The organism is Streptomyces sp. NPDC028331, from assembly GCF_055565775.1.
This window is the reverse complement of the sequence record NZ_JBVHTR010000002.1, coordinates 392,994-443,958: the sequence shown is the minus strand read 5'-3', so window position 1 is coordinate 443,958 and position 50,965 is coordinate 392,994. Positions and strand designations below refer to the sequence as shown.

Here is a 50,965-nt window from a genome sequence, read left to right as displayed (position 1 = left end):
GGGCTATCCCGGTGACACACACGGGAGCGGAACAATCGGAGGAATGATCCGACTGTTCACAGCGTCCTCGCTGTGTTTTCTTCAAAGGAACCTCGACCATCGGAATCATCCGACGGACGGGGTATCAACATATCTGGCGTTGACTTTTGGCACGCTGTTGAGTTCTCAAGGAACGGACGCTTCCTTCGTACTCACCCTTTCGGGCTTTCCTCCGGGCGCTTCCCTTCGGTGTTTCCGACTCTATCAGATCTTTTCTCGATCCGATTTCCTCGGTGCTTTCCAGGTTCCCGCTCTCGCGTTTCCCTTTCCGGCGGTTCCGACTTTATCAGAGGTTTTGGGGCGGACTGACCGCCGACCACTTCTGAATCAATCGGGGGGCTTCTCGGAACGGAGCGCTCCGAGAGCCGGCAGATGCTCACTGTTCCTGTTGTGGGTGGACGGGTCCACCTCCAGGCAACTGTCTGAATCTACCTCCCCACGCCACCCGTGTCAACAGGTCCCGCGGGGCGAAGAGGAGACTAGCAGGCCAACGCCGGAAGACGCACATCCGGAGGGGTCATTCCGGTCATGCCGCCGTCGGAACGGTTGCGCTGCGCTCGTCCGCGTCCACGTCGCCCGTGTCCCCGGCCCGTGCCGCGCGTCCGCCCAGGACATAGACGTAGGCGAGGAATGCCAGCTCAGCGGCGATCCCGATCCCGATCCGGGCCCAGGTGGGAAGGCCGGAGGGCGTCACGAACCCTTCGATGGCTCCCGAGACGAACAGGACCAGCGCGAGTCCGATGGCCATGCCGAGGGCGGCCCTGCCCTCCTCGGCGAGGGCGGTGCGACGGGTCCGGGGACCCGGGTCGATGAGGGTCCAGCCCAGTCGCAGACCTGTTCCGGCAGCCACGAAGACGGCCGTCAGCTCCAGCAGGCCGTGCGGGAGGACCAGGCCCAGAAAGGTGTCCAGACGGCCCGCCGAGGACATCAGGCCGATGCCGACCCCCAGGTTCAACATGTTCTCGAAGAGGATCCACAGCACCGGGAGACCCAGGAAGATGCCCAGGACCAGGCACATCGCGGCGGCTCGGGCGTTGTTCGTCCACACCTGGGCGGCGAAGGCGGCAGCGGGATGGCTCGAGTAGTACGTCTCGTACTCGCCGCCGGGGCGTGTCAGGTTCCGTAGTTCGCCGGGGGCCGCGATCGATGCCTGCACCTCCGGGTGGGTCCCGATCCACCATCCCAGGAGCACCGCCACCACCGTGGAGAGCAGTGCCGTGGGTATCCACCAGCGGCGGGAACGGTAGACGGCGGCCGGGAAACCGTGGGTGAGGAACCGTGTCACATCACGCCAGGAGGCGCGGCGCGTGCCCGTCACGGCACTACGCGCGCGTGCCACGAGTTGACTGAGCCGGCCGGTGAGCCGAGGGTCGGGTGCGCTGGACTGGATCAGCGACAGATGCGTGGCGGTGCGCTGGTAGAGGGCGACGAGTTCGTCCGCCTCGGCTCCGGTGAGGCGGCGCCGGCGGCGCAGCAGTTCCTCGAGGCGGTCCCACTCGGCGCGGTGGGTGGACACGAACACGTCGAGGTCCATGGGCGGGCTGCTCCTCGTGCTGCGGCGCGGTGTGCCCTCAGCTTGGCAGACTGTCGTACTCAGGGGTGGGTCAGGGGAAGGGCGGCCGGTGTGAGTGAGCTAGTGACGGGTGAGGCGGTGGCGCTGGAGCTGCGCCCCGCGAAGCTGCCGAGCCGGGCACTGGCCGTGTTGCTCGACCTGGTGGTGACCGTCGTCGCCTACATCCTGGTGATGATCGCTCTGGTGGCGTCCACGGCGGGGCTGGACGACGCCGCGCAGATCGCGGTGTCGATCGCCGCCTTCGTGCTCGTGCTGGTGGGCGGGCCGATCGTGGTGGAGACGCTGAGCCACGGGCGTTCGCTGGGCAAGCTCGCGTGCGGGCTGCGGGTGGTGCGCGACGACGGGGGGCCGATCCGGTTCCGCCATGCGTTGGTGCGGGGCGCGGTCGGTGTGGTCGAGATCCTCATGACCTTCGGGGTCGTGGCGTGCATCGCCTCGCTCGTGTCGGCACGGGGACGGCGGCTCGGCGACGTGTTCGCGGGCACGCTCGTCGTGCGCGAGCGGGTGCCCGCCGGCCATGCGACCTTCGCGCCCCCACCGCCGCCATGGCTGGCCGGGCGGTTCTCCGCGCTGGACCTTTCGGCGGTTCCGGACGGGCTGTGGCTGGCGATCCGGCAGTACCTGACCCGGATGCATCAGCTGGACCCGCAGGTGGGCTGGACGATGGCGGAACGTCTCGCCGCCGACCTCGCGGCCCGTACGGGCGTGCCGACACCGCCCGGGGTGCCGCCGGCCGCCTATCTGGCGGCGGTGGTGCAGGAGCGGCAGGCACGGGAGGCCCGGCGGGCGTCCGGCGGCTGGGGAGCCGCCGAGTCGGTGCAGCAGGCGGGTCCGCAGGCCGGCGGCCCGGCTCGGCCGCCGTATGCCCCACCCCAGGCCCCGGTGCCCTTCAGTTCGCAGGACGTGCAGTCGGCGCCGACGCAGCCCCCGCACCCCGAACCACCGGCCCGGCCCTCCACCGGCTTCGCGCCGCCCGCATAACCGCGGTCACCGCGGGTGCCGCGGTCACCGCGGGTGCCGTGGTCACCGCGGGTGCCGCGGTCACGGAAACACCGACGGCGGTGACTCGAGGTCCTCCAGTTCGATGCCGGGTGCCGCCAGCACCACGTCGCCTGCGATGTGGATGGTGTGCCGCTCACCCGTGTCCAGGGCTGTGACCTGGTATTCGTCCACGATCAGGGGGGCGTTGTCAGTGGTGTGTGTTTCTCTTGCGATCAGGGCCCAGGACTGGTCCACGGTGCGGGGGGCGAGGACCGGATCGGTGAAGGCGACGAGGCGTACGCGCGTCGCGGAGGAAGAGGGGGTGAGGCGCAGCAGACGGGCGGTGGCGACGAGGAAAGCGGGGGATGTGCCGGTGAAGGCGTGGGCGCGGACATTGCCTTCGGTGGCGTGGGCGCCGGTGGGGTCGGTGCGGACCCAGGTGACGCCGTCGAGGGCGGCGCCCCGCACCTGCCAGCCCGCGGCATGGAGTTCGAGGCGGATGGGGCGCCCGAGTTCGTCGAGGGCGAGGTCCACAGAGCCGGCGACTGTGCCTTCCTGGGGAACACCGCCAGGCCCCCTGTCGGCGGGGGTGGTCAGTCGGGAGACGTAGCGCCAGCCGGTGGGGCCGGGCGCGCACTGGAAGTGTTCTTCGGCGAGGAGGGTCTGGTCGTGCGGGTCGTGAAGCGAATATCGGCCGCGGGGCATGGGGGTCCTGGGGCTTGACGGGCCGGTCCGCCCAGTGGTCCGGAAGGTCCGGCGGTCTGCGGGGCTTCCGGTCCGGGAAGGGGGCAGGCCCCCGGCACGGGGGTGCGGGGGCCTGCCTTCGAACCGGCGCTCGGTCAGTAGCGGTAGTGGTCCGGCTTGTACGGGCCCTCGACGTCGACGCCGATGTAGACGGCCTGCTCGGGGCGGAGCTTGGTGAGCTTCACGCCGAGCGCGTCCAGGTGGAGGCGGGCGACCTTCTCGTCGAGGTGCTTGGGCAGCACGTACACGCCGGTCGGGTACGCGTCGGGCTTGGTGAACAGCTCGATCTGGGCCAGGGTCTGGTCCGCGAAGGAGTTGGACATCACGAACGACGGGTGTCCGGTGGCGTTGCCCAGGTTCAGCAGGCGGCCCTCGGAGAGCACGATGATCTTCTTGCCGTCGGGGAAGGTCCAGGTGTGGACCTGCGGCTTGATCTCGTCCTTGACGATGCCGGGGACCTTGGCGAGGCCGGCCATGTCGATCTCGTTGTCGAAGTGGCCGATGTTGCCGACGATCGCCTGGTGCTTCATCTTGGCCATGTCACTGGCCATGATGATGTCCCGGTTGCCCGTCGTGGTGACGAAGATGTCGGCCTTGTCGATGACCTCGTCCAGGGTCGTGACCTGGTAGCCGTCCATGGCGGCCTGCAGCGCGCAGATCGGGTCGATCTCGGTGACGATCACGCGGGCGCCCTGTCCGCGCAGGGACTCCGCGCAGCCCTTGCCCACGTCGCCGTAGCCGCAGACGACCGCGGTCTTGCCGCCGATCAGGGTGTCGGTGGCGCGGTTGATGCCGTCGATCAGGGAGTGGCGGCAGCCGTACTTGTTGTCGAACTTCGACTTGGTGACGGCGTCGTTGACGTTGATCGCCGGGAACAGGAGCGTGCCCTCGCGCTGCATCTCGTACAGGCGGTGGACACCGGTCGTGGTCTCCTCGGTCACGCCGCGGATCTCGGACGCCAGCTGGGTCCACTTCTGGGGGTTCTCGCCCAGGGTGCGGGTCAGCAGCTCCAGGATGACGCGGTGCTCGTCGGACTCCGCGGTGTCGGGCGAGGGGACCTTGCCGTCCTTCTCGTACTCGACGCCCTTGTGGACGAGGAGGGTGGCGTCACCACCGTCGTCGAGGATCATGTTCGGGCCGCCGGTGGGGCTGTCCGGCCAGGTCAGCGCCTGCTCCGTGCACCACCAGTACTCCTCGAGGGTCTCGCCCTTCCAGGCGAAGACGGGGATGCCCTGGGGGTTGTCGGGGGTGCCGTTCGGGCCGACGGCGATGGCGGCGGCCGCGTGGTCCTGGGTGGAGAAGATGTTGCACGACGCCCAGCGGACCTGCGCGCCGAGGGCGGCCAGCGTCTCGATGAGGACGGCGGTCTGGACGGTCATGTGCAGGGAGCCGGTGATGCGGGCGCCGGCCAGGGGCTGCGCCTCGGCGTACTCCTTGCGGATCGCCATCAGGCCGGGCATCTCGTGCTCGGCGAGGGTGATCTCCTTGCGGCCGAACTCGGCCAGCGAGAGGTCGGCGACCTTGAAGTCCTGTCGGTTCTCGACAGTCGTCATTGCGAGCTGCTCCTCGGGGTTGGGTCGAGGTGGGTACGGCTGGTCTGCGCGGCGGCGGGCACAGGGGTGCCCGAAGAGGACACAGGCATGCCCACGTGCGCGCAGCGCAGTCCGTCGGAGGCCCTCTCTCCCTCGGTCGGCCCGTCCTGGACCGCCCGACCGCCATCAGCAGCGACGTCTGGCTCCGTTCAAAGCTACACCGGAGGACCCGGCCGTCCCAGTCCGCCTCCGAAGACGTCCGGTTGCTTGCGGCAGGCGTGCGGGAGGCGGGGCCGGGCGACAGACGTCTCGACGGGTCTGCCGCGGGTCAGCGGTGTGCTCAGTGCCCGGCGCCGGGCACCGGGCCGCCGGGCGTCGCCTCGGGGTCCGGGCCCTTGGCGGCCTCGGCCTCGCTGTAGATGTCCGGCTCGAGGTAGATGACGCGGGCGATGGGGACGGCGGCGCGGATGCGGGCCTCGGCGGCGTTGATCGCGGAGGCGACCTGCGCGGCCGTGTCGTCGTGCTGCACGGCGATCTTGGCAGCGATCAGCAGCTCCTCGGGGCCCAGGTGGAGCGTGCGCATGTGGATGAGGCCGGTGACCGTCTCGCCGTCGACGATCGCCGCTTCGATCTGCTTGACCACCTCGGCGCCCGCGGCCTCGCCGAGGAGGAGGGACTTGGTCTCGGCGGCGAGGACCAGGGCGATGAGGACGAGGAGCACACCGATGCAGACGGTGCCGATGCCGTCCCAGACGCCGTCGCCGGTCAGCAGGGCGAGGCCGACGCCGCCGAGGGCGAGGGCGAGACCGATGAGCGCGCCGAAGTCCTCCAGGAGGACCACCGGCAGCTCGGGCGCCTTGGCGCGGCGGATGAACTGCGCCCAGGACAGCGTCCCGCGCAGTTCGTTGGACTCCTTTATCGCCGTGCGGAAGGAGAAGCCCTCGGCGATGATCGCGAAGACGAGGACGCCGACCGGCCAGTACCAGTGCTCCAGGGCGTGCGGGTGCCGGATCTTCTCGTAGCCCTCGTAGATGGCGAACATGCCGCCGATGGAGAAGAGGACGATGGAGACGAGGAAGGCGTAGATGAACCGCTCGCGGCCGTAGCCGAACGGGTGCTGCGGGGTCGCCTCGCGCTGGGCGCGCTTTCCGCCGATCAGCAGCAGGAACTGGTTGCCGGAGTCGGCGAGCGAGTGGACGCCCTCGGCGAGCATCGACGACGAGCCGCTGAAGGCGAACGCGACGAACTTCGATGCCGCGATCGCGAGGTTGGCGCCGAGTGCCGCCACGATCGCCCTGGTGCCGCCTGACGCGCTCATGTGTTCGCGTTGTCCCTTCGTAGCCGTCGCGCCCGGGCGTCCGCACGTGCCGTACGCCGTCCGGGGCTTTGCCCGTCCTTTGCCGGTGGGCCATTGTTGCAGCAGGCTCCGACGGCGGTGCGGCGGGCCGGGACGGCGACGGCCGCCCGGCCCGGGGCCGGGCGGCGCTGTCAGGCGGCGACGGTGGCCCGGAAGACCGTGCCGGCTCCGGACACCTCGGCCTTGTCCTCCGCCGGTACGAACACCGACTCGCCGGGCGCGAGCACCTGGTCGCCCGCGCGGACCGAACCGGCCGTGCACAGCAGGATCTGCGGGGTCGCACGCGTGAGGTCGCACGGGGCGGCACCCTCGGTCAGCGCGTACCGGGAGAGGCGGAACTCGTCGATGGGCGTCTCGTAGACCTCCTCGCCGTCCGCGGAGGCCTCGGGGCGCAGGACACCGGGGTCGCTCGCCTCGAAGCGGACGATGCGCAGCAGTTCGGGGACGTCGACGTGCTTGGGGGTCAGGCCGCAGCGCAGGACGTTGTCGGAGTTGGCCATGATCTCCACGCCCAGGCCGTCGAGGTAGGCGTGCGGGACTCCGGCGCCGAGGTAGAGGGCCTCACCGGGCTGGAGCCGGACGTGGTTGAGCAGCATCGCGGCGATCACGCCGGGGTCGCCGGGGTAGTGGTGGGCGATGTCGGCGTAAGGGGCGTAGGCGCCGCCGAGGCGGGCACAGGCGGCCGCCGCCTCGGTGACCGTGTGGGTCATCTCCTCGGGGTCGGCGGTCAGCACGGCGGTGAGGACCTCGCGCAGGGCGGCGTCCTCGGGGTGGGCGTGCAGCAGGTCGACGTACGGCTTGAGGGAGTCGACGTCGAGGCCCGCGAGCAGGCCGGCGGCGGCGTCGGGGGTGCGGAAGCCGCACAGGCCGTCGAACTCGGTGAGGGCGCAGATCAGTTCGGGCTTGTGGTTGGCGTCCTTGTAGTTGCGGTGCGGCGCGTCGACGGGGATGCCGCGGCGCTCCTCGTCGGCGTAGCCCTCCTTCGCCTGGTCCAGGTTCGGGTGGACCTGGAGGGAGAGCGGGGCGCCGGCGGCGAGGATCTTCAGCAGGAACGGCAGCCGGGGGCCGAACCGGGCGACCGTCCGCTGCCCCAGTTCGCGTTCCGGTGCCTTGTCGATCACCTCGTTGAGGGGGCCGCGCGGGGTGCGCGAGGGTGCGCCGGGGTGGGCGCCCATCCACATCTCCGCCTGCGGCTCACCGGTCGGCTCCACGCCGAGGAGCCGCGGGATGGCGGTGGTCGAACCCCAGGCGTAGGGGCGGATGGTGTTGTCGAGGCGATCCATGAGTGTCTTTTTCTCCGTACGTACGCCGCCCGGCCCGCCGCCCCTCGGGCAGCGTCGGCCGGTGCGCGCTGGTCAGGTGGTGTCGGCCAAGCTCAGGCGCCGGAAGCGAGCGCCACGTAAACGGCGGCGAAATCGGTGAGGGCGATCAGCTCCGCAAGGGTCTCCAGCTCGTCGCCGTCCTCGGGTTCGAGTTCGCTGATCGCCGTGTCGTGGCTGAGGGCCAGTTCGCGGGCGGCGGGGGCGGCGCTCAGGCCTCCGATGGGGCGGTCGCGCAGGAGCACCACGCGCGCGTGCAGGGCCTGGGCCTCCTCGACGCGGTCGCGGAAGAAGTCGTCGGGGTCCGCGCCCGCGGCGAGCGCGCCGGACAGCAGGACGCTGTGCGAGGCGAGCGCCTCGGGAAGCTGTGCGGTGAGCGCGGGGCGGCCGGCCAGTTCGGCGAGCGCGGCGGCGAAGCGGCGGCCGGCCGGTGCGGCGGAGACGCCTTCCGTCCAGATGACCGGGAGTGCCTCGGCGAGTTCGGCGGCGAGGTTCTTGGCCGGGTTGCTGTAGGTGGCGATGGCCGGGCCGCAGCGCTCGGCGACCTGGTCGAGGCGGTCGGCGACCTTCTCCAGGACCTGGGGCGGCGCGGACAGCAGGCCGGTGCGGTCCAGGAGGGCGAGCAGCGGGGTCAGCAGGGCCCACAGGACGCCGGGCGCGGACGCGGCGAGGGGTTCCTCCGGCTCGTAGGGGGCGGTCGCCATCGGCACGAACAGGCCGTGTGCGCCGGTCACCGCCTCCGTGATCGGGGAGCGGGCGGGGGCCACGGCGACGACGGTGCAGCTACGCCGGTAGGCCTGCTCGACCAGGATGCCGAGGCCCGGTTCGCTGCCGTCGGGCGTCGCGATCAGCAGGAGGTCGACGGGCCCGGCCCAGCCGGGCAGCTCCCAGCGCAGCGCGCCGGCTGCGGGGGCGACGCCGGTGGGGTGGATGCGGACGACCGGGCAGGCGGCGCCGGCGAGGGTGCCGAGCAGTTCGGCGACGCCCACGGAGGCGGTGCCGGGGCCCGCGATGAGGACGGCTCGGGGGCGGCCGTCGGGCTTCAGGTCGTTGACCCCCGCCTCGGCGGCGAACCGCACGGCGGTGCGGACCCGGGCGCCTGCCTCGGCGGCACCTCTGAGCAGTTCGCGCCGGTCGGCGCGCGCCAGCGCCTCGGGGTCGTCGAGCAGCGATTCGTCGAGCATGGGCGGCAGCCTCCGATCGCCGGGTGCGTCAGGCCGGGCGGCGGGCCTCGTCGACGAGCAGGACGGGGATGCCGTCCCGGACGGGGTAGGCGAGGCCGCAGTCCTGGCCGGTGCAGACCAACTCGCTCTCCTCCTCCTTGAGCGGGGCGTGGCACGCCGGGCAGGCGAGGATCTCCAGGAGGCCGGCTTCGAGCGGCATGAGGGGTCCCTTCGGGCTGGTGCGCTTGGCCTGGTCAGACTACCGCTGCGGGCGGCGGCGTGCGGGGGTTGGGCGGGGCGGGCGCTGCCGTGCGCGCCCGCCCCGCCGCCCCCGCGGTGTGCCGGGGCGTCAGCCGCGGATGATCTCCAGCGCCTCGTCCCGGATCTTCGCCATGGTCGCCTCGTCCCTCGCCTCGGCGTTCAGCCGCAGGAGGGGTTCGGTGTTGGACGGGCGGACGTTGAACCACCAGTCGGCGGAGGAGACGGTCAGGCCGTCGAGCTCGTCCAGTTCGACGCCTTCGCGGCCCTCGTAGGCGGCCTTGATGGCGGCGAGGCGGCCCTTCTGGTCGTCGACCGTGGAGTTGATCTCGCCGGAGCCCACATAGCGGTCGTACTCGGCGACGAGCTGCGACAGCGGGCCGTCCTGGCCGCCGAGGGCCGCGAGGACGTGGAGTGCGGCCAGCATGCCCGTGTCCGCGTTCCAGAAGTCCTTGAAGTAGTAGTGCGCGGAGTGCTCGCCGCCGAAGATCGCGCCGGTGCGGGCCATCTCGGCCTTGATGAAGGAGTGGCCGACGCGGGTGCGCACCGGTGAGCCGCCGTGCTCCCGGACGACCTCGGGCACCGACCAGGACGTGATCAGGTTGTGGATGATCGTGCCCTTGCCGCCGTGCTTGGCCAGTTCCCGGGCGGCGACCAGCGCGGTGATCGCGGACGGGGTGACCGGGTCGCCGTGCTCGTCGACGACGAAGCAGCGGTCCGCGTCGCCGTCGAAGGCGATGCCGATGTCGGCGCGCTCTTCGCGCACCCGCTTCTGCAGGTCGACGATGTTCTTCGGGTCGAGCGGGTTGGCCTCGTGGTTGGGGAACGTGCCGTCCAGCTCGAAGTACATGGGGACCAGGTCGACGGGCAGCCCGGACAGGACGGTCGGCACGGTGTGCCCGCCCATGCCGTTCCCGGCGTCGACGACGACCTTCAGGCGGCGGATGGACGTCAGGTCGGCGAGCGAGCGCAGGTACGCCGCGTAGTCCTCCAGCGTGTCGCGCCGGGTGATCGTCCCGGGCGTCTCCACGGGCTGCGGCGCTTCCCCGTCCAGCCACTCCTCGACCAGGGCGCGGATATCGGCGAGGCCGGTGTCCTGGCCGACGGGTGCGGCGCCGGCCCGGCACATCTTGATGCCGTTGTACTGCGCCGGGTTGTGCGAGGCGGTGAACATGGCGCCCGGCAGGTTCAGCGCACCCGACGCGTAGTACAGCTGGTCCGTCGAACACAGGCCGATCTCGGTGACGTCGGCGCCGCGTCCGGCGGCTCCGCGCGCGAAGGCGTCCGCGAGCCCCGGGGACGAGGGCCGCATGTCGTGGCCGATCACGATCGCGTCCGCACCGGTCACCTGGGCGAAGGCCGCGCCGAACAGCTCGGCCAGCGTCTCGTCCCACTGGTCCGGGACCACCCCGCGTACGTCGTACGCCTTCACGATCTGCGACAGATCAGCAGCCACGGCCAACCCTCCTGAGTTCTCAACGATGCCCCCAAATTACCTGCTGGGACGGACACCCGGTCCCGGGGTCCAAGGTCCGGCGAACACTTCGAACGGAGTTCATACCGGGTCCCCTCGGGCACACGGGTCCGCGGGAACCGCCGACGGCGCGGGCAGGGGACCGGAAAGGGGGACCCGGCGCGGGATCCGGGCGCTCAGTTGTCGGGCGAACTCAGTTGTCGGGCGAACGCAGGACGCGCAGGTGGCCGCGGCGTGCGACCTCCATCGGGTCTGCCGTGCGTGCGCTGCTGCCGCCGCCCGCCTCGGCCGTGCGCTGTTGCGGGCGGGCCGCCTCGCGAACCGCGTTGGCCAGCGCTTCCAGGTCGTCGCCGCTGGGGCGCGCGGGGGCCGAGCCGTCCAGCAGCCGGACGACCTCCCAGCCGCGCGGCGCGGTCAGCCGCTCGGAGTGCTCGGCGCACAGGTCGTAGCAGTGGGGTTCGGCGTAGGTGGCGAGCGGGCCGAGGACCGCGGTCGAGTCGGCGTAGACGTACGTCAGCGTCGCGACGGCGGGTCGGCCGCAAGCGGTGCGCGAACAGCGACGTACAGGGCTCACGACGTTGGACGGTACCGCACTCTTGAGCGGGCCGCGACGACTCTCCCCCAGGTCACTCCACCGTGTCGTGCTGTGAAACGCCCCACACCCCCTTTCGGGGCCGCACGGCTGACCTGGGTGGACAGCCCATGACGAGATATCGGACGACCTTGAAAGCGGTCACCACTTGGTACAAACCTCGTCAAATTTCATGAGCTCGACGGTCTCGGGGGATACGGAATCGAGCCCAAGCTTGGCCGGAATGCTCATCCGGCGACATGCCGCGCGACCCCGTCCGCCTGGACCGGACCGTCCGCGGCGGTCCGGGCGGACGGACGCTCCCGGACGCGGCGCAGGTCCGCGTCGGGCCGGGCGTGGCGCCCCCGTGGGGGCTACGCTTCTTTCAGTGATGGACACCCCCGTACCGCCCCGCGCCACAGCACCCGGGCCCCGCCGCCGTGACCGCCACGGCCGAGGCATGCGCGGCCCCGTCGCACCGCCCCAGGTACCGCTCTCCGCGAGCCGCGCCGAGGTGTTCGCGGATCTGGTGCAGGACTCCGTGGAGCGCCTGGAGCGGCGCTGGCCGCAGCTCGCCGAGATCGACTTCCTGGTTCTGGACGTGCCGCGCCTGGACGGCCCCGGCGCCGGCTGGAGCGACGAGGCCGTGCCGCTGGGAGGCACGATCCCGGCTCGCGACGGCCGCCGGGCGCGCGTGGTGGTCTACCGGCGCCCGGTGGAGATCCGCACCAAGAGCCGCGACGAGCGCGCCGCCCTGGTGCACGAGGTGGTCGTCGAGCAGGTGGCGGAGCTGCTGGGGCTGACACCGGAGACGGTCGACCCGCGCTACGGCGAGGACTGAGCCCCCAGGCGCACGGATCCTTCCGGGGGTCCTTCCGTCACTTCTCCAGCAGCACCGACAGGTCCTGCCGCGTCTCCGGCACGGCCACCGTGCCCCGGTCGTCCGGGAGGGTCTGCACGGTGAACGCCGGCACGCCCTCGAGGGTCGTCTCAAGGGTGCGGGAGGCGTAGACGGGACCGCCGGAGAGCGTCTCGACGGTGAGCGCGTAGGTGCCCTTCAGACCGCTCGGCACGGGCGCGTCCACGTTCTGGGTCGTCCCGCCCTTGATCGTGTACTGCTTCGTCACGGCCGCGCCGCCCCCGCTGCCCGCGGACGCCGTGACCTTGACGGTGGCCGTGGCGCCCGGCGCGGCCAGGGCGAGCGTGGTGCCCTTGGCGCTGTTGCCGGCGACCGACGCGCGCGTGCCGACCGGCGCGGTGGCCGGGATGAACGCCGACTCCTGCTTGCCGCCCGTGCCCCGCACCACGTGCAGCGCGGCGACCACCGGGACCGGCGTGCCGGTGGGCGTCAGCACCAGGGAGCCGGCCTCGCCGCGCGTGATGTCGCCGAGGTCCACCGCGGTGGTCATGCCGGCCTTCACGTGCACCGTCTCGTTCCCGGCCGGCGTGATCTCCCCGGAGGGCGAGGCGAGACGCACCTTGAGGTCGGCGTCGGAGTCGCCCGGTGTGAAGGCGACCAGACGCACGTCGGTGGCGTCCTTGGGGATGCCGGGCAGCACCAGGGAGCCCGCCGGGTCCGTGGAGGCGGACAGCCAGTCGCCGCCCAGCTTGTCGTCGAGGGCCTGCACCGCGGCGCCGACCCGGCCGCTGCGGACGCTGACGTGGACCGTGAGGTCGCTCTCCCGTGCCTCGGTGAGCGTGGACAGCAGGACCGGTTCGCTGGAGTGCGGCTGGACGGTGATGCCCTCGCCGACGGTCGACTTCAGGTCGCCGCCCTTGCCGTACAGCTCGATGTCGACGACCGCGGCCGAGTCGTCGGGGTTGGTCAGGTGGACGTAGTCGGTGCGTGAGGCGTCCGTGCTGGCGCCCGGGAACCAGAACTCGGTGTCCGGGGCGGAGCAGTTCATACCGAGCAGCCCGCGCCCGGCACCCGCGGCGACCGAGGTGGTCTCCTGGACCGTCCAGCCGGGCGCGAACCTGCCCGTGGCGGTGCCGATCAACGCGGGCGTGTCGGCGCCCGAACCGTCCCCGGTGACCGGGGTGCCCGGCTGTTTCGGGGTGAGCGCCGGCGCGCCGGACTGCTTCTTGCCCTTGCTTCCCTTGCCGCTGTTCCCGGTGTCCGCGCTGTCCGCCGACTGCTCGGCGGCCGCGGTCAGTTGGGCCCTGCCGTTGTCACCGGCGCCCTGCACGACGGGGGTGAAGGACGCGTACGAGGTGTCGGCGATGTCGGAGGTGCTCGGCTGCGGGCACAGCAGCCGGGTCTGCTCCACGGGCAGCCGGGCGGCCGCCTTCGGGGTGTCGCTGCCGGAGGCGGCCGGCGCGCCGAGTGCCGCGAATCCGGTGACGGCGGCCAGCGCGGTCGCGCCGGCGATCAGGGACAGAGTCGTGCGCTTCACTGCTGGCTCCCGTCGGGGCGCTCACTGTCGGTGCCGTGCGCCGGGTCGTACGGCGTGGCGTAGCCCTGGGTGTACGTCGGGTCGTACGGCGCCGTGTTGCCGTAGGCGTAGGGGTCGTACTGGGTGCCCTGATAGGGGTCGTGCTGGTACGGCTGCTGCTCGTAGGCGCCCGGCGCGTACGGCTGGGGGGCGCCCTGGTAGTGCTCGCCGCCGTAGGAGCCGTACTCGGTGTCCGCGTAGCCCGTCGTGTCCCACTCCGCGTAGGCCGGCTGGTGCGGGACGGCCGCGGGGGGCTCCTCGGGAGCAGGCGGCGGGGTGTCGGCGTCCTGGGCGGGCTCTTCCGCCTCGGCCTGGGCGCGCAGCCGGCGGGCGCGGCGGCCCTCGCCTGCGGTGTCCTGCGCGGGTACCACCCGCTCCTCGGGGAGGTCGTCGTCGACGTCGCGGCGGCGCCCGGGCAGGGCGAGCACCACCAGGACGACGGCGAGCGCTCCCTGCGTCCACAGCCAGGCGGTGTGGCCGAGCGGAGTGTCATAGGTGACGTCCAACCTGCCGCCGGACGCGGGCAGTCGGAAGCCCTGGGCCCAGCCGTCCACGGTGGTGCGGGTCAGCGGCTTGCCGTCCAGGGTGGCGGTCCAGTCCGGGTCGGCGGTGTCGGCGATCCGCAGGGTGCGGCCCTCGGTGCCGGAGGGGATCGTGGTGTGGATCTCCACGGGACCGGCCGCGACGGGCACGGGGGCGCCCGTGCCGCCGACGATCGCGGCGCGGGAGACCTCGTGGTCGACCCGCCACAGCGCGCTGCCGTCCTGCTGGCTGAGCCGGGTCAGGCCGGGCGTGGCGTCCAGCGTGCGGCTGATGTCGCGGGGCGCGCCCTTGCGGACGAGGACGTAGCGCACGGCGAAGCCGCCGAGTTCGTCGGCCTGGTCGGCGCCGGAACCCGCGACGAGGTTGGCGACGACCTTGTCGAGCTGCTTGTTCTCGCCGTCCTCGGCGGCGAGTTCACCGTCGCCGAGGCGGGCGCCCGAGCCACGGACCAGGGTGTAGCCCACGCGCGCGGTCGACTCGCCGTCGAGGAGCAGGGTGCGGGCCTGGTCGCTGGTGCCGCTCTCCTCGGCGACGAACGCGGGCACCTGCACGGGGTCGCGCCGCTCCAGCGGCCCGTCGGCGCCGCGGATCATCCATCCTGCGGCGATGAGCAGCGGCCCGGCCGCGGACGCGAACGCGATGAGCGCGGCGACCGGCTGGCGCCAGCCGAAGCTCTGCTCGGCCACCCGCGCGCGGGCGCCGTCCGCACCGATCGCGGCGGCGGCCAGCAGCGCTAGGCCGTAGACGAGGGTCGCCGGACCGGCCCACGCGGAGCGGTTGGACAGGACCGCGAAGACGAGCGCCACCAGGGCGGCCGCCCACGCCGTCCGGATGGCGCCCTGGCGCTCGCTGCGCAGCAGGGCGGCCAGCGCGGCGAGGACGACACCGATGAGCATCAGCCCGCTGACCGTGCCCGGCCCGCCCGGGCTCGCGCCGAGCAGGTCGAAGGCGGAGGCCGCACTCGCGCCGTACGCCAGACCGGCCTCCTTGAAGAAGCCGAACGGCAGCAGCGACAGCGACCAGGGGGCGAGCAGCAGCAGCGGGGTGCCGACCTGGGCGAGGAAGCGCGGGCCGTAGGCGACGATGTCGCCGCGGCGCACGACGAGCAGCGCGACGCCCAGGACGAGGGCGACCGGCCACACGATCGGGGTGAACGCGGTGGTGATCGTCAGCAGGAGCGCGTACGCCCAGGTGGCGCGCCAGCTACCGCGCGCGCCGGACGCGTGGGCGAGTCCGCTCGCCGCGATGCCCGCGCGTGCGATCAGGGGCAGCAGCACCGCGAGGACCGCGGTGCCGATACGGCCGCCGGCGAGGGCGCCGGTGGCGGCGGGCAGGAACGCGTAGGCGACGGACGCCCACGCGCGCAGCAGCCGCGACTCGACGAGGGGACGCGAGGCGAAGTACGCGGTGAACCCGGCGAGCGGCACCGAGCAGACGAGCAGCACCGTGACCGCGAGACCGGTGGAGCCGAGCAGCACCCCGGCGAGCAGGGCGACGAACGCCAGATAGGGCGGCGCGGCATGCGTGCCGCCGGCGCCCACCGGATGCCAGGCGTCGAGATAGCGCGACCACAGCTCGGAGGAGTCGGCGGGCGCGGGCAGCAGCGCGCCGCCGGCGAGCGCGCCACCGCCGAGCAGCGCGCGGCAGGCGACGAGCGAGACGAGCAGCAGCACGCCGAACAGCACCGGTCCGGGCTTGCGGGCGATGCGCTTGAGTCGCGCGAACTGTTCGACCTCCAGGAAGTCGGCGTCGTCGCCGCCGGGTCCGGACTCCAGACCGCCGCCGTGCCGGCCGGCCGAGGACACCTCCGGGTCGGAGCGGCCCACCAGGTTGGTCGCGACCTGTTCCACGGTGGCCCGGACGGTCGCTCCGGGGGGCGGGAACAGCGCGCGCAGCTCGCCCTTGTCGATCTGCGGCCGGCCGCGCCTGCGCCGCCCGGCGATGATCCGTTCCGGCCGCAGCAACGTCCCCAGCAGACCGCGGATCTCGTCGACGGCCTGCCCGGGCACCTTGCCGACGAGGTACGCCACCGTGCGCAGCAGGGTGCCGAGCACCAGGCGGAGCAGGATCCAGGGCAGTTGTGCGGAACGGGCGTTGGCGAGGAGCGTGTAGACGGCGCCCGCCTTGTCGACCTTGTGCGGGGAGGCCGCGGTGCGGCCCACGCAGTCGACGGTGCGGCGCTCGCGGGAGGCCGCCTCGGCGTGCCGGACGACGGCGTCGGGGGCGACGAGGACGCGGTGGCCGACGGCCTGGGCGCGCCAGCACAGGTCGACGTCGTCACGCATCAGCGGCAGGTTCCGGTCGAATCCGCCGAGCTGCTCGAAGACGTCGCGCCGGATCAGCATGCCGGCGGTGGACACGGACAGCACCGGGCGGACGTGGTCGTGCTGGCCCTGGTCCTGTTCACGGCGGTCCAGGCCGGTCCAGCGGCGGCCGGAGTTGGCGATGGTGACGCCGACCTCGAGCAGCTGCCTGCGGTCGTACCAGCCGCGGAGCTTGGGGCCGACGACGGCGACCTCGCGCCCCAGCTCGGCCTCGTTCTCCACGACGCGCAACAGCTCGGCCAGGGCGCCCGGTTCGGGGGCGCAGTCGTCGTGCAGGAGCCACAGCCACTGCACCGGCTCGCCGTGCGGCAGCTCCGGCATGTCGTAGGCCTCGTCCCGCCAGGTGCGGGTGACGGGGTCCCAGCCGCTGGGGCGCTTGAGGTAGGGCAGGTCGTCCGGGGTCAGGGCGGGCGCGGTGCGGCTCGCCTCCTCGACGGCCTGGCCGAAACCGGTGCGCCGGGCGAGGTGCAGCACGCGGTCGGGGCCGAGCGCGTCGGTGAGCAGCCGAGCGGAGTCGTCCGCGCTGCCGGTGTCGGCCGCCACGGCGTTCTGCACGGGGCGTTCCTGGCCGAGCAGCCCGGCGAGCGCGTCGGGCAGCCAGCGGGCGCCGTCGTGGGCGACGAGCACCGCGGTGACCACGTGACGCGGGAACTCTGGGGTGGACGGGTCGTGTTGGACCGCCGTATGGCTGTGCACGGACATCGAGGTACGGGCCCCGGTTCGATGGACTGCGGTGGACGCCTGCGCCCCAAGGGGGCGGCGGGACGTCTCGGACGGAGGCCCACACTAACGGCTGGACAAGATCGCGGCCCGCCGCCTGTGGACAATCCACCTGCGACGGGCCGTTCGTTACGAAAGGATGTGCGGCTTTTCGTCGCACGCCGGGCGGGTCGGCCGCCACGCACGCATGCGCCGGCTTTACGACGTCCTGGACGACTCTTTTCGGACAGTGACAGTGGCCACGACGACGCCGGACGGCGGCCTCCGTCGGACGGCGGCCTCCTTGAGGCAGCGGCCTCCTTCAGACGGCGGCCTTCTTCAGGCGGCGGCGCTCACGCTCGGACAAACCGCCCCAGATGCCGAACCGTTCGTCGTTGGCGAGCGCGTACTCGAGGCATTCGGAGCGGACCTCGCAGGCCAGGCAGACCTTCTTGGCCTCGCGGGTGGAGCCGCCCTTCTCGGGAAAGAAGGACTCGGGGTCGGTCTGGGCGCACAGCGCGCGCTCCTGCCAGCCGAGTTCCTCGTCCGCGTCGTCGACCAGCAGTTGCTGCACCAGCTCGGTCATGTGCGCCCCTCGTCTGTCTTTCGCGTCCCCGTGATGTAGCCGTTACCGAATCCGGCTGAACGACACGAGTGAAATTACAAGTGTGCCGATCCGGGCCAGTCAAGCCGAGATCTGCTATTGGGCCCCTTATTCACTCTGCGGAACCAAGGCTATGCGGAAAGTGTTCAAATCGGCATAAACCCTGACAGCCGACGGGGTTACAGGTGCCCCTGTGACCCCTCGTCGAGAAGGACGCCCAAGAGTTCGATCTCGTTCCGACATGTGCGTCGAAGCGAACCGGATCACATTCGGATCACGAGATCGCAACGACGTCCACGTCCCCGGCGGTGCGCCATGTGTCCCCCCGACTCCGCTGAACAAACCTTTCCTCTGCGGGATGAACCGGATGTGGTGAAACAGCTCCCACATGGCGGACGCCAAGTTGACAGGGAAAGGTGTGAACCGATGTGCTAGTGGGCATGCTCGCGAACTCGGCACCCACCCAGACCCGCACCGCCGGGTCCCACGGTGCTGCCCGCGCTCGCTGTAGCTGTTGCTGTTCCGGCTGTTGAGCCTGCCCCAGCGCTCCGGCCGCTCCCGGGTCCACACGGCCCGGTTGCCGTTCCCTCCGCCCGCATCAGGGCTCGCGCGACGCCCGTGACCCGGGCGCACGGCACGCGACACCCCGCCCCGCACTCTCCCGCCGAGGAACCACCGCACCCATGAACAGTGACAGCGACCTGCAGATCGCCGGCGACATCCTGGAAGTACCGCACCTGCTCCAGCCGCCGCGCGAGCACCCGGAAACCGTGGCCGAGTTCGCCGGGCTCGCCCGCTCCGTCGCCGCCGACCGCTCCCAGTGGGAGCACCTGGTCCGGTACGACGCGACCTCCCGCTGGTACCACCGGCTGCGGACCGGACCCGGCTACGAAGTGTGGCTGCTGTCCTGGGTGCCCGGCCAGGGCAGCGGGCTGCACGACCACGGGCGCTCGTCCGGCGTTCTGACCGTCTTGCACGGCGCACTCACGGAGCGCACGGAGCGCGGCACACGCGCGTTGCACGCGGGGGCGCAGCGGGTGTTCGCACCGGGCTACGTACACGAAGTGGTGAACGACGCGCTGGAGCCGGCGGTCAGCCTGCACGTCTACTTCCCCGGGCTGACCGAGATGCCGATGCACACCAGGGCGTGCGCGGCGGAGCGCGGCACGGTGGACACGGTCACGGCCTGAGAGCCCGGACGGCACGGAGCCGGCCGGGCCCGCACCGGCTCCGGGCCGGGTGGCGGCGCGGGTGTCACGGTCGGGTCACCCGTTGTCCTGGGCGCCTGCAAGACTGCATCCATGCGCATTGTGGTTCTGGCAGGCGGCATCGGCGGCGCCCGGTTTCTGCGTGGTCTGAAGCGGGCCGTGCCCGACGCCGAGATCACCGTCATCGGCAACACCGGCGACGACATCCACCTCTTCGGGCTGAAGGTCTGCCCGGACCTCGACACGGTGATGTACACGCTCGGCGGCGGCATCAACGAGGAACAGGGCTGGGGCCGGGCCGACGAGACCTTCCACCTCAAGGAGGAACTCGCGGCCTACGGCGTCGGACCGGAGTGGTTCGGGCTCGGCGACCGCGACTTCGCCACGCACATCGTGCGGACGCAGATGCTGGGCGCGGGCTATCCGCTGAGCGCGGTGACACAGGCCCTGTGCGACCGCTGGAAGCCGGGGGTCCGGCTCATCCCCATGACGGACGACCGCGTCGAGACGCACGTCGCCGTCACCCTGCCCGACGGCGGCTCCGCCGCGGGGTCCGGCGAGCGCAAGGCGATCCACTTCCAGGAGTACTGGGTGCGGCTGCGCGCCTCCGTCCCGGCCGAGGCGGTCGTACCGGTCGGCGCCGAGCAGGCGAAGCCCGCGCCCGGTGTCCTGGAGGCGATCGCCGCGGCGGACGTGATCCTCTTCCCTCCGTCCAACCCCGTCGTCTCCATCGGCACGATCCTCGCGGTGCCCGGCATCCGCGAGGCCATTGCGGACGCCGGGGTCCCGGTGGTGGGCCTGTCCCCCATCGTCGGTGACGCCCCCGTGCGCGGCATGGCCGACAAGGTGCTCGCGGCGGTCGGCGTGGAGTCCACGGCCGCGGCGGTCGCCGAGCACTACGGCTCCGGGCTGCTGGACGGCTGGCTCGTCGACTCGGTGGACGAGGCCGCCGTGGAGCGTGTGGAGGCCGCGGGCATCCGCTGCCGGGCGGTGCCGCTGATGATGACGGACCTGGAGGCGACGGCGCGCATGGCCCACGAGGCCCTCGCGCTGGCGGAGGAGGTGCGGGGGGCTTGAGCGGCGGGCTTTCCATGGGTGCCGGGGCCGGCGGGGGCACGCCCGCTGCCGCGCCCGGCTACCGGATCTGGGCGCCTCCCGGGCTGCCGGAGATCCGTCAGGGCGACGACCTCGCCAAGGTGATCGCCGCGGCCGAGCCCGGGCTCGCCGACGGGGACGTCCTGCTCGTCACCTCCAAGATCGTCTCCAAGGCGGAGGGGCGCGTCGTCCGGGCGGACGACCGGGAGGCCGCCATCGACGCCGAGACGGTGCGGGTCGTCGCCCGGCGCGGTCCGCTCAGGATCGTGGAGAACCGGCAGGGCCTGGTGATGGCCGCCGCCGGAGTCGACGCCTCGAACACCCCCGCCGGCACGGTGCTGTTGCTGCCCGAGGACCCCGACGCGTCCGCGCGCGCCCTCCGCAAGGGACTGCGGGACACGCTCGGCGTGGAGGTCGGCGTGATCGTCACGGACACCTTCGGGCGGCCGTGGCGCAACGGGCTCACCGACGTCGCCATCGGGGCGGCCGGCGTGCGGGTCCTCGACGATCTGCGCGGCGGCACGGACGCGCACGGCAACCCGCTGAGCGCGACCGTCGTCGCCACCGCCGACGAGCTGGCCGCCGCGGGCGACCTGGTCAAGGGCAAGGCCGCCGGACTGCCCGTCGCGGTGGTCCGCGGGCTGCCGCACGTGGTGACCGGGGACGACGGCGACGGCGCACGTGCCATGGCGCGCGGCGCGCGCGACGACATGTTCCGGCTGGGCACGTCCGAGGCGGTGCGGGAGGCGGTGACCCAGCGGCGTACGGTACGCGCGTTCACCGACGAGCCGGTGGACCCCGGTGCCGTACGGCGAGCGGTGGCCGCCGCCGTGACGGCTCCGGCGCCGCACCACACCACGCCGTGGCGGTTCGTGCTGCTGGAGTCCGAGGAGTCCAGGACGCGGCTGCTCGACGCGATGCGGGACGCGTGGATCGCGGACCTGCGCCGGGACGGGAAGAGCGAGGAGTCGATCGCCAGGCGCGTCCGGCGCGGGGACGTGCTGCGCAACGCGCCGTACCTCGTCGTGCCGTGCATGGTCATGGACGGCTCCCACTTCTACGGCGACGCACGGCGGGACGCGGCCGAGCGGGAGATGTTCGTGGTCGCGACGGGCGCGGGCGTGCAGAACCTCCTCGTCGCGCTCGCCGGGGAGCGGCTCGGCTCGGCCTGGGTCTCCTCGACGATGTTCTGCCGGGACGTCGTCCGGGGGGTGCTGGAACTGCCGGAGACCTGGGAGCCGATGGGCGCCGTGGCGGTGGGGCATCCGGCCGAGGAACCGAAGCCGCGGCCGGAGCGGGATGCGGGGGCGTTCATCGAGGTGCGGTGAGCGGGCGGCGCAGCCGCAGGGCGCCCAGGGCCGGGCGCGCGCCCCCTACTCTCGTAGGACGACACCCCGGACGCCACGCCCCCGGACACCACGCCCCCGGACACCGCGACATCCCGGACACCGGGACACCCAGGACATCAGGACACCGCGACACACCTACCACCAGGACCTCATCCGTGGCCGGACGATTCGCTCCCCGCCCCACCCCCACGACCGCGCGCGGTGGGCATGTCGTCGTGCCCGCGGGCATCCCCCGGCCGGCCACGGCGCCCGGACGGCGGCGGACCTGGACCCCGCCCGGACCACTGGACCTGGGCCTGGTGCTCGGGCCGCTGCGCCGCGGGCCCGCCGATCCCACCTTCCGGGCGACCCCCGACGGCTCGGTGTGGCGGGCCAGCCGTACGCCGCTCGGTCCGGGCACACTGCGGGTCGCGCTCCGGGGCGGGATCGCCGAGGCGGAGGCCTGGGGGCCCGGGGCGGAGTGGCTGCTGGACCAACTGCCTCAGATGCTCGGCGCGTTGGACGATCCCGACGCCTTCGAGCCACGGCACCGACTGGTCGCGCTGGCGCGGCACCGGCGGCCGGGGCTGCGGCTCACCCGGACCGGCCTGGTACTGGAGTCGCTGATTCCGTCGATCCTGGAGCAGAAGGTCACGACGGACGAGGCCTACCGGGCCTGGCGGCTGCTCGTACGGAAGTTCGGGGAGCCGGCGCCGGGTCCCGCGCCGGGACGCATGCACGTGATGCCGGCGCCGCGGACCTGGGCGCTCATTCCGTCCTGGGAGTGGCACCGGGCCGGGGTCGACAACAAGCGGGCGTCGACGATCCTGCGGGCCGTGCGGGTCGCCGCACGGCTGGAGGAATCGGTGGGGATGGAGCCGGCGCAGGCGCAGGCGCGGCTGGAGGTGGTGCCCGGGATCGGGCCGTGGACCTCGGCGGAGACCGTGCAGCGCAGTCACGGCGCGGCGGACTCGGTGACCGTGGGGGACCTGCATCTGCCCGGGATCGTGGGGTACGCGCTGGCCGGGGACCGGGACGCGGACGACGCCGCGATGCTGTCGCTGCTTCAGCCGTACGCGGGCCAGCGGCACCGGGCGGCGCGGCTGATCCTGCTGAGCGGGTGTGCGCCGCCGCGGCGCGCCCCGCGGATGCGGCGGGGCGACATCGGGCGGTTGTAGCGCGACGCCGGGTGCCCGGCACAGGGCACCCGGCGTCGCACGGAGAGCGCTACTGCTGGTCCGACGAGAAGCGCACCGCCCCCGCCGGGATCCGTGCGTCGCACCAGACCCGTACTCCCTCACGGAGTTCGTTGTCCGCGCCGACCACCGCGCCGTCGCCGATGACCGCGCCCGTGAGGATCGAGCGCTCGCCGATGCGGGAGCGGGCGCCGATCAGGGAGTCCGTGATGACCGCCCCGGGCTCCACGACGGCGCCGGGGAGCACCGTGCTGCCCGAGATCCGGGCGCCCTCGCCGACGAACGCGCCCTCGCCCACCACCGTGCCGCCCGTCAGCTTCGCGTCCGAGGCGACCGAGGCCGTGGGAAGGATCAGGCGGTCGCCGCAGCGGCCGGGCACCGCCGGGGACGGGGCGCGCCCGAGGACGAGGTCCGCGGAGCCGCGCACGAAGGCCGCCGGGGTGCCCAGGTCCAGCCAGTACGTGGAGTCGACCATGCCCTGCAGATGGGCTCCGGCCGCCAGCAGGTCCGGGAACGTCTCGCGTTCGACCGACACCGGGCGTCCGGCGGGGATCGTGTCGATCACCGAGCGGCGGAACACGTACGCACCGGCGTTGATCTGGTCGGTGACGATCTCCTCGGGGGTCTGCGGCTTCTCCAGGAACGCCGTCACCCGGCCCGTCTCGTCCGTCGGGACCAGGCCGTACGCCCTCGGGTCCGTCACCTTCGTCAGGTGCAGCGACACATCCGCGCCCGTCGCCTGGTGGGTGTCGACCAGGGCGCGGATGTCGAGGCCCGTGAGGATGTCCCCGTTGAAGATCAGCACCGGGTCCTCGGGACCTGAGTGGAGGCGGCTCGCCACATTGCGGATGGCGCCGCCCGTGCCGAGGGGCTCCTCCTCCGTGACGTATTCGAGGCGGAGGCCGAGGGACGAGCCGTCGCCGAAGTAGGGCTCGAAGACCTCGGCCAGGTAGGACGTGGCGAGCACGATGTGCTCCACGCCCGCCGCCTTCGCCCGCGCGAGCTGGTGCGTGAGGAACGGGACCCCGGCCGCCGGAACCATCGGCTTGGGGGTGTGCACCGTGAGCGGGCGCAGCCGGGTGCCTCTGCCGCCGACCAGGAGGATCGCTTCTGTCACCTGTCGTCTCTGCTTCCTGCCGGGACCGGCCAATCTGTGAATCGGCCGACCAGTGTATGCGGACCGTGTCATGAGGACCGCAAGAGGCGTTATGAGGACCGTGAGAGAGATCCCTCTCGGGCACCTTCGATGACATTGTGATGGCCTTCGGCAGCGGTGCTGTGCGGCGGGTGCCCCCTCACACCTTCGTGCGGAAGAACTCGTGCGGTTGGTGCGGGCCGTCGTCCGGTGTGCCGCGTGTCACCGTGTGACGTCGTACGGGTGGTCCGTACGACGTCGTCCGGCGGCCCTTCGTCCTCAGCGGCCCTGCAGGCGGCCCGCGGTGGAGCGGACCGTGCCGAGTTTGCCGTACAACTCCGCTCCGGGACAGTCCGTGGCGTACCCGTCGCGATGACCAGAGATCACATTCAGTCGTGCTTTCTCACCCTTCGGGTACAGATTGCCGCCCCCGGACTCCAGGTAGGTCGTGCCGCGCGGATCCATGCCGTACAGCCCGAGTTTCCACGCGGCCAGTGCGCCCACGGCGTCCAACGTGCCGGCCGACGGCTTGGTGCTGCCGGAGTAGGTGCCGATGACGGCGACGCCCATGCTGTCGCTGTTGAACCCGAGGGTGTGGGCGCCCAGCACGGGCTTGTCGACACCTCCGGCGCGGCCCTCGTAGATGGTTCCGCACTTGTCGACGAGGAAGTTGTAGCCGATGTCCCGCCAGCCGTTACTCACCACGTGGTAGCGGTAGATACTGCGGATGACCGAAGGCGCCTCGGCGCAGGTGTAGTTGTTGCCCGACGCCGTGTGGTGGACGAACGCCACCTTCACGTTGTCGGTGTAGACGAAGCCCGCCTCGCGCAGGCTTTCGTCGGCGCCCCAGCCGCTGCGGGTGACGATTTTCGGGCGCGGGGCGGTGTGGGTCTCCGCGTGCTGCGGAAGCTGCTGGGGAACTGCTTCCGGCTCCTTGCCCGGGGCCTCCGGGGCTTCCTGGGCCGGGTTCGCGGTCTCCTTCACGGGTTTCCCCGACTCCGTTGCCGGGCCGGCGGTGTCCGCGGCCGGGAGCGCGGGCTCGTTCGCCGGGCTCACGGTCACCGTCGCCGGGAGCGCGGGCTCGTTCGCCGGGCTCACCGTCACCGTGGCCGGGACCGCGGTGTCACTCGCCGGGCCCACCGTCTGCGTCGCCGGGAGCGAAGGCTCCTTCGTCGTTGCCGGTGTCTCCTCCGCGTCGTCTGCCTCCTGAGAGGGTGGCAGGGCCGCGGTGTCGTCCGGGGGAGCACCCCCGTCGGGCGGTTCCGGCGCGGCGGCGTGCACGGTGGGGCCGGGCGCACCCGCCTGCGACTGCGGGCCGGGGTCGACGAGTTCGACGCGAAGGCCGTCGGGCAGCGCGGGCGAGCGCGTCGTACCGGTGTCGTCCCTCTCGGCGCTCACCCGTACCTCCACCCCGTCCGAGTCGCCGACCCACAGCGGCGCCGTCGCCCCGCGCACCCTGCTGGACCGGCCCTCCGCGGTGCCGGGGTCGGGACCGTGGCCGCGGTGGTCCGTCTCGAGTGCCTGCCACTCGGACCACTGGTGTGTCCCGCTCGCGCGGGTCCGGACCTCGACACTGCCGTGGAGTTCGGTGGCGGGGTCGTCCCAGACGACGCCGACCAGCGAGAAGGAGCGCACGCCTTGCGGGGTCAGGCCCGCTTCGACCACCGCCCCGGCGGCACGGGTGAAGGGCATGAGGGGGAGGGACTGGGTACTGCCGGGGACGGCCGCGGAAGCCGACGGACCCCGCACACCCGTGTCGGCCGACGCGGCCGGCATCGCGAACGGAAGGGCCAATACCACCGCACAGGTGACACCGATCGAGGAAGCAAGATATCCACGCATGCACACGATCTTGGACATAGTCAGACATATATGTCCATCTGGAAACTGACGCCCCGTCGACCGCGCTCGGCCGAACCGGTGGCACCCGAGACCCCGCCACCGACGCCCGCACATCCGCCCCCGCGTACGCTTGCCGACGTGAACGCCACCGATCGCACCCCTGCCGACCTGCTGCGATCCGCGCTCGCCGCGGACCCCGCGCGCCCCCTCGTGACCTTCTACGACGACGCCACGGGCGAACGCGTCGAACTCTCCGTGGCCACCTTCGCCAATTGGGTGGCCAAGACCGCCAACCTCCTTCAGGGCGACCTCGCCGCAGAGCCCGGCGACCGGGTCGCGCTGCTGCTGCCCGCGCACTGGCAGACGGCGGTGTGGCTGCTCGCCTGCTCGTCCGTGGGCGTCGTCGCGGACGTCGGCGGTGATCCGGGCGCCGCCGACCTCGTGGTCAGCGGTCCCGACACGCTGGATGCGGCACGCGCCTGTTCCGGGGAGCGCGTGGCCCTCGCCCTGCGCCCTCTCGGCGGCCGTTTCCCGCAGACCCCGGACGGCTTCGCCGACTACGCGGTCGAGGTGCCGAGCCAGGGCGACCGCTTCCAGCCGTACTCCCCCGTCGACCCGGACGAGCCGGCGCTGATCGTCGCCGGTGCCGAGTACACGGGGGCGCAGGTCGTGGAACGGGCTCATGCGGACGCGCTGCCGCTCGGGCTGACGGGGCCCGGGGCGCGGCTGCTGTCGGGGCTGCCGTACGACACCTGGACGGGGCTGAGCGCCGGGTTGTACGCCCCCTTGGCCGCGGGGGGCTCGGTCGTGTTGTGCCCGCATCTGGAACGGCTCGGGGAGGACGCGCTCGGCAAGCGGATCGAGAGCGAGAAGGTGACGGCCACGGCTGTGAGCTGAGCGGCGGGGTGCGGTGCCGCCCGCCGTCCGGCCGCGGGCCGGTCGTGGGCCGGCCGCGGGCCGGTCGTGGGCCGGCCGCGGGCCGGCCGTGGCTGATCGCCGCTGGCACGCCCACGCGGCGACCGCGGCAACGCCCCCGGCCGCACCGCGGCCCCCAACGCACCACGCCGCACCCCGCACCCCCCATAGGGGCGCGGTCCGCCGCCATCCGGACCAGTACCGGCCGCCCCGCAACGCCGCCCCGGGCCATGGTCGTAGGAGCAGCTCCGCTCATACGACCCAAGGCGGTGGACCCGGCAGTGAGAGCACGTCATCGGCGGTGGCGCTGGGTGCGCTGGTGTGCGGCGGGGCTGGCCGTGCTCCTGCTGGGTGCCGCCGGGGCCGGGTGGGTCGCGTACCAGAAGCTGAACTCGAACATCACCGCGGACGAGGCCGCCGCCGCCGAGCTCGCCCGGTACGAGAAGGAGCGGCCCACGGCGCTCGTGCGCGGCGCGCAGAACATCCTGCTCATCGGGTCCGACTCGCGCGCCGGCGCCGGCAACGGCCGGTACGGGCGGGACTCCGGGACGCAGCGGTCCGACACCACCATCCTGCTGCACCTTGCGGCCGACCGGCGCAGCGCCACCGCCGTCTCCCTGCCCCGCGACCTCATGGTGAACGTGCCGAGCTGCGGGCTGCCGGACGGCGGCCGCAGCTCGGCGCAGTTCACCATGCTCAACCACGCCTTCGCGACCGGAGGTTCGGCCTGCACGATCCGTACCGTCGAGAAGCTGACGAACATCCGGATCGACCACCACATGGTCGTCGACTTCAACGGCTTCAAGAAGATGATCGACGCGCTCGACGGCGTCCAGGTGTGCCTGAGTCAGCCGATCGACGACACGGCCGCCAGGCTCAGGCTGCCCGCGGGCAGGGTGACGCTGGACGGCGAGCAGGCCCTGGGCTACGTACGGGCCCGCAAGAGCCTCGGCGACGGCAGCGACACCGAGCGGATGGAGCGCCAGCAGCGTTTCCTCGGCGCACTGGTGACCAAGGTGCGCAGCAACCGCGTCCTGCTCAACCCGGTGAAGCTGTACCCCGTGCTGGACGCGGCCACCTCGGCCCTGACCACGGACCCGGGTCTGGCGAGTCTGCGCGGACTCTACGCACTCGTGCACGGGCTGGGGAATCTCTCCGCGGAACATGTGCGGTTCCTGACCGCCCCGCGCACCCCGTACCCGGGGGACACCAATCGTGACCAACTGGTGCAGCCGGCCGCGGACGAACTCTTCGGGCGCCTGCGCGCCGACCAGCCGGTCGAGGTCACCAAGGAAGTTCCGGGTAATTCAGCCGCAAAAACGAGCAATACGGCGCCCGGTTCCGGATCCCGGTCGCCGGAGAAGGCGCCCCCCGGCCCCACACCCACTTTCACCGGCAACACGGCCGCCCAGGACGCCTGCGGGTAAAGCGCACCCCATGGCGGGGAACAGGTGAGCTAAGAAGTGTCCGAGAAATGGGGCGGATTGCCCGGTTGTAGGGAAGTGGAATTTGTCACCGCCGTCGCTCGACGCTGAACTGGGCGGATAGTGTGAGCGATCCGGTGCCACGCCCTGAGGTCCGTCCTGGGCACACGCACTGGTTGCACAGACCCGAGCGCCTTGAGGGGGAAGGCGCCGCGTGGCCCCGACGGAGGATTCGGACAACCGTGGACGCGCAAGGCCGTGGGCGGGCGGACAACATCGACCCCGCAGACCAGTGGGTACTCAACCCGAACACCGGCGAATACGAACTGCGACTGGCCCCTTCCGCACCGCAGTCGTCCGTGCCGAGACCACGCCGGGGGACCGGGGCCGCCGCCCCGGGCCGCACCGCGCAGCAGGGCTCACGCACCGCACCCGGGCCTCGCCCCGCCCCGGACGCGCTCCCCGGCCAGCGCCGTCGCCGAGGGGCACCCCCCGAGCCGGTGCCGGGGCGCCGCCGGGGCCGTACGAAGCCCAAGAAGGGCAAGGCGAAGAAGATACTGCTGTGGACCGGCGGCGGCATGGCGTTCGTGCTCGTCGCGACGGCGGGGGCGGCGTACCTCTACATCCAGCACCTCAACAACAACATCACGTCCGTCTCCGACGACGGCGCGAGCACCGGTGGCTTCCAGAAGGACAAGGCGATCAACATCCTGTTGATCGGCACCGACAAGCGCACCGGCAAGGGCAACACGGGATACGGCGACGCCGGCAGCGTCGGCCACGCCGACACCAACATCCTGCTGCACGTCTCCAAGGACCGCTCCAACGCGACCGCGCTCAGCATTCCGCGCGACCTGATCGTCAACGTGCCGGACTGCCCGACGAAGCAGCCGGACGGCACCATCAAGATCATCCCCGGCTCGCGGAACGCCCGCTTCAACACCAGCCTCGGCCAGGACGACCGCACGCCGAGCTGCACCATGCGCACGGTCACCGAGCTGACGGGCATCACGCCGGACGACTTCATGGTGGCCGACTTCAACGCGGTCAAGACGCTGACGACGGCGGTCGGCGGCGTCGAGGTCTGTCTGGGCAAGGACATCAACGACCCGGACTCGCACCTCAAGCTGTCGAAGGGCACGCACAACATCGAGGGTGAGCAGGCGCTGGCGTTCGTGCGCACCCGGCACTCCGTCGGCTTCGGCGGCGACCTGAGCCGAATCGGGCTCCAGCAGCAGTTCCTCAGCGCACTGATGCGCAAGCTGAAGTCGAACTCCACGCTCACCGATCCGAGCAAGATGCTGGACGTGGCGGAGGCGGCCACCAAGGCGCTGACCGTGGACTCCAAACTCGACAGCATCGGCAAGCTGAAGGACCTCGGCCTGGAGCTGGGCAAGCTCAATCCCAAGAACGTGACGTTCACGACGGTGCCGGTGCTCGACAACCCCGCGGACGGCGCGGTCAAGAAGACGGTCATCCTCAACCCGGCGACGGCACCCCAGGTCTTCCAGGCGATCAAGAACGACGTCTCCTTCACCGAGGTCAAGAAGCAGCAGAAGGCGGCGACGCCCGCCGCGAACGACCCGCTCAAGGGCTCCCGCTCCGCCGCCTCCGACATCCGCGTCGACATCTACAACGGCGGCGCCCCGTCCGGCAGCGCACAGGAGACTCTGAGCTGGCTGCAGAACACCGAGGGCGTGACCAAGTCCAGCCAGCTCGGCAATGCGGGCAAGACGCTCAGCAAGACGACTCTCGAGTACGCACCCGACCAGGCCGACCAGGCGCGCAAGCTGGCGGACATCATGGGGTTGCCCGCGTCGGCGCTGAAGCCGGGCAAGAGCGAGAAGAACGCCCAGGGTCTGCCCGCGATCGTGCTGACCCTCGGCCAGGACTTCCAGGGCGCCGGTCAGCCGCTCACCGCTCCGACGAAGGCGCCGGACGTCGACAAGTCCACGGCGGACAAGGTTCAGTGCGCCAAGTGACCTGACGGCCCTGTCCTGCATCTAACAGGACGCCGACGCGCCGCGGCTGTGCATCCTGCGGGGCGTCTCGAGCGTCCAAGTACCGGACGTGAAACCACGGCGAAGGTTTCGGTGGCGCGATGGGGCGCCCCGAAACCGCGGGACGGACCCGCGTGTCGGGCGCAGGGTGGGGAGGGCAGGGAGTTGGTGCAGAGCAGTGTGCGCGGTCGGGCGGCGCAGCCGGAGAGCGGGCAGGCCGGGGCGCCGGGTCGGAACGACAGCCTGTACGAGGGCGGCGACGACGGTCCACCAGCCGAACCGCGCGGCCAGGGCCTCAAGGGGGGTGATGGGCGGCCGCGCCGCAGACGTCGCGTCCTGCGCTGGTCGGCGACCGTGCTCTCGGTGGTCATACTCGGCACCGCCGGGGCCGGTTACCTCTACTACGAGCACCTCAACGGCAACCTCAAGAAGGACGACCTCAACATCGGCGACGCCAAGGACCGGGCGGCGCAGGCGACACCCAACGCGGCGGGCCAGACCCCGCTGAACATCCTCCTGCTCGGCTCGGACGCGCGGGACACCGCGGAGGACCAGAGGCTCGGCGGCGCCAGGGACACGTTCGGCAGCCCCGGCAACGCGGACGTCGAGATGCTCGTGCACCTGTCGGCGGACCGCACCAACATGTCGGTGATCAGCGTGCCGCGCGACACCCTGGTGACCATCCCGCAGTGCACCGACCCGGACACCGGCCACGTGTACGCGGAGTCCGAGAGCGCGATGGTGAACTCGTCACTGGGCCGCGGCGGCCCCGGCTGCACGGTCGCGACCTGGGAGAAGCTGACCGGCATCCACATCGACCACTTCCTCATGGTCGACTTCTCCGGCGTGGTGTCGATGGCCGACGCGATCGGCGGCGTACCGGTGTGCGTGGACAAGAACATCTACTCGCACACCTCCTCCGGGCACGGCTCGGGCCTGAAGCTGAAGGCGGGCACCACCTACGTCAAGGGCGAGCAGGCCCTGCAGTGGCTGCGCACGCGGTACGGGTTCGAGGACGGCAGCGACATCGCCCGCACCAAGGCGCAGCACCAGTACATGAGCGCGATGGTCCGCGAGCTGCGCTCCAACGCCACCCTCAGCAACCCCAGCGAGCTGCGCCGGCTCGCCGAGACGGCCACCAGGGCGCTCACCGTCGACAGGGGCCTCGGCACGGTCGCGAAGCTGTACGACCTGAGCACCGAGCTGAAGAAGGTGCCCACCGACCGCATCACGATGACGACGATGCCGTACGTGTACTCGGGCGAGCGGGTGCTGCCCAAGCCGGGTGACGCGGAGCAGCTCTTCCGCCTGGTGCGCGAGGACATCGCGCTGGACGGCAAGGACGCCGCGAAGAAGCCCGCGGCCCAGCCGGCGACGGCCGCCCCCACCGACAGCGACGACAAGATCGCGGTGCAGGTGCAGAACGGCACCCGGACGGACACGCTGGCGCCGGTCAGGGGCCGGGCGGGCGCGGTGACGCAGCTCCTGGCCGACAAGGGGTTCACCGCGGCCAGGGCCGACTCCTCGACGGTGCTGTCCGAGGACAGGACCGTGATCCGCTACCCGAGCGCGGACCTCAAGGGCGACGCCCAGCAGGTCGCCAAGGCGCTCGGCCTCCCGGCGAGTGCGGTGCAGAAGTCGACGGACGTCTCCGGGGTGACCCTCGTCGTGGGCGCCGACTGGCGGTCCGGAACCACGTACCAGGCGCCGAAGCAGAGCAACACGACGCCGACGTCCGCGAACGCGCTCAACGGCGCGACGAAGCAGTGCATGACGGTGGATCCGAGCTACACCTGGTGACGACCTCCATGGGTCGGGGCCCCTCCGGAAGTGGAAAGGGCCCCGGTCGCACGATCGGTGGGGTCGGCTCGACGCGACGAGCGCGGGGAGCCGGGTGCGGTCAGCGGGAGGCGACGAGCGCGGGTGGCGAGGTGCGGTCAGCGGGAGGCGACGACCGCCGGGCGCCGGGACGCGATGACCTTCCTGGCCAGGGACTTGGGGCTGGTCAGGAAACCCCAGCCCCAGGACATGTGCATCGTGGCGAGGGCCACGGGGATCTGCAGTCGGGCCTTCAGCGGCAGGCCCCGGCCCGCCGGCACGGAGCCCAGGACGATCGCGGCGAGATAGCCGCCGGGGATCACGAAGCCCCACGGGGTGATCGCGGCGCCCACCACGACGCCCGCCGCGATCGCGCACACGGCGGCCGGCGGGGCGAGGTAGCGCAGGTTGATGGAGCCCTCGTGGTAGCGGGCGACGACGTGGCGCCAGCGGCCGTAGTCCTTGTACTGCTTGGCGAGCGCGCGCACCGACGGCCGCGGCCGGTAGGACACCTTCAGCTCCGGTGAGAACCAGATCAGGCCGCCCGCCTCGCGGATACGAAAGTTCAGCTCCCAGTCCTGGGCACGGATGAACTCCTCGTTGTAGCCGCCCTGCTGCTCGAGGGCCTCCCGGCGGAAGACGCCGAGGTAGACCGTCTCCGCGGGGCCGGCTTCGCCGCCGGTGTGGAAGGCGGCGTTCCCGACCCCGATCTTCGAGGTCATGGCGGCGGCGACCGCGTCCTCCCAGTCGTTCTCGCCCTCGGCGTGCATGATGCCGCCGACGTTCTGCGCGCCGGTCTCCTCAAGGAGGCGTACGGCGGTCGCGATGTAGTTCGGCGAGAGCATGCCGTGGCCGTCGACGCGGACCACGACCGGGTGCCGGGAGGCCTTGATGGCGGCGTTGAGCGCGGCGGGCGTGCGGCCGGTCGGGTTCGGGACCGTGTGCACGCGCGGGTCCTCGCGGACCAGCTCGGCCGCGATCTCGTCCGTGCGGTCCGTGGACGGGCCGAGCGCGATCACGACCTCCATGTCGCCGCCGTACTCCTGGGCGAGGATCGCTTGGACGGCTCCGCGCAGGTGCCGCTCCTCGTTGAGCACGGGCATGATCACGGACACGGCGGGGAGCTGCACGTCGGGCTTGGCGTTCATAGGAGCCTCACGTTACCGCGAACGGGGGACACCGGTGCGCGCCGCCCGGGCGCCGCCGAGGGCCGCAGATCGTATGGGCCTACGGTGCTCGCGGATCCACGCCCAGCCCCGCGGAGGTCTCCCCCGTGCCCACGCCCACCCGCTCGCCCGCGCGTCGCGAGCCGGTCCGCCGCTCCCCCGCCCGGCGGCCGCCCGTCCGGCCGCGGAAGTGCGGCTGGCCCGTGCGGATGTTCACCATCCTGTCCATGGTGGTCCTGGCCTCGGCGGGCATCGGACACGGGGTGATCACGAGCGTCGACGACGGAATCTCCCGCGTCGACCCCTTCCGGGACATGAAGAACCGTCCCGCGGCGGGGCACGGCATGAACGTCCTGCTGGTCGGCACCGACGGGCGCGACAAGATCACGGAGAGGGAGCGGCGGGCGTACCACCTGGGCGGCGAGCCCTGCCACTGCACCGACACGATCATGATCGTGCACATCTCGGCGGACCGGGAGCGGGCGACCGTGGTCAGCCTGCCCCGCGACTCCTACGCGGAGGTGCCGGAGCACACCGACGAGACGACCGGGCAGCGGCACGGTACCCGTCCGATCCGGCTGAACGCGGCGTACGCGGAGGGCGGGCCGAACCTGACCGTGCGGACGGTCGAGGACATGACCCATCTGAAGATCGACCACTACCTGGAGGTCGACTTCATCAGCTTCATGAAGACGGTGGACGTGCTCGGCGGAGTGCGGGTGTGCAGCACGCAGCCGCTGAAGGACCCGTACACGGGGCTCGACCTCGCCGCGGGCACGCGGGTGCTGGGCGGCGGGCAGGCGTTGCAGTACGTGCGGTCCCGGCATGTGGACGCGGCGTCCGACCTCGGGCGGATGCAGCGGCAGCAGAAGTTCCTGGCCGCGCTGATCGACCGGGCGACGTCGTCGGGTGTGCTGCTCAACCCGGTGAGGCTGCGGGACGTGGCGCAGGCGGTGCTCGGGTCGGTGCGGGCGGACGAGGGGTTCGGGCCGGACCAGTTGCTGGACCTGGGGCGGGCGATGCGGAACTTCTCGCCGCGGTCGTCGGAGTTCACGACCGTGCCGATCGGGCGGATGGAGTACCAGGTCAAGGGGCTGGGGTCGACGGTGAAGTGGGACGACGCCAAGGCGAAGGCGCTGTTCGACTCGCTGCGGGACGACCGGCCGCTCGCTCCCGCCCCGGCGCGCCCGAAGGGCCCGGCGAAGCCGCAGGCTCCTGCGCAGGGGCCCGCGGCGGCGGAGGTGGAGGTGGCTCCGCAGCAGGTCCGGGTCCGGGTGGAGAACGGGACGCTGACGGAGGGGCTGGGCAGGCGGGTGGACGACGGGCTGGCGGCCACCGGGTTCCGGACGACGCGGCTGCCGGTCAACGCGGCGGACCGGGGGGTGCGGCGAACGGTCGTGATGTACGACCCGCGCTGGGACCGCTCGGCCAAGGCCGTGGAGGCGGCGCTGCCGGGGAGCGAGCTGCGGGCGGTTCCCGGGCAGGGGCCGACGCTGCGGGTGATCGTGGGCTCGGACTTCAAGGAAGTGCGGCCGGTGAGGGTGCGGGTGCCGGAACCGAAGCCCTCACCGACGGCGCCGCAGACGGTGGTCACCGGGGATCAGGTGGTGTGCCCGGCGTAGGGAGCGGGCCCGGGGTGCCGGTCGCTGGGGTCGTGGGGGCCTGGGTCCTGGCCGCCCGGGTCCTGGAGGCCCGGGTCCTGGAGCCGGGTCTTGGAGCCGGGTCCTGGCCGCCCGGGTCCTGGGGGCCCGGGTCCTGGACGCCCGGGTCCTGGCCGCCCGGGTCCTGGGGGCCCGGGTCCTGGACGCCCGGGTCCTGGAGGCCCGGATCGTGGTCGCCCGGATCCTGGGGCCGGGTCCTGGGGGCCCGGGTCCTGGGAGTCCGGATCCTGGTGGCTCGGGTCCTGGTCGCCCGGGAGCGCACTGCCCGGCGCCTGCGACCGCCCGTAACTACCGGGCGTCAGTCCTCGTAACCCTCCGCCGCCCTCTTCTCCCGCAGTTCCTTGATGGCCCGGCGGCGGGCCAGGCGGTGGGTGCGGCGGATCTGGGCCTCCTGGTAGCGGCGCCTGTCCCGGTCCGTCTCCGGGATCACCGGCGGAACCGGGCGGGGCTTTCCGTCCGCGTCGACGGCGGCGAAGACCAGGTAGGCCGAGCCGACCTGGGTGGGCGGGGCGGACTCGTTCCAGCGTTCGGCCAGGACCCGTACGCCGACCTCCATCGAGGTCCGGCCCGTCCAGTTGACCTGCGCCTTCACATGGACCAGGTCCCCGACCCGGACCGGCTCGAGGAAGGCCATCTCGTCCATCGACGCCGTCACGGCGGGTCCGCCGCTGTGCCGGCCGGCCACCGCGCCCGCCGCGTCGTCGACGAGTTTCATGATCACGCCGCCGTGCACCGTGCCCAGCAGGTTGGTGTCGTTGTGGGTCATGATGTGGCTGAGCGTGGTCCGGGACGCGGAGGTGGGCTTCCCGGGGAGTGCAGCCTCTGTTTCGCCCGGAATTTCTGATTCCGTGGCGGGGGCCTGGTCTGTCATGGCCTCCACCTTATGCCGCGCGACGATCCGGAGACTTTGTGTCGGCTTCGCAACAGCCCTGACCCTGTTTTTCCTCGGCTCTTGTACCGCCCACGGCCCGACCCTGCACACTGGGGCGCATGAACGATTGGCCCGAGGGATGGTCCGATGACAGCCGCGGCAACCGCTACGGACGCGGCAGCGCCAGCGCTCAGCCCGAGGGCGCGCGCGTGATGCGGCAGGTCCGGCGTACGCCGGGCGCACCGGGCGGCCCCCAGGCCGCGCCGCCGTACGGCGGGGTGCCGCAGCAGCCGACGTACGACGACCAGGGGTACGGCGGCTACGACAGCGGCTACAACACCGGCCAGGTCTACGGCAGCCCGGCCGGCAGACCCCACGGGCCGGACGGCGGCGGCCCCGGCGGTACGCGCCCCGCGCCCAACTGGGGCCGCCGGATCAAGTGGACCGCGATCACGGTGGTCACCGTGCTGGCGGTGACCTCGGTCGCCACCTACTTCTGGGCCGACTCCAAGCTCCACCGCGACGTCGACCTGTCCAAGGTCATCGACCGGCCCGCGGCGGGCCAGGGCACCAACTACCTGATCGTCGGCTCCGACAGCCGGGCCGGCATGTCCGACGCCGAGAAGCAGAAGCTGCACACCGGGTCCGCCGAGGGCAAGCGCACGGACACGATGATGATCCTGCACGTCGGCGACAACGGCGACACGCTGATCTCGCTGCCCCGTGACTCGGACGTGGAGATACCGACGTACAAGGGCTCCACGTCCGGCAAGGTCTACCAGGGCACCGGCCGTCATGTGAAGCTGAACGCGGCCTACGCGGAGGACGGCCCGGAGCTGCTGGTCCGCACGATCGAGTACAACACCGGGCTGCGCATCGACCACTACGCGGAGATCGGCTTCGACGGCTTCGCGAACATCGTGGACGCGGTCGGCGGTGTCACGCTCACGATCGACAAGGGCTTCAAGGACAAGTACTCGGGCGCCGACTTCAAGGCGGGCACGCAGAAGCTGAACGGCGAGCAGGCCCTCGCCTTCGTCCGCACCCGGCACGCCTTCGCGCAGAGCGACCTGCAGCGCACCAAGAACCAGCAGAAGTTCCTGGCGGCGCTCGCCCACCAGGTCGCGACCCCGTCGACGGTCCTCAACCCGTTCAAGCTCTACCCGACGATGGGCGCCGGCCTGGACGCGCTGACCGTGGACAAGGACATGTCCCTGTGGGACCTGGGCTCCATGTTCTGGGCGATGAAGGGCGTCAACGGCGGCGACGGCAAGTCCATGAACATGCCGATCTCGGGCCAGTCCGGCGGCAACCTGCTGTGGGACAAGGCCAAGGTCAAGACCCTGGTCGACGAGCTGAAGAACGACCAGCCGGTGACGGTCTCCGGCAACTAGTGCCGCGGCAGCCAACGTCGGCCGCCCCGTCGCGGCGGCGGGCGGCAGCGGAGGGGAAGGGCCGGATCGGGCGCCCTTCCCCATCGGCTTGAAAGGGCCCGCTCACCCGTCGCCTTTTCGTCCCGTTCGGCCCTTCGCACCCGGACACCGATCCGCCGGGCGAAACGGCGCCGGGAAATCCCCCGCATTCAAGGGAAATCGCGCCGAATGCGGCCACCGGTCCATGCCGAACAGTCACCGAAAGACAGCGGAACGTCAACACCCCTGAAAAAGCGGACCACTTGACCGGCGGCATGAGGGAACGGAATGTTTCGTTGCTGTCGCTGAACGCTCAACTGTGCCGATATTGTGAGCGGTCCAGTTGCAAGCGGCCACGAATCGCGCGCACCACTCGAGCGACTGACAGAGGTTTGGGGGGCTGAACCTCGCGTGGCCCCTACGGAGGGCGAAAAAGACGGTGGACACGCAAGGCCGTGGGTGGGGGGACGACATCGACCCGTCGGACCAGTGGGTGCTGAACCCGCAGACCGGTGAGTACGAACTGCGACCGAGCCCTTCCGCCGGGCAGTCGAACGTACCGGGACCCCGTAGACCCGCTCCTCCGTCCGCACCGCGCGGCGGCACCCGCGCGCCCGACGGGGACCTACCCGGTGCACGCCGGCGCCGCGTCCGGGAACCGGAACCCGCGCCGCCGGGCCGCCGCCGCGGCAAGGGCCCGACGCAGAGGAAGTCGACGGGCAAAAGGGTTCTGCTGTGGACCAGCGGCACCCTGGCGTTCGTCCTGGTCGCCGGTACGGCCGGCGCCTACCTCTACCTCAAGCACCTCGACGGCAACATCACCACGACCGACACCGCGGGTGCGACCAGCGACAGCTTCAGCAAGGACAAGGCCTTCAACATCCTGGTGATCGGCACCGACAAGCGTCAGGGGAAGGGCGATTCCGGTTACGGAGACGCCGAAAGCGTCGGCCACGCGGACACCAACATCCTGCTGCACGTCTCCCGGGACCGGACGAACGCGACCGCGCTGAGCATCCCCCGGGACCTCGTCACCGACATCCCCGACTGTCCGACCAAGCAGCCGGACGGCTCCGTGAAGACCATCCCGGGCACGGCCGGCACCCGCTTCAACACCAGCCTCGGCCAGTTGGGCCGCGACCCGGGCTGCACGGTCCGGACGGTGGAACAGCTCGGCGGAGGGCTCAAGGTCGACCACTTCATGATGGCCGACTTCAACGCGGTGAAGACGCTGACGACGGCCGTGGGCGGCGTCCAGGTCTGCCTGCAGCGCCCCGTCAAGGACCCGAAGTCGCACCTGGACCTGCCCGCCGGTCCCTCGGTCGTCCAGGGCGAACAGGCGCTGGCCTTCGTCCGCACCCGGTACAGCTGGGGCAACCACGGCGATCTCGACCGCATCAAGGTCCAGCAGCAGTTCCTCGGTTCGCTGTTCCGCCGGATGAAGTCCGACTCGACGCTCACCAGCCCGGGCAAGCTGCTGGAGCTGGCGGAGGCGGCGACCAAGGCGCTCACGGTCGACAAGGGGATCGGCAGCATCAGCACGCTCAAGGACGTCGCCGTGGAGCTGAAGAAGGTGCCGCCCAAGCACATCTCCTTCGTCACCCTGCCCGTCCGGGACAACCCCGCCGACGGCAGGATCCACAAGACGGTCATACCGGACGAGGCGTCCGCTCCGCAGGTCTTCGCCATGCTCAAGGACGACGTCTCCTTCACCGAGGTGAAGGAGCAGGCGAAGACGCAGGAGTCCGCCGCGCTCAAGGGCCCCCGCTCCGCTCCCGCCGACGTCCGGGTCGACATCTACAACGCGGGCGCGCCCGGCGGATCCGCTCACACGACCCTCTCCTGGCTGCAGACGGAGAAGGGCATGCCGAAGGCCAGTCAGCTCGGCAACGCAGGCGCGACGCAGCCGAAGACGACTCTGGAGTACGCCCCGGCCCAGGCCGACCAGGCCCGTGAACTGGCCGACGTCATGGGGCTCCCCGCCTCCGCGCTGAAGCCGGGCAGGAGCGAGACCAACGCGCAGGGACTGCCCGCGATCGTGCTGAAGCTCGGCCAGGACTACCAGGGTGCGGGCGTACCGCTCACCGCTCCGGCGAAGGCACCGGCCCACGTTCCGCAGTCGACGGCCAGCCAGGTCAAGTGCGCCTCGTGACCGGTGTGTCAGCAGGCCTCCGGCTGGCACCGCGGGCACCACGCCGTGCCGCGACCCGCGATACGCCGCCGACGCAGGACACTGCCGCAGCGCGGGCAGGCCGGGACGGGGTCGTCGCGGTGGCCGGTGAGCCAGGAGTCGCGCGGGGGCACGCAGCCGGCGGTGACCGCGGAGCGCAGGGTGCGACGCATGTGGGTGTACAGGTGTCGCAGCTCGGCCTCGGTGAGATCGCTCGCCCGGCGGGCGGGACACAGCCCGGCGCGCCAGAGGATCTCGTCGGCGAGCAGATTGCCCAGCCCGGCCAGCACGGACTGGTCCATGAGGACGGCCTTGACACGGCCGCGACGTGAAGCGAGAGCGGCCTCGAACTCCTTGCGGTCCACCGCCAGGGCGTCGGGGCCCTGGCGGCCCAGCAGCCGGGTGATGCCGGAGTCGTCGTGGGCGAGCCAGAGTCCCTGAAGCTTGCGCTGGTCGCGGAAGCGGAGCTGGCGGTCGGCGCCCACGGTGAACAGGACGCGGTCGTGGGCCTCGACCGTGTCGCCGGGGTGAGCGCAGACCAGTCGGCCCGTCATGCCGAAGTGCAGCAGGAGGGTGGGGCCGTCGCCGGTGCGGGCGAGCAGCCACTTCCCGTGCCGCTGCGGCGCGGTGAACCGCCGGCCCTCCAGCGCGGCGCGCAGCCGCCGCGCGCTCACCTCGCGCAGGACGCCCGTATCGCGCACGTCGACGCGTCGGATGACCCTGCCCTGCGCGCAGGACTCGAACACCTTCTTGAATCCCTCGACGTCTGGCAGCTCAGGCATGGGATACGCCCTTCAGCCGACCGGTGCGCGGCGCCCCGGGGCGGCCGTCGATGCGATGCGGCGCCCCGCTTGGCCGGCATCTCCTTCATTCCCCGCCGGCGCCGTCCGGTCTCCCCCGGGCACCCGTTCAGTCGCGCACCAGGCCCGTGCTCTCGCCGCGCAGCACCTCGTCGCCGTCCTGGTTGACGATCACAATGCCGAACTCGATCCCGATGCCGGAGCGCTTCCGCTCCAGTGCCCGCACCGTCACGCGTGCGGTGATGGTCTCCCCTTCCCAGACGGGCCTGACGAACTCCCACGTCATCCGGCGCGCGATGTAGTCCAGTCGGCCGCCGACCTGCGTCGCCAGCGAGGCTGTCAGCAGCCCGTGCGCCATGACCGGCCCGTCGGCGGAGACGTGGTGCCGTCCCTCGTCACCCACAAGAGCGGCAAAGGCGGCGATGTCCTCGGCCAGAATGGTGCGCCGCGCCGTCAGCACCTGTCCCACCGACAGAACGGACGCCTTGTTCGCTCCGCCGGTTTCGATGTCACCGTTCTGCGACACGCTCTCCCCTTCCGTTCCGTTTCCCTGGCTCTTCGGCTTGCGGCTTCCTCGAAAGAGGTGGCCCGGCGGCCCACGCGAACGGCCCCCGGCGTGGTGCCGGGGGCCGATTCCGCAGGTCAAGCGCTTCTTTTCAAGCCCTGCTAGGGAAGGTTCCTCGCCATCACGATCCGCTGGACCTGATTCGTGCCTTCGTAAATCTGGGTGATCTTCGCATCGCGCATCATGCGCTCGACCGGGTAGTCGCGGGTGTAGCCGTAGCCGCCGAGGAGCTGGACGGCGTCCGTGGTGACCTCCATGGCGACGTCCGAGGCGAAGCACTTGGCGGCGGCGCCCTGGAAGGTGAGGTCGGAGTCGCCGCGCTCGGACTTGGCGGCGGCCGCGTAGGTGAGCTGGCGGGCGGCCTCGATCTTCATCGCCATGTCGGCGAGCATGAACTGGATGCCCTGGAAGTCGGCGATCGGCTTGCCGAACTGCTTGCGCTCCTTGACGTAGTTCTTGGCGTAGTCGAACGCGCCCTGCGCGACACCGAGGGCCTGGGCGGCGATGGTGATGCGGGTGTGGTCGAGGGTCTTCATCGCCGTGGCGAAGCCGGTGCCCTCCTCGCCGATCATGCGGTCGGCGGGGATGCGGACGTTGTCGAAGTAGACCTCGCGGGTGGGCGAGCCCTTGATGCCGAGCTTCTTCTCCGGGGCGCCGAAGGAGACGCCCGGGTCCGACTTCTCGACGACGAAGGCGGATATGCCCTTGGAGCGCTTCTCGGGGTCGGTCACCGCCATGACCGTGTAGTACTCGGAGACGCCCGCGTTGGTGATCCAGCGCTTGACGCCGTTGAGCACCCAGTGGTCGCCGTCGCGCACGGCCCGCGTCTTCATGCCGGCCGCGTCGGAGCCCGCCTCCGGCTCGGAGAGGCAGTACGAGAACATCGCGTCGCCCTTGGCGAGCGGCGCCAGGTACTTCTTCTTCAGCTCCTCGGAACCGGAGAGGATCACCGGCAGCGAGCCGAGCTTGTTGACCGCCGGGATGAGGGAGGACGACACGCAGACGCGGGCCACCTCCTCGATCACGATGACGGTGGCGAGCGCGTCGGCGCCCGCGCCGCCGTACTCCTCCGGTACGTGCACCGCGTGCAGGTCGTTCGCGACCAGGGCCTCCAGCGCCTCCTGCGGGAAGCGGGCCTCCTCGTCCACCGCGGCGGCGTACGGCGCGATCTTCGCCTCGGCCAGCGAGCGGATGGCGTCACGGAGCATGTCGTGCTCCTCGGACGGGCGGTACAGGTCGAAGTCAGCCGATCCGGCCAAGGTCTCTCACGCTCCAGATGACGCAGTGACGGTGACGCTAATCGTTAAGTAACTGGAATTTTAGGGGGCCGCCCACGGGACGGGTACGTGAGCTTGGCGACAGCGGGGAAATTGCCCCGCGAAGGGCCCGGCTATGCTCGGGCACCGGTTCACCGCCCTACCCGTTCTGGAGCACCCATGAGCCTCAAGATCACCGTGATCGGCACCGGCTATCTCGGCGCGACGCACGCCGCGGCCATGGCCGAGCTGGGGTTCGAGGTGCTGGGGCTGGACGTCGCCCCGGAGAAGATCGCGAGGCTCGAGCGGGGCGAGGCCCCGATGTACGAGCCCGGTCTGGACGAGTTGCTGCGCAAGCACGTCGCGGGGATCGAGGGCTCCAGCGGGCGGCTGCGCTTCACCCTTGACTGGGCGGAGCTGGGCGAGTTCGGCGATGTCCACTTCGTCTGTGTGAACACCCCGCAGAAGCACGGCGAGTACGCCTGCGACATGTCGTACGTCGACGCCGCGATCGCCTCCCTCGCGCCGCACCTGAAGGGGCCCGCGCTCGTCGTCGGCAAGTCGACCGTGCCCGTCGGCTCCGCGGACCGCCTCGCCACGTACCTCGCCGAGCACGCCCCCGCCGGCGGAGACGCCGAACTGGCCTGGAACCCGGAGTTCCTGCGCGAGGGCTTCGCCGTCGAGGACACGCTGCACCCGGACCGGATCGTCGTCGGCGTGCGCAGCGAGCGCGCCGAGAAGCTGCTGCGCGAGGTGTACGCGACGCCGCTCGCCGAGGGCACGCCGTTCGTGGTGACCGACTTCCCGACCGCCGAGCTGGTGAAGACCGCCGCGAACTCCTTCCTCGCCACCAAGATCTCGTTCATCAACGCGATGGCGGAGGTGTGCGAGGCCGCGGGCGCCGACGTGGCCAAGCTGGCGGAGGCCATCGGGTACGACGACCGGATCGGCAGGAAGTTCCTGCGCGCCGGGATCGGCTTCGGCGGCGGCTGTCTGCCGAAGGACATCCGGGCCTTCATGGCGCGCGCCGGTGAGCTGGGCGCCGACCAGGCGCTGACGTTCCTGCGGGAGATCGACTCCATCAACATGCGCCGGCGGGGCCAGATGGTGGAGATGGCGCGGGAGGCGCTGGGCGGCGGTTCGTTCCTCGGCAAGCGGGTCGCGGTGCTCGGCGCCACCTTCAAGCCTGACTCGGACGACGTCCGTGACTCGCCCGCGCTGAACGTGGCCGGGCAGATCCACCTCCAGGGCGGCCAGGTCACGGTCTACGACCCCAAGGGCATGGACAACGCGCGGCGGCTGTTCCCGACGCTCGGCTACGGCGGCTCGGCGCTGGAGGCGGTCCGGGGCGCCGATGTCGTCCTGCACCTCACCGAGTGGCGTGAGTTCCGCGAGCTGGACCCGGCGGAGCTGGGCGAGGCGGTGGCCTCCCGGATCATGCTGGACGGCCGCAACGCGCTCGACCCGGAGGTGTGGCGCCGGGCCGGGTGGACGTACCGGGCGATGGGCCGCCCCACCGCGTAGGCGTAACGGGTGACGCCGGTCCGGCCGAGGCTCAGTCGGCCGGACCGGCGTCCTGTTGCATTCTGCACCACCGGGCCGTCGTCCGGCCGGTGAACCTCCCCCGGGATCACGCCTCCTTCGCCCGGTACCGCCGCATCTTCGCGCGCGCCCCGCACACCGCCATCGAGCACCAGCGGCCGCGTCCGGCCGGACTGCGGTCGTAGTACGCCCAGTGGCAGTCCACGGCCTCACAGGCCTTCAGGCGGCCCCAGGTGCCCGCGGTCAGCGCCTCGGCGACGGCGGCCGCCACGCGCGCGTGCAGACAGTCGCCGTCGGCGGGGGTCAGGCGGGCCGAGCCGTCCCGGTCGTCGACGGCCACGTACAGCGGGGTGTGCGCCAGCAGCCGGGTCAGCGGGGTCACCTCGCGGTGGGGCGGGTGGCCGGCGTGGGCGAGCAGCGCGGCGCGCAGCGACTCGCGCAGTTCCCGGGCGCGCGGCAGTTCGTCCTCGGTGAGCGCGAAGCGGGCGCGGCCCTCCGCGGTGTCCAGCGAGTCGGCGCCCGACGCGAGGTCCAGCGTGTTCACCAGGGCCCGGACGAGTTCCAGGCCGCCGGGCGCGGGCGCTCTCTCACTCATGCCGCGACGTTACCTCCAGTGCCGCCGGAGGCGGTAACCGTGGCCGGTCGGGGACCTGCTCACCCGCCGGCCCCGCGCCAGGTCGCGATCACGGCGAAACGTCGGCGTGTACCCCTTGCCTTGTTACCCGATGAACGGGAGCATGCAGTAACCGTTACCGGTTACTCGGCTCTATGGGTAACTCCGATCCGGAGGAGGAAGTCATGGCTCTCGCCAAGCTCGGCCCCGTCGTCCTGGACTGCCCGGACCCGGGCGCGCTCGCCGCCTTCTACGCCGAGGTGCTCGGCGGCCGTGTCGAGGGCGAGGGGGACTGGGTGGACCTCCAGGTGCCCGGCGGGCGGGCGCTGGCCTTCCAGGCCGCGCCCGGATTCGTACCGCCGCGGTGGCCCGCGCCCCACCACTCGCAGCAGTTCCACCTGGATCTCGTGGTGGAGGACCTGGACGCGGCGGAGAAGGGGGTACTGGAGTTGGGCGCCAAGCCGCTCGACACGGAGGACCGCTCGCGCAGCTTCCGCGTTTACGCGGACCCGGCCGGGCACCCGTTCTGTCTCTGCGCCTGCTGACATCGAGGGAGGCTCCATGCCCGCCGTGGCACGTTTCCGCAGTGTGGTGATCGACTGTCCGGACCCCCGCGCGCTCGCCGAGTTCTACGCGCGCGTGGGCGGCGGGACACCCAAGGCCGAGGACGAGGACTGGGTCGTCCTGCGGATCCCGGACGGGCCGAGGCTGGCCTTCCAGCGGGCGGAGGACCACACCCCGCCGGAGTGGCCGCGTGCGGACCGCAACTCGCAGCAGTTCCACATCGACTTCGACGCCGGTTCCACCTGGGCGGAGGTGGACGCGGCGCACGAGAAGGTGCTGGCGCTGGGCGCGCGGCCGCTGGACGTGGAGGACCGGGAGAAGAAGGACTTCATGGTGTACGCCGACCCGGCAGGACACCCGTTCTGCCTGTGCCGGATCGAGCACACGTGAAGTGTCCGGCCGCCCCGCCCCACCCCATGACGGGCGGGGCGGCCGGGCGGCCGGACCGGACCGTCAGCCGTCGAGGTCCTCGATGGTCGCCAGGGACGGTGTGCGCGTGGTCTGCAGATCGCGTGCCACGTCCTCGGCCGCGCCCAGCACCCGTACCGCGTTCTGCCAGGTCAGCTTCGCCAGGTCGGCCTTCGACCAGCCGCGCTCCAGCAGCTCCGCGATCAGGTTCGGGTAGCCGGAGACGTCGCCCAGGCCGTCCGGGGTGAAGGCCGTGCCGTCGTAGTCGCCGCCGATGCCGACGTGGTCGATGCCCGCCGCCTCGCGCATGTGGTCGAGGTGGTCGGCGACCGTCGCGACCGTGGCGACCGGGCGCGGGGTGCGCTCCTCGAAGGCGCGGTGGACCTTCATCGCCTCGGGGGTGGTGTCGAGGGGGTGCAGGCCGTGCGCGCGCATGTTGTCGTCCGCGGCGGCCGTCCAGTCGACGGCGGCCTGGAGGACGAACTTCGGCACGAACGTCGCCATCGCCACGCCGCCGTTGGCGGGCAGGCGTTCGAGGACGTCGTCGGGGATGTTGCGCGGGTGGTCGCACACCGCGCGGGCGGAGGAGTGCGAGAAGATCACCGGCGCTTCGGCGGTGTCCAGCGCGTCGTGCATCGTGGTCGCCGCCACGTGGGAGAGGTCGACGAGCATGCCGAGGCGGTTCATCTCCCGGACCACCTCGCGGCCGAAGTCCGACAGACCCCCCACGCCCGGTTCGTCGGTCGCGGAGTCCGCCCACGCCACGTTGTCGTTGTGGGTGAGGGTCATGTAGCGCACACCGAGCGCGTACAGGCCCCGCAGCGTGCCGAGCGAGTTCGCGATGGAGTGGCCGCCCTCCGCGCCCATCAGGGAGGCGATACGGCCCTCCTTGCGCGCCGTCTCCATGTCGGCGGCGGTCAGGGCGGGGGCCAGGTCCGCCGGGTAGCGGGCGAGGAGCTGCCGTACGCAGTCGATCTGCTCCAGTGTCGCGGGCACCGGGTCGGGCAGGTCGCAGGGCACGTACACCGACCAGTACTGGGCGCCGACCCCGCCCTCGCGCAGCCGGGGCAGGTCGGTGTGCAGACGGGTGTTCTGGTGCCGGGCGATGTCCAGGGCGTCGAGGTCGTACCGGGCCTGTTTGCGCAGCGCCCAGGGCAGGTCGTTGTGCCCGTCGACGACCGGGAACTCCCGCAGCAGTTCCCGGGCCGTCTGAAGGGACGGCGAGGTCATCGCGTCACTTCCCCGAGTTGAAGCCGAAGCCCGCCGCCGCTCCCTCGACCTTGGAGCGCAGGCGCTTGCCCTTCTCGGTGGCCTGGTCGTTGAGGTCCTGCTGGAACTCCCGCATCCGCTGCAGGAGGTCCTCGTCGTGCGCGGCTAGGATGCGGGCCGCGAGCAGCCCCGCGTTGCGGGCGCCGCCGACGGAGACGGTGGCCACGGGGACACCGGCCGGCATCTGGACGATCGACAGCAGCGAGTCCATGCCGTCGAGGTACTTCAGCGGGACCGGGACGCCGATGACGGGCAGCGGGGTGACGGAGGCGAGCATGCCGGGCAGGTGGGCGGCGCCGCCCGCGCCCGCGATGATCACCTTCAGACCGCGCTCCGCCGCCTGCTCGCCGTAGGCGACCATCTCGCGCGGCATGCGGTGCGCGGAGACGACGTCGACCTCGTAGGCGATCTCGAACTCGTCGAGGGCCTTGGCGGCGGCCTCCATGACCGGCCAGTCGGAGTCGGACCCCATGACGATGCCAACAACTGGGCTCATTCGGTGATCGTGCCTCTCAGGTAGCCGGCTGCATGACGGGCGCGCTCCAGCACGTCGTCGAGGTCGTCGCCGTAGGTGTTGACGTGGCCCACCTTGCGGCCGGGCTTCACGTCCTTGCCATACATGTGGATCTTGAGCTGAGGGTCGCGGGCCATGCAGTGCAGGTACGCCGAGTACATGTCGGGGTAGTCGCCGCCCAGCACGTTGACCATGACCGTCCACTTGGCGCGCGGGCGCGGGTCGCCGAGCGGGAGGTCGAGGACGGCCCGGACGTGGTTGGCGAACTGCGAGGTGATCGCGCCGTCCATCGACCAGTGGCCCGAGTTGTGCGGGCGCATCGCCAGTTCGTTGACCAGGATGCGGCCGTCGCGGGTCTGGAACAGCTCCACGGCGAGGTGACCGACGACGCCCAGCTCCTTGGCGATGGTGAGCGCGAGCTGCTCGGCCTCGAGGGCGAGGGCGTCGTCCAGGTCGGGGGCCGGGGCTATCACGGTGTCGCAGACGCCGTTCACCTGCCGGGACTCCACCACCGGGTAGGCGACGGCCTGCCCGTGCGGCGACCGTACGACGTTGGCGGCCAGCTCCCGGACGAAGTCGACCTTCTCCTCGGCGAGGACGGGGACACCGGCGCGGAAGGGATCCTCGGCCTCCTCGACGGAGTTCACCACCCAGACGCCCTTGCCGTCGTAGCCGCCGCGGACGGTCTTCAGGACGACGGGGAAGCCCTCGCCCTCGGCCGCGAAAGCCGCCACGTCCTCGGGGTCGTCGACGATCCGGTGCCGCGGGCAGGGCACGCCGATCGCGTCGAGCTTGGCGCGCATGACGCCCTTGTCCTGGGCGTGCACGAGCGCGTCCGGGCCGGGGCGCACGGGGATGCCGTCCGCCTCCAGGGCCCGCAGGTGCTCGGTGGGCACGTGCTCGTGATCGAAGGTGATCACGTCACAGCCCTGCGCGAAGGCACGCAGCGTCTCCAGGTCGCGGTAGTCGCCGACGACTACGTCGTTCACGACCTGTGCCGCGGAGTCCTGGGGTGTGTCACTGAGGAGCTTGAACCTGATGCCGAGCGGGATGCCCGCCTCGTGGGTCATACGAGCGAGCTGGCCACCGCCGACCATGCCGACTACCGGGAACGTCACGCCCCTAGGGTATCGGCCCGGCCAGGCAGGCCGGTTTCCGTCCCCGCGGAGGGTGTTTGGAGCGCCGTTTCGGAGGGACTTTCGAAGGAGTGGGCGAGGACCGCCCCCAGCATTTCCGAAAGTCCGTTCGAGGTGGCTTTCTTTCCGTCCTCATGTATGGTCCCCGGACGTCGCTCACCGGCGCTGGTTAGCATGGCCGGGTTGACGGAGCCGTTCGGCGCCTTCCGCCGAGGGCGGACACGACCGAGCGGCACGACGACACACCGACGCGACCGAGCACAACCGACCCGACGGGGGCTGGCGACACGATGGGCAGCGGTTCCACAGGCCTGAAGGACAAGCCCCAGGGTGCGGTGCGCCGGAAGTTCGACCGGCTGCTGCGCGAGATCGCCAAGTTCGGCGCGGTCGGCGGGGCGGGACTGCTCGTCAACCTCCTGGTGTTCAACCTGGTGCGCAACGTCACCGGTCTCCAGGTGGTCCGGGCGAGCATCATCGCCACGGTCGTCGCGATCGTCTTCAACTACATCGGCTTCCGCTACTTCACCTACCGGGACCGGGACAAGGGCGGGCGCACCCGCGAGATGACCCTGTTCCTGGTGTTCAGCGCGGCGGGACTGGTGATCGAGAACGGCGTGCTGTACGTGGCGACGTACGGGCTCGGCTGGGACAGCCCGCTGCAGAGCAACGTGTTCAAGTTCCTCGGCATCGGCCTCGGGACGCTGTTCCGCTTCTGGTCGTACCGCACCTGGGTGTTCCGGGCCATGCCGGCGACGTCGGCGGTCGCGGGCGCCGAGTCGATACTCCACGAGGCGGAGAAGCGGCGCCGCCACGACGAGCACGCGAACCGCTGACCGAACGCATCGCCCCGCGGCCGCCTGAACAGGCGTAGCGCCCCGCGCGGTGCACCGGGCACGTCCTGACCGACCGCTTCCGCGCAGGCCCCGGACGGCCCTTGCCAGCAGGCCCCGGGCGACCGCTTCAGGAGTGCGCCGGCCCCGGCTCGTCCCCCCGTGCGCCCCCGCGCCGGCTCATCGCACCGTGGGTTCCGGTTCCTCGGGTGCGGCGGGCATCTTCAGCGGGGTACGGGACAGGAAGAGGCCGAAGACCGGGGGCTTGGCCTGCAGCATCTCCAGACGGCCGCCGTCGGCCTCCGCCAGATCACGCGCCACCGCGAGCCCGATGCCCGTGGAGTTACGGCCGCTGATGGTGCGCTCGAAGATGCGGGAGCCCAGCTCCGGCGGCACCCCCGACCCCTCGTCCGTGACCTCCACGACCGCCTGGTTGCCGGTGACCCGGGTGCGCAGGGCGACCGTGCCGCCCCCGTGCATGAGCGAGTTCTCGATCAGCGCCGCCAGCACCTGCGCGACCGCCCCCGGCGTCCCCACGGCCCGCAGGTGCCGTTTCCCGGAGCTGACGATCGCACGGCCCACGCTGCGGTAGGCGGGCCGCCACTCGGCGAGCTGCTGCTGGATGACCTCGTCCAGGTCGAAGGAGACGGCGGAGCCGGTGCGCGGGTCGCGGGCGTTCGTCAGCAGCCGCTCCACGACGTCCGTGAGCCGCTCCACCTGCGTCAGCGCGATCGTCGCCTCCTCCTTCACCGTGTCCGGGTCGTCGGTGAGCGTGATCTCCTCCAGCCGCATGGACAGCGCTGTCAGGGGCGTGCGCAACTGGTGCGAGGCGTCCGCCGCGAGACGCCGCTCGGCGGTCAGCATGCGGCCGATCCGCTCGGCGGAGGCGTCGAGGACGTCGGCCACCCGGTCCAGCTCCGGGACGCCGTACCGCTTGTGGCGCGGCCGCGGGTCGCCGGAGCCGAGGCGCTCGGCGGTCTCGGCGAGGTCGGTCAGCGGGGAGGCGAGACGGTTGGCCTGGCGCACCGCGAGCAGCACGGCCGCGATGATCGCGAGCAGCGCCACCAGAGCGATGATCAGCAGCGTACGGCCGACCTCGCGGGTGACGGCGGAGCGGGGCTCCTCGACGCGGACGGTCTCCCCCTCCTCGCCCTTGGTCGTGGAGTGGATGACGTCACCGGCGGGCTGGTTGCCGACCCGGATGGTGGGCTGGCCGGGGATGTCGATCACCGCGTACCTGTCACCGGTGACCTGGTCCTTGAAGACGGCCGCGTTGACCTTCTCGTCGCCGAGGATCCGGCTGTCCACGATGCTGGCGAGGCGCAGCGCCTCGGAGTCGACGCGCTCCTGGGCGCTGTTGCTGATCGTCCGCGTCTCGACGATCACGAGGGAAACACCGAAGACCGCGATCACCACGAGGACGACCGCGAGGGTGGACTGGATGAGACGACGACGCACGGAGGCCTCCGGCGGGAACAGGTACGACGACCAGTGTGCCTGGGCACTTCCGCACCCGGGAGGTGGGGCCGCACCCGAGGGCGCGGGGAACGGCGCGACCGGCCACGAGCGACCCACGGCCGCGGACGCCCACGAGCCACGACGTGGACGCGCCGCGACCACCCGTGAACCACACCGGCTCCCGGCGACGGTCCAGCGGCAGGGCGCCTAGTTCTTCTCGAACCGGAAGCCCACGCCCCGTACCGTCGCGATGTACCGCGGATTCGCCGCGTCGTCGCCCAGCTTCTTGCGGAGCCAGGAGATGTGCATGTCCAGGGTCTTCGTGGACGACCACCACGTCGTGTCCCAGACCTCGCGCATCAGCTGGTCGCGCGTGACGACCCGGCCCGCGTCCCGGACCAGGACCCGGAGCAGGTCGAACTCCTTGGCGGTGAGCTGCAGCTCCTCGTCGCCCATCCAGGCCCGGTGCGACTCCACGTCGATGCGCACGCCGTGCGTGGCGGGCGGCTGCGCGGGCTCGGTGGCGCCGCGCCGCAGCAGTGCCCGGACGCGGGCGAGCAGTTCGGCGAGCCGGAACGGCTTGGTGACGTAGTCGTCGGCGCCCGCGTCGAGGCCGACGACGGTGTCCACCTCGTCGGCCCGGGCGGTCAGGATCAGGATCGGGACGGTGTGGCCGTCGGCGCGCAGCCGGCGGGCCACCTCCAGACCGTCCATGCCGGGCAGCCCGAGGTCCAGCACGACCAGGTCGACGCCGCCCTGCATTCCGGCGTCGAGCGCGGTGGGTCCGTCCTCGCGCACCTCGACCTCGTAACCCTCCCGGCGCAGGGCACGGGCCAGCGGCTCCGAGATGGACGCGTCGTCCTCGGCGAGCAGTACACGGGTCATGGGGTGATGGTAGTCCGCCGAGGAGAAGAGCAAAGGTGTGATCACGGGTGTGATCTGCGGATGCGAATTCTTACCTGTACCTGGGACGATGCACCCTCGCCGCCGGCCGTGACGCTGCGTGGTCGCGCCTGCACCTCTTGGGGGCCATTTGGGCGTAGACCTTCGAATGGGTGACCATAGTTCCGTAACTACCTGTGATCCGCGTCTCAAGTCCTTCCATATCCCGCCGTGCCGTGCCGTATGGTGATGAGAACGCCTGTAGCACCAG

At 71.8% G+C, this 50,965-nt stretch carries 42 protein-coding genes; 17 read left to right on the top strand and 25 right to left on the bottom strand.

Translation table 11 applies throughout. The features are described 5' to 3' along the window. Positions 1 to 565: 565 nt before the first annotated feature. Entirely contained in the window at positions 566 to 1,573 is a 1,008-nt protein-coding gene (locus tag ACZ4SW_RS04040) for a stage II sporulation protein M (protein ID WP_468237563.1), read from the bottom strand. A gap of 90 nt (positions 1,574 to 1,663) precedes the next feature. Here ACZ4SW_RS04040 and ACZ4SW_RS04035 point away from each other — a divergent pair, with 90 nt between their 5' ends. Next, positions 1,664 to 2,593 (top strand): RDD family protein, encoded by a 930-nt coding sequence (locus ACZ4SW_RS04035; RefSeq protein ID WP_468237561.1) that lies wholly within the window; start codon positions 1,664 to 1,666, stop codon positions 2,591 to 2,593. A gap of 60 nt (positions 2,594 to 2,653) precedes the next feature. Here ACZ4SW_RS04035 and ACZ4SW_RS04030 read toward each other — a convergent pair whose 3' ends face one another. The 8 genes from ACZ4SW_RS04030 to ACZ4SW_RS03995 form a co-directional block, all read right to left on the bottom strand. Continuing rightward, positions 2,654 to 3,298, bottom strand: coding sequence for a hypothetical protein (locus ACZ4SW_RS04030; RefSeq protein ID WP_468237558.1), 645 nt, complete (start codon positions 3,296 to 3,298; stop codon positions 2,654 to 2,656). A gap of 134 nt (positions 3,299 to 3,432) precedes the next feature. Next, positions 3,433 to 4,890 (bottom strand): adenosylhomocysteinase, encoded by a 1,458-nt coding sequence (gene ahcY / locus ACZ4SW_RS04025; protein WP_468237555.1) that lies wholly within the window; start codon positions 4,888 to 4,890, stop codon positions 3,433 to 3,435. Between the two features lie 319 nt (positions 4,891 to 5,209). Next, complete coding sequence (locus ACZ4SW_RS04020) at positions 5,210 to 6,187, bottom strand: cation diffusion facilitator family transporter (protein WP_468237553.1); 978 nt, start codon at positions 6,185 to 6,187, stop codon at positions 5,210 to 5,212. Between the two features lie 170 nt (positions 6,188 to 6,357). Continuing rightward, a complete protein-coding gene (manA, locus tag ACZ4SW_RS04015; RefSeq protein WP_468237550.1) occupies positions 6,358 to 7,509 on the bottom strand; it encodes a mannose-6-phosphate isomerase, class I in 1,152 nt (383 codons plus the stop codon). Positions 7,510 to 7,601: 92 nt separating this feature from the next. Then, entirely contained in the window at positions 7,602 to 8,729 is a 1,128-nt protein-coding gene (locus ACZ4SW_RS04010; RefSeq protein WP_468237548.1) for an SIS domain-containing protein, read from the bottom strand. Positions 8,730 to 8,757: 28 nt separating this feature from the next. Next, entirely contained in the window at positions 8,758 to 8,928 is a 171-nt protein-coding gene (locus tag ACZ4SW_RS04005; RefSeq protein ID WP_079102319.1) for a Trm112 family protein, read from the bottom strand. 129 nt (positions 8,929 to 9,057) lie between these two features. Further along, positions 9,058 to 10,422, bottom strand: coding sequence for a phosphomannomutase/phosphoglucomutase (locus ACZ4SW_RS04000; RefSeq protein ID WP_468237546.1), 1,365 nt, complete (start codon positions 10,420 to 10,422; stop codon positions 9,058 to 9,060). 211 nt (positions 10,423 to 10,633) lie between these two features. After that, positions 10,634 to 11,014, bottom strand: coding sequence for a DUF3499 domain-containing protein (locus ACZ4SW_RS03995; protein ID WP_468237543.1), 381 nt, complete (start codon positions 11,012 to 11,014; stop codon positions 10,634 to 10,636). Positions 11,015 to 11,402: 388 nt separating this feature from the next. On the opposite strand from ACZ4SW_RS03995, the gene ACZ4SW_RS03990 reads away from it, so the two are divergent. Continuing rightward, on the top strand, positions 11,403 to 11,852 hold the full coding sequence (locus ACZ4SW_RS03990) for a metallopeptidase family protein (protein ID WP_468237541.1): 450 nt from the start codon (positions 11,403 to 11,405) through the stop codon (positions 11,850 to 11,852). A gap of 37 nt (positions 11,853 to 11,889) precedes the next feature. On the opposite strand, the gene ACZ4SW_RS03985 is transcribed toward ACZ4SW_RS03990, so the two are convergent. From ACZ4SW_RS03985 to ACZ4SW_RS03975, 3 genes are all read right to left on the bottom strand, one after another. After that, a complete protein-coding gene (locus ACZ4SW_RS03985) occupies positions 11,890 to 13,407 on the bottom strand; it encodes a DUF5719 family protein (RefSeq protein ID WP_468237539.1) in 1,518 nt (505 codons plus the stop codon). Next, positions 13,404 to 17,015 carry a glycosyltransferase gene (locus ACZ4SW_RS03980; RefSeq protein WP_468237536.1) on the bottom strand — a complete coding sequence of 1,204 codons (3,612 nt, stop codon included), beginning with the start codon at positions 17,013 to 17,015 and terminating at the stop codon, positions 13,404 to 13,406. The genes ACZ4SW_RS03985 and ACZ4SW_RS03980 overlap by 4 nt, the downstream gene beginning before the upstream one ends. A gap of 319 nt (positions 17,016 to 17,334) precedes the next feature. Further along, positions 17,335 to 17,598, bottom strand: coding sequence for a WhiB family transcriptional regulator (locus ACZ4SW_RS03975; protein WP_003975777.1), 264 nt, complete (start codon positions 17,596 to 17,598; stop codon positions 17,335 to 17,337). Positions 17,599 to 18,299: 701 nt separating this feature from the next. Between ACZ4SW_RS03975 and ACZ4SW_RS03970 the strand changes: the two genes are divergently transcribed. The 4 genes from ACZ4SW_RS03970 to ACZ4SW_RS03955 all read left to right on the top strand — a co-directional run bounded on the left by ACZ4SW_RS03970 (position 18,300) and on the right by ACZ4SW_RS03955 (position 22,425). After that, positions 18,300 to 18,806, top strand: coding sequence for a cysteine dioxygenase (locus ACZ4SW_RS03970; RefSeq protein ID WP_468237533.1), 507 nt, complete (start codon positions 18,300 to 18,302; stop codon positions 18,804 to 18,806). 111 nt (positions 18,807 to 18,917) lie between these two features. Further along, positions 18,918 to 19,901, top strand: a complete 984-nt coding sequence (gene cofD / locus ACZ4SW_RS03965; RefSeq protein WP_468237531.1) for a 2-phospho-L-lactate transferase — start codon at positions 18,918 to 18,920, stop codon at positions 19,899 to 19,901. Positions 19,902 to 19,915: 14 nt separating this feature from the next. Next, a complete protein-coding gene (locus tag ACZ4SW_RS03960) occupies positions 19,916 to 21,247 on the top strand; it encodes a coenzyme F420-0:L-glutamate ligase (protein WP_468237609.1) in 1,332 nt (443 codons plus the stop codon). 176 nt (positions 21,248 to 21,423) lie between these two features. Further along, on the top strand, positions 21,424 to 22,425 hold the full coding sequence (locus tag ACZ4SW_RS03955; RefSeq protein ID WP_468237528.1) for a DNA-3-methyladenine glycosylase family protein: 1,002 nt from the start codon (positions 21,424 to 21,426) through the stop codon (positions 22,423 to 22,425). Between the two features lie 49 nt (positions 22,426 to 22,474). Here the strand turns inward: ACZ4SW_RS03955 and manB are convergent, their stop codons facing one another. Both manB and ACZ4SW_RS03945 read right to left on the bottom strand, forming a co-directional pair. Beyond that, positions 22,475 to 23,560 (bottom strand): mannose-1-phosphate guanylyltransferase, encoded by a 1,086-nt coding sequence (manB, locus tag ACZ4SW_RS03950; protein ID WP_468237526.1) that lies wholly within the window; start codon positions 23,558 to 23,560, stop codon positions 22,475 to 22,477. 297 nt (positions 23,561 to 23,857) lie between these two features. After that, entirely contained in the window at positions 23,858 to 25,270 is a 1,413-nt protein-coding gene (locus ACZ4SW_RS03945; protein ID WP_468237524.1) for an N-acetylmuramoyl-L-alanine amidase, read from the bottom strand. Between the two features lie 288 nt (positions 25,271 to 25,558). On the opposite strand from ACZ4SW_RS03945, the gene ACZ4SW_RS03940 reads away from it, so the two are divergent. The 4 genes from ACZ4SW_RS03940 to ACZ4SW_RS03925 all read left to right on the top strand — a co-directional run bounded on the left by ACZ4SW_RS03940 (position 25,559) and on the right by ACZ4SW_RS03925 (position 31,559). Next, complete coding sequence (locus ACZ4SW_RS03940) at positions 25,559 to 26,317, top strand: TIGR03089 family protein (protein WP_468237522.1); 759 nt, start codon at positions 25,559 to 25,561, stop codon at positions 26,315 to 26,317. 248 nt (positions 26,318 to 26,565) lie between these two features. Continuing rightward, entirely contained in the window at positions 26,566 to 27,762 is a 1,197-nt protein-coding gene (locus tag ACZ4SW_RS03935; RefSeq protein ID WP_468237520.1) for an LCP family protein, read from the top strand. Positions 27,763 to 28,001: 239 nt separating this feature from the next. Continuing rightward, the gene (locus ACZ4SW_RS03930; RefSeq protein ID WP_468237518.1) at positions 28,002 to 29,741 is read left to right on the top strand and encodes an LCP family protein; all 1,740 of its coding nucleotides are present in this window, start codon (positions 28,002 to 28,004) and stop codon (positions 29,739 to 29,741) included. A gap of 183 nt (positions 29,742 to 29,924) precedes the next feature. Continuing rightward, entirely contained in the window at positions 29,925 to 31,559 is a 1,635-nt protein-coding gene (locus tag ACZ4SW_RS03925) for an LCP family protein (protein ID WP_468237515.1), read from the top strand. Positions 31,560 to 31,696: 137 nt separating this feature from the next. Here the strand turns inward: ACZ4SW_RS03925 and ACZ4SW_RS03920 are convergent, their stop codons facing one another. Beyond that, entirely contained in the window at positions 31,697 to 32,725 is a 1,029-nt protein-coding gene (locus ACZ4SW_RS03920) for a glycosyltransferase family 2 protein (protein WP_468237512.1), read from the bottom strand. Positions 32,726 to 32,850: 125 nt separating this feature from the next. Here ACZ4SW_RS03920 and ACZ4SW_RS03915 point away from each other — a divergent pair, with 125 nt between their 5' ends. Then, on the top strand, positions 32,851 to 34,365 hold the full coding sequence (locus ACZ4SW_RS03915; protein ID WP_468237509.1) for an LCP family protein: 1,515 nt from the start codon (positions 32,851 to 32,853) through the stop codon (positions 34,363 to 34,365). Between the two features lie 337 nt (positions 34,366 to 34,702). Here ACZ4SW_RS03915 and ACZ4SW_RS03910 read toward each other — a convergent pair whose 3' ends face one another. Beyond that, positions 34,703 to 35,275, bottom strand: coding sequence for an acyl-CoA thioesterase (locus ACZ4SW_RS03910; RefSeq protein ID WP_468237506.1), 573 nt, complete (start codon positions 35,273 to 35,275; stop codon positions 34,703 to 34,705). 119 nt (positions 35,276 to 35,394) lie between these two features. Between ACZ4SW_RS03910 and ACZ4SW_RS03905 the strand changes: the two genes are divergently transcribed. Next, positions 35,395 to 36,669, top strand: coding sequence for an LCP family protein (locus tag ACZ4SW_RS03905; protein ID WP_468237503.1), 1,275 nt, complete (start codon positions 35,395 to 35,397; stop codon positions 36,667 to 36,669). 457 nt (positions 36,670 to 37,126) lie between these two features. After that, positions 37,127 to 38,839 carry an LCP family protein gene (locus ACZ4SW_RS03900; protein ID WP_468237500.1) on the top strand — a complete coding sequence of 571 codons (1,713 nt, stop codon included), beginning with the start codon at positions 37,127 to 37,129 and terminating at the stop codon, positions 38,837 to 38,839. A gap of 8 nt (positions 38,840 to 38,847) precedes the next feature. Here the strand turns inward: ACZ4SW_RS03900 and ACZ4SW_RS03895 are convergent, their stop codons facing one another. From ACZ4SW_RS03895 to ACZ4SW_RS03885, 3 genes are all read right to left on the bottom strand, one after another. Then, positions 38,848 to 39,639 carry an Fpg/Nei family DNA glycosylase gene (locus ACZ4SW_RS03895; RefSeq protein WP_468237497.1) on the bottom strand — a complete coding sequence of 264 codons (792 nt, stop codon included), beginning with the start codon at positions 39,637 to 39,639 and terminating at the stop codon, positions 38,848 to 38,850. Between the two features lie 127 nt (positions 39,640 to 39,766). Then, entirely contained in the window at positions 39,767 to 40,183 is a 417-nt protein-coding gene (locus ACZ4SW_RS03890; protein ID WP_468237495.1) for a hotdog family protein, read from the bottom strand. Positions 40,184 to 40,323: 140 nt separating this feature from the next. Next, positions 40,324 to 41,481 (bottom strand): acyl-CoA dehydrogenase, encoded by a 1,158-nt coding sequence (locus tag ACZ4SW_RS03885; protein ID WP_389002901.1) that lies wholly within the window; start codon positions 41,479 to 41,481, stop codon positions 40,324 to 40,326. 177 nt (positions 41,482 to 41,658) lie between these two features. On the opposite strand from ACZ4SW_RS03885, the gene ACZ4SW_RS03880 reads away from it, so the two are divergent. After that, complete coding sequence (locus ACZ4SW_RS03880) at positions 41,659 to 43,002, top strand: UDP-glucose dehydrogenase family protein (protein WP_468237492.1); 1,344 nt, start codon at positions 41,659 to 41,661, stop codon at positions 43,000 to 43,002. A gap of 106 nt (positions 43,003 to 43,108) precedes the next feature. Here ACZ4SW_RS03880 and ACZ4SW_RS03875 read toward each other — a convergent pair whose 3' ends face one another. Continuing rightward, a complete protein-coding gene (locus ACZ4SW_RS03875) occupies positions 43,109 to 43,615 on the bottom strand; it encodes a CGNR zinc finger domain-containing protein (protein WP_468237490.1) in 507 nt (168 codons plus the stop codon). Between the two features lie 203 nt (positions 43,616 to 43,818). Between ACZ4SW_RS03875 and ACZ4SW_RS03870 the strand changes: the two genes are divergently transcribed. Both ACZ4SW_RS03870 and ACZ4SW_RS03865 read left to right on the top strand, forming a co-directional pair. Next, positions 43,819 to 44,178, top strand: a complete 360-nt coding sequence (locus tag ACZ4SW_RS03870; protein ID WP_468237487.1) for a VOC family protein — start codon at positions 43,819 to 43,821, stop codon at positions 44,176 to 44,178. A 16-nt stretch (positions 44,179 to 44,194) separates the two neighbouring features. Beyond that, positions 44,195 to 44,587, top strand: coding sequence for a VOC family protein (locus tag ACZ4SW_RS03865; RefSeq protein WP_468237485.1), 393 nt, complete (start codon positions 44,195 to 44,197; stop codon positions 44,585 to 44,587). A 63-nt stretch (positions 44,588 to 44,650) separates the two neighbouring features. Here the strand turns inward: ACZ4SW_RS03865 and ACZ4SW_RS03860 are convergent, their stop codons facing one another. From ACZ4SW_RS03860 to ACZ4SW_RS03850, 3 genes are read right to left on the bottom strand one after another with little or no spacing between them, the layout of a single operon-like run. Continuing rightward, the gene (locus tag ACZ4SW_RS03860; protein WP_468237482.1) at positions 44,651 to 45,835 is read right to left on the bottom strand and encodes a dipeptidase; all 1,185 of its coding nucleotides are present in this window, start codon (positions 45,833 to 45,835) and stop codon (positions 44,651 to 44,653) included. A gap of 4 nt (positions 45,836 to 45,839) precedes the next feature. Further along, positions 45,840 to 46,370, bottom strand: coding sequence for a 5-(carboxyamino)imidazole ribonucleotide mutase (gene purE, locus ACZ4SW_RS03855; protein WP_468237479.1), 531 nt, complete (start codon positions 46,368 to 46,370; stop codon positions 45,840 to 45,842). Further along, on the bottom strand, positions 46,367 to 47,506 hold the full coding sequence (locus ACZ4SW_RS03850) for a 5-(carboxyamino)imidazole ribonucleotide synthase (protein ID WP_468237477.1): 1,140 nt from the start codon (positions 47,504 to 47,506) through the stop codon (positions 46,367 to 46,369). Before ACZ4SW_RS03850 ends, purE begins: the two co-directional genes overlap by 4 nt. A 308-nt stretch (positions 47,507 to 47,814) precedes the next feature. Between ACZ4SW_RS03850 and ACZ4SW_RS03845 the strand changes: the two genes are divergently transcribed. After that, positions 47,815 to 48,357 (top strand): GtrA family protein, encoded by a 543-nt coding sequence (locus ACZ4SW_RS03845; RefSeq protein ID WP_468237474.1) that lies wholly within the window; start codon positions 47,815 to 47,817, stop codon positions 48,355 to 48,357. Positions 48,358 to 48,534: 177 nt separating this feature from the next. Here the strand turns inward: ACZ4SW_RS03845 and ACZ4SW_RS03840 are convergent, their stop codons facing one another. After that, positions 48,535 to 49,812, bottom strand: a complete 1,278-nt coding sequence (locus tag ACZ4SW_RS03840; protein WP_468237472.1) for an ATP-binding protein — start codon at positions 49,810 to 49,812, stop codon at positions 48,535 to 48,537. A gap of 207 nt (positions 49,813 to 50,019) precedes the next feature. Next, positions 50,020 to 50,697 carry a response regulator transcription factor gene (locus tag ACZ4SW_RS03835; protein ID WP_263230290.1) on the bottom strand — a complete coding sequence of 226 codons (678 nt, stop codon included), beginning with the start codon at positions 50,695 to 50,697 and terminating at the stop codon, positions 50,020 to 50,022. Positions 50,698 to 50,965: the final 268 nt, after the last annotated feature.

What these genes read in the sequence shown, in the direction of transcription:
- ACZ4SW_RS04040 (WP_468237563.1), bottom strand. Translation starts at nt 1,573, where the DNA reads ATGGACCTCGACGTGTTCGTGTCCACCCACCGCGCCGAGTGGGACCGC.
- ACZ4SW_RS04030 (WP_468237558.1), bottom strand. Translation starts at nt 3,298, where the DNA reads ATGCCCCGCGGCCGATATTCGCTTCACGACCCGCACGACCAGACCCTC.
- ahcY (WP_468237555.1), bottom strand. Translation starts at nt 4,890, where the DNA reads ATGACGACTGTCGAGAACCGACAGGACTTCAAGGTCGCCGACCTCTCG.
- ACZ4SW_RS04020 (WP_468237553.1), bottom strand. Translation starts at nt 6,187, where the DNA reads ATGAGCGCGTCAGGCGGCACCAGGGCGATCGTGGCGGCACTCGGCGCC.
- manA (WP_468237550.1), bottom strand. Translation starts at nt 7,509, where the DNA reads ATGGATCGCCTCGACAACACCATCCGCCCCTACGCCTGGGGTTCGACC.
- ACZ4SW_RS04010 (WP_468237548.1), bottom strand. Translation starts at nt 8,729, where the DNA reads ATGCTCGACGAATCGCTGCTCGACGACCCCGAGGCGCTGGCGCGCGCC.
- ACZ4SW_RS04005 (WP_079102319.1), bottom strand. Translation starts at nt 8,928, where the DNA reads ATGCCGCTCGAAGCCGGCCTCCTGGAGATCCTCGCCTGCCCGGCGTGC.
- ACZ4SW_RS03990 (WP_468237541.1), top strand. Translation starts at nt 11,403, where the DNA reads ATGGACACCCCCGTACCGCCCCGCGCCACAGCACCCGGGCCCCGCCGC.
- ACZ4SW_RS03980 (WP_468237536.1), bottom strand. Translation starts at nt 17,015, where the DNA reads ATGTCCGTGCACAGCCATACGGCGGTCCAACACGACCCGTCCACCCCA.
- ACZ4SW_RS03975 (WP_003975777.1), bottom strand. Translation starts at nt 17,598, where the DNA reads ATGACCGAGCTGGTGCAGCAACTGCTGGTCGACGACGCGGACGAGGAA.
- ACZ4SW_RS03970 (WP_468237533.1), top strand. Translation starts at nt 18,300, where the DNA reads ATGAACAGTGACAGCGACCTGCAGATCGCCGGCGACATCCTGGAAGTA.
- cofD (WP_468237531.1), top strand. Translation starts at nt 18,918, where the DNA reads ATGCGCATTGTGGTTCTGGCAGGCGGCATCGGCGGCGCCCGGTTTCTG.
- ACZ4SW_RS03960 (WP_468237609.1), top strand. Translation starts at nt 19,916, where the DNA reads ATGGGTGCCGGGGCCGGCGGGGGCACGCCCGCTGCCGCGCCCGGCTAC.
- ACZ4SW_RS03945 (WP_468237524.1), bottom strand. Translation starts at nt 25,270, where the DNA reads ATGCCCTTCACCCGTGCCGCCGGGGCGGTGGTCGAAGCGGGCCTGACC.
- ACZ4SW_RS03935 (WP_468237520.1), top strand. Translation starts at nt 26,566, where the DNA reads ATGGTCGTAGGAGCAGCTCCGCTCATACGACCCAAGGCGGTGGACCCG.
- ACZ4SW_RS03920 (WP_468237512.1), bottom strand. Translation starts at nt 32,725, where the DNA reads ATGAACGCCAAGCCCGACGTGCAGCTCCCCGCCGTGTCCGTGATCATG.
- ACZ4SW_RS03910 (WP_468237506.1), bottom strand. Translation starts at nt 35,275, where the DNA reads ATGACAGACCAGGCCCCCGCCACGGAATCAGAAATTCCGGGCGAAACA.
- ACZ4SW_RS03905 (WP_468237503.1), top strand. Translation starts at nt 35,395, where the DNA reads ATGAACGATTGGCCCGAGGGATGGTCCGATGACAGCCGCGGCAACCGC.
- ACZ4SW_RS03895 (WP_468237497.1), bottom strand. Translation starts at nt 39,639, where the DNA reads ATGCCTGAGCTGCCAGACGTCGAGGGATTCAAGAAGGTGTTCGAGTCC.
- ACZ4SW_RS03880 (WP_468237492.1), top strand. Translation starts at nt 41,659, where the DNA reads ATGAGCCTCAAGATCACCGTGATCGGCACCGGCTATCTCGGCGCGACG.
- ACZ4SW_RS03875 (WP_468237490.1), bottom strand. Translation starts at nt 43,615, where the DNA reads ATGAGTGAGAGAGCGCCCGCGCCCGGCGGCCTGGAACTCGTCCGGGCC.
- ACZ4SW_RS03870 (WP_468237487.1), top strand. Translation starts at nt 43,819, where the DNA reads ATGGCTCTCGCCAAGCTCGGCCCCGTCGTCCTGGACTGCCCGGACCCG.
- ACZ4SW_RS03865 (WP_468237485.1), top strand. Translation starts at nt 44,195, where the DNA reads ATGCCCGCCGTGGCACGTTTCCGCAGTGTGGTGATCGACTGTCCGGAC.
- ACZ4SW_RS03860 (WP_468237482.1), bottom strand. Translation starts at nt 45,835, where the DNA reads ATGACCTCGCCGTCCCTTCAGACGGCCCGGGAACTGCTGCGGGAGTTC.
- purE (WP_468237479.1), bottom strand. Translation starts at nt 46,370, where the DNA reads ATGAGCCCAGTTGTTGGCATCGTCATGGGGTCCGACTCCGACTGGCCG.
- ACZ4SW_RS03845 (WP_468237474.1), top strand. Translation starts at nt 47,815, where the DNA reads ATGGGCAGCGGTTCCACAGGCCTGAAGGACAAGCCCCAGGGTGCGGTG.
- ACZ4SW_RS03835 (WP_263230290.1), bottom strand. Translation starts at nt 50,697, where the DNA reads ATGACCCGTGTACTGCTCGCCGAGGACGACGCGTCCATCTCGGAGCCG.